This window comes from Archangium violaceum Cb vi76 (assembly GCF_000733295.1).
GTDB lineage: Bacteria > Myxococcota > Myxococcia > Myxococcales > Myxococcaceae > Archangium > Archangium violaceum.
Window position 1 is genome coordinate 113,757 of the sequence record NZ_JPMI01000142.1, and the last position, 40,877, is coordinate 154,633.

Genomic DNA, 40,877 nt, shown 5'->3' on the forward strand with positions numbered 1-40,877 from the left:
CACCCGCGCCCGAGGTGCCACCCTTCAGCTCGCTGCCCGAGAGGATGGACTGGCTCGCGGTAGCATCGAAGAGCACGGCGAACATGCCCGCTCCCCCGACATCGATGAGCAGGTTCTCCAGGTTCCACCGCCCCTGCACGCGGAGGACCGCGCCGCGCACCCTGTCCTTCGGCACGAGGGTGGGCCTCGGCGAGCCCTCTCCACGCAGGGTGATGGGGGCAACGTCCGAGCCACGCGACTCGAGGACGAGCTCCTCCGGATAGACCCCCGGAAGCACCCGGATGACCTCCCCCGGCTTCGCGAGCGCCGCCGCCCGGCCGATGGTCCGCAGGGGGGCCTCGAGCGTGCCCGCCCCACCGTCCGAGCCCTTCGTGCTCACGTACCAGCTCCGGCCCGAAGGCACCGGCGGTGGCGGCACGGGCGAGGGCTCCGTCGGCGAGGGCTCCGATGGCTCGGGCCGGGGCTCCTCCGGAGCGGGCAGTACCACGTGGGGCGACTGCGCATCCTCGGGACTGTCGTGTGCCGGAACCCCCGGCTCGCAGGCGAGCAGGAGCAGACAGGTGAACACTCCACACGCGCCCTTGAAGCGACCCTCGCCACCCGCGCCTCGCGTCACCCTGGACCCCCGCTCGCCAGCCCCCATCGAAGCGCCGAAGGTCTTCACGAGGGCCGCCGGCATCAAGGGGACGGACCTGGGGAAAGGTGCGCACCTGCCCCACGGGGTGGGGTTGCTACCAGGAGGAACTGGCCCCACCCCCGCCGGAACCGCCCCCTCCCCCACCCCAGGAACCGCCCGAGCTGGAGCCACCCGAAGACGAGGAGCTGAACGTGGAGCCCGAGTCGCTGAGGAAGAAGAACAAGAGCTCCAGCAGCACCCGGAAGACGGGCGGATAGGTGCCGATCACCAGCACGACGGCGAGGAGGGAAAAGGTCTTCCCGGACTCGAGGATCATGCTCAGCACGTTCATGCCGTGGTGGTCCGCGAGCGCCACCAGGCTGCCCACCACGGCGCTCAGCCCCAGAACGAAGGCAATCCGGAAGGAGAAGTGCTGCGCCGCGAGGGTGACCACCAGGAACATCACGGCGAAGGTGGCCCAGGCCAGCAGGAAGTGGAACGTGGGGATCCAGATCGAGTGCACCATCAGGCCCGTGAGGGCCATGGGCACGAGGACGAGCCCTCCGATGCTGCCGGCCAGCCGCGAGGTGCCAAGCCGCTCGCGCCAGACGCTCAGGCAGCAGCCGAGCAGCACGCCCGCGAGGATTCCCATCCCGATCAGCGCCAGCATGATGTTGTTCACTCGCGCGGCGCTCACCGGAGCGAAGCCGGAGAACTCCGGCACGTCCTGGACATCCGGCAGGCGATTGCGCACGCCCTGGATGACGCTCAGCAGGGCCCCACGGTAGTCATGCTCGCGCAGCAGCGGACCTTGCGCGTCGAGAAGGCTCCTCACCGCGTCGTCCGGCAGGTACTCCTCCAGCCCATAGCCCACATCCAGGCGCACGCGCCGGTCATCCACCGCGAGCACGAAGAGGAGCCCATTGTCCAGGCCGGCGGTGCCTCCCTTCCACGCCTCGAAGACCCGCGTCGCGTAGTCCTCGATGGGCTCGCCCCCGGTGGAGTCCACGAGGAGCATCGCCATCTGCACGCCCGTCTCGTTGCGCAAGCGCACCAGCGCGCTGGCCACCTCTTCATTGTCCGAGGACGACAGCAGCCCGCTCTGATCCACCACGGGCTCGTTGATGACCGGTGTGCTCCCCAGCAGGAGCGCCGGCAACAGCAGCACCAGGGCCGAGGCCTTCACCACGAGGTCACCTCGGAAGACAGGGGCACGGAGGAAGGCAGCCCCGAGAGGCGCACCACCCAGGAGCGTGGGAAGGAGGACGCGGAGGCGTTGTACTCGGTGGCCACGAGGTCGTAGCGCCGCTGCTCCACGCTCACCCGGTTCTCCGCGCCGGAAATCTGGGCGTCCCGCTCCGGGCCGGGAGTGGCGGTGGCATAGCGCGCCTGCTCCCGTGCCCGCCGCTCCACCACGTTGCGCACCTGCGCGCGCTGGCGCGTCACCTCCTGCAGCGTCGAGTTGAGGCCATTGCGCACGACGAGGCCACTCATCCCGAGCACCACCGCCACGCCAGCGGCGACCCACGCCCCCTTGCGCAAACGCTCGCGCCGGGCCCGCCGCGCCCGCTCCGCCTCGAGCTTCGCTTGCTCCTGCTCCCGGCGGCGCTGCTCCAGCACCGCCATCGCCTGATCGATGTACTCGGCGGGGATGTCCAGCTCCTGCCCGATGCGCTTGACGTCCTCGGTGGTGAGCGTCTCCGGCGCCGCGTCCTTCTGCATCAGCCGGGTGGCGGTGTGGATGAGGTCGTCCACGTCATCGACGGCGACCTGCTGCCCCTGGGGGGAACGGTTCCGCGTCACGTCACTCATGCCTGGCTCACCACGTCCGGAAGTTCGTTGCCCCGGGTGTCCTCACCGGGAACGGCGGTGCGAAGCAGTCCGCCAATGCGCTCGATGGCCGTTTCCAACCCCGCCACGGGAGCCCCCTCGCGGAAGCCCTGGGCGAGCCCGTCCACCACCTCCTGCCAGAAGCCCGGCTGGGCCGCGCCGTGGACGCCCTGGCCCGCGTAGACGGCGGTCTTGCGGTCGGCCACCGCGACGTAGAGGAGCACCCCCGTGTCCGCGGCCGTGCGGCGCATCCCGAGCTCCTCGAAGACCTGGGCGGCCCGGGCCAGCGGCTCCCCTCCGCGACAGCTGCGCTCGAGGCGGACGACCACCTCGCCCCGGTGCCCCTCTTCCGCCTGGCGGATGGCCGCCACCAGGCGCGCCTCCTCCGCCTTGCTCAGCTTCCATCTCGGACGCATCCACGACCAATCCATGGCGGGGAGGATATGCCATCCGACCGAGCGGCGGAACGAGCTCCCCCGCCAGCCCAGCGGACATTCTCCACGCGGCGTCTATACTGCGCGCCCATCATGAAGAAGGACACGCTCAAGGAGCAGCTCCAGCGCACGACGCGCCGCGACCTGTGGCTCACGGTCGCGCCCGCTGCTCTCCTCATCGGCATCGCGTTCGCCGTCACGTTCTACTTCGTCAAGCCCGCGCCGCCCATGAAGCTCGTGCTCGCCACGCCCCAGGACGAGGGCGGCTTCCGCTACTTCGCGAAGAAGTACCAGGAGAGCCTCGCCCGGCACGGCGTCAAGGTGGAGATCCAGCAGACGAAGGGCTCCCTCAGCAGCGTGGAGCTCCTCTCCGAGGACACGGAACAGGCCGACGTCGCCTTCGTGCAGAGCGGCACGGCCGGCGGCGAGAAGGCGGCGCACATCGTCTCGCTCGGCAGCCTCTCGTATGTGCCCCTCTGGGTCTTCTACCGGGGCGAGCCCATCGACGACGTGCGCGGGCTGACGGGCAGGCGCATCGCCATCGGGGGCGCCGAGAGCGGAACGCACGCGCTCGCCCGTACGCTGCTGTCGGTCAGCGGCGTGGACAAGGCCCCGACGGAGCTCCTGCCGCTGGAGCGCGACGCGGCCATCGAGCAGCTCAAGAAGGGCCAGCTCGACGCGGTGTTCCTCGTCTCGCCCGCGGAGGCGCCCGCCATCCAGAAGCTCGCCGCGGAACCCGGGGTGCGGCTCCTCAGCTTCACTCGCGGTGAGGCCTACGTCCGCCGCTACCCCTACCTGTCGAGGCTCGTGCTGCCCCGGGGGGTGTTCAACCTCGCCGCGGACATCCCCGCTCACGACGTGGTGCTGCTCGCGCCCACCGCGAACCTCGTCGCGAAGGACTCGCTGCACCCCGCGCTCGCCTACCTGCTCATGCGCACCGCGAGTGAGATCCACGGCAGCGCCGGGCTGCTGGACCGCTCTGGCGAGTTTCCCGCGCCGCTCGAGACCGGCTTCCCGCTCAGCAGCGAGGCCCGCCGTTACTACGACGCCGGCATCCCGCTGCTGCAGCGCTACCTCCCCTTCTGGGCCGCGAACCTGGTGGACCGGCTCTGGGTGATGCTGGTGCCCATCATCGCCGTGGTGGTGCCGCTCGGACGGGCCGTGCCGGCGCTGTACCTGTGGCGGGTGCGCTCGCGCATCTTCCGCTGGTATGCCCGCCTGAAGGAGATCGAGCTCCAGTTGGAGGAGAACCCCGGGCGCGAGATGCTCGAGGACATGATGAAGCGGCTCGAGGAGGCCGAGCGCGCGGTGAACCGGATCCCCGTGCCGCTGGCCTACGCGGAGAACCTCTACTTCTTCCGTGAGCACATCGACGTGGTCCGCCGGCGGCTCACCCGGCGGCTCTCCGGCGCACCCGATAGCCGGGAGCTCGTCGTGACACAGGTGACCGCCTCATGAAGTACGTCGTGACGGCCTGGTTCTGGCTGCTCTTCCTCACCACCGCCCCGGTGCTCTTCGTGCTCGGGCTGGTGTTGTTCCTCGTCGCGTACCCGGTGGATCCGGACCGGCGGTGGCTGCACGCGCTGGTGTGCCGCTGGTGTCACGTGCTGTGGCTGCACGCGTCCCCGGGGTGGCGCACGCGGGTGGAGGGACGGGAGCTGCTGCCCTCCGGGGCCTGCGTGCTGGTGGCCAACCACCAGTCCGCCGCGGACATCCTGGCCGCCATGGGCCTGTTCCACCCCTACAAGTTCGTGGCCAAGGCGTCCCTGTTCCCCATCCCCATCGTGGGGTGGATGATGAGCCTGCTGGGCTACGTGCCCGTGAAGCGCGGCAGCACCAACTCCATGGGCAGGATGCTCGATCAATGCCGGTACTGGCTGCGCCGGGGCATGCCGGTGCTCATCTTCCCCGAGGGCACCTACTCGCAAGAGGGACTGCTGCGCTTCAAGCGGGGGGCCTTCCAGCTCGCGCTGGAGGAGCACGTGCCCGTGGTGCCGGTGGTCATCGAGGGCACCACCCAGCTCCTCGAGGGGGATGGCATCTGGATGAGCCCGCGCGCCTCCATGCGCGTGCGCGTGCTGCCACCGCTGTCCCCCGAGTCGTTCGCTCCGGACGCGGTGACGCTCGCCGAGCAGGTACGGGCGCTGTACGTGGACACGCTGGCCGCCACGGGCTGAGGCGGCCAACTACCGGCAGTCCGCGCGCCGCAGCGAGACACCGGCCTCGGTGCGGTACTGGTAGACGACGCCTCCCTCGTCCAGGACGGTGAAGTCCCGGAAGGTCTCCTCGGGCATGGTGTTGAGCGGCAGGTCCGCCTGGCCCAGCACCTTCCCGTCGAGTGGATCCAGACAGAAGAGCCGCACTCCAGGCTCGGAAGCGGGGCTCGCCTTGCCCGTGGGCAGCTCACCCGCCACTCCCAGGTAGATGACACCCGAGCGGTCCGAGTCGAGCAGCGTGATGAACATCAGCGGGAACTGCACCCGGTACTCGCGGGTGTAGCGCTGCTGGTTCGTCTGGCGATCGACGGCGTTGACCAGCAGGCGCCCGCTCGGCCTGTCGATGATGGCGGCGAGGATGTACGAGCGGCCATCCCGGGTGGGGCGGCCCGGAATCTCCGGGCGCGTGGTGTCGGCCGTGCCCGAGAGATCGCCAATGCGCACCAGCGCGCCGTGCTCGCGCTCCACGTACACCGAGTCCCCATCCACGAAGGTGCCGGTGATGCCACCCGTCTCGGGGATGCCCTGGCCTTGCAGCGGCAATTCTCCACGGAGCGTGCCCGTCTCGGGGTCGATGATGGCCACGGACTTGTCCCTCAGCCGATCCATCACCAGCATCGTGCCGTCCCTGGCCACGGTAACGTCCTGGGGCGTCTGCTGGGTGATGGGCGTGGTCCCGAGCACCTTGCCGTCCTGGCCGATGCGCACGAGCCGGCCATTGAGCTGATCCAACACCACGACGTCCCCGAGCGGCGTCACCGCCAGCGACATGGGCGCCTCGGGGTTGGCTTCCTGGGGACGGTCGCGCCCGAGCTGCGAGGGACCACTGCCCCAGCCCAGCTCGGCGATCACTCCCGGGGCCTTGTTGGAAGGCTCCGAAGGAGATGCACCCTCCCCCGCCTGGCCCTGACTGGCGCCAGAAGGAGGCCGGGGAGCGGTGCCACCCTGGGCCGACGCCGGGGCCGCCGGCTCTCGAGTGGACGAGGCGGAGCCCGGGCCATCCTCCTTGCCCGAACGAGCCATCACGAGCGCGATGCCGAGCGCGAGCACCGTGAGTCCCACGAAGATGATGACACCGCGCTTACGCGACTCCATGACCTCTTCCTTTTCAGCTTCAGCTTCGACGAACACGACTCAATGCGACGGGGAACCCCGCGGCACGAGCCGCTCCACCCGCGCCTTCAGCTCCGGATCATCCGGCACGTCCGGCCCGAGCTGGATGAACGAGAGCAACTGGGTACGGCCCTCCGTGACCGGGCGCTCCCGGGCCTGCTCCTCCAGGCGTTGCCGCCGGGACAGGAAACCGGCCAGTGTCTCCTCGAGCGGCTTCCGGGCCGCCTCGTCCTTCGCCGCGGCCAGCCGCTCGCGAGCCCGCTGGATGTTCTCGTCCAGGAGCTTCAGCCCCTCCCGGGCCCTCGCCACCTCGGCGAGATCGACGAACGGCCCCGTCCCCGCGACGGTGAGCTCCAGACGGCCCAGTTGCCTGCCGCGCTCGCCCGAGGGCACCAGGGTGGCGTGACCCAGGCGCTGCGCCGTCCCCGGTAGACGGCCCTCGTTTGACTGCACGACGAAGTCCACCGCCTCCCCCACCTCCCGCGCGAGCGCCTGGGCGGACTCCAGGGGCAGCGCGGCCAGCACCACCACCACGTCCACCCGCTCCTTCTCGCGCAGCCGGCGGGCCTCGGCGAGGGCCACGGGCCCGGGAGGCCGGCCCGTCACGCCTGGCCGCACCTCGCCCTCGGGCGAGAGCCCCACCACACCGAACGCCAGCGGGCCCACCTTCACCACCGTGGAGGCCGTGAAGAGCGGCTTGCCCTTCGTGTCCACGAGGTTGGCCGACAGCACCTTCATCTTCGACTTCCGGGTGGCCTGCTTCAGGAAGTCCGTGCCGAGCACCAGGTCCCGCGCCCCCACGGCCATGGCCGAGGTGCCCAACGCCTCCATCTGCTCGAGCAACAACTCCGCGCGCTCGCGTGCGCCTGGCTCCCCCTCCGGCTCGGGCGTCTTGAAGAGCGCATTGCCCGCGTCCAGCACCAGCACCGGCTCGCCCTTCGCGCGCTCGCGGGAGAGGACCGTCTTGCGCCGGGCCAGCCCTCCCGCCGGGAGCTGCCCGCAGCCGCAGTGGGAAATCTCTCCCCGGTTGTCTCCGGTGAACAGGAGCACCGCCTTCCCGGGCGCGGCTCCCGCCACCAGGGGACTCAGCAGCAACACCAGCAGGGCGAGCAGGCCCGGTCGAACGCGCATCACATCCTCGGAAGACAGCCACTCCCCAACGAACGGCGGCCGGGCCACACGCACCCGGCCGCCCCCTCCCCACGGCGGAGGGACTAGAAGTGACGGATGGCGTGGTACGTGGTGGTGGCGGTGCGGAGGTTGTACACGCAACCGGCCGCGCAGCCCTTGCACTCGTAGGCCCACATGCTGCCCCACCCATCACCCGACTCGTAGAGGAAGATGTGGCCGGCGCCGTTCTGGTTGTAGACGAGCGCGTCGGCCTTCAGCAGGGCGTCCCGGGAGATGGTCGTCCACTGGCTGGTGTCGGAGTTGAAGCTGACGGTGCTGTAGGGGTGCGAGTCGACGGCCGTGTTGGTGTTGGTGCTGGGCACCACCCACACCTTGGCGAGGAAGCCGGAGCAGTCCGCGCCGTACGAGCCGCTGTGCGTGCAGCTCGGGCAGTTCCCCGAGCACGAGCCCACGGCGGAGCCCGGGTTCCAGGCGCCGTGGCCCCACCAGTACGAGAAGCCCATTCCACTCTTCGCCTTGGCGATGGCGGTGTCACGCGTCGAGGTGGAGGTGGTCACCAGGTTGAGGTAGCTGCCCGAGGCCCAGCCCGTCACGCCGCTGTAGGTGACCTTGTACCAACCGCTGGTGGGGCAACCTCCGCCCGCCTCCTTGGCGATGGCACCACTCGGCATCGTCAGGAGGATGCCGTAGGACGTCCCGACCCCGCTGCGCAGGTTCAGGTTCGCGGTCGTCTGGAGGCTGGAGCCCGCGGTGACGCACGAGGTGATCGCGTTCTCGCTGCTGCCCACGCTCTCGTCCACGCCCGTCAGCTCGACGCTCTCCACGGACGACTGGCCGCCGCCGCAGCCCGCCGCCACCACTGCCAGGACCGCCAACCACTTCAAGGAATGACCGCTCATGCTCCGGGTGCTCATACGACCCTCCATGGGGGGGGGAACTGCGGGGAAGGCAGGCGCGTCCCACGACCCTTCACTCCACTGGCATGGCGGGACGCCTTGAAAAACCAGGAAGCACATGATTGCAGGAAATGTGGGAGCCGCACAACCCGCGAAGGCGCTCTTCACCCGCGCGCCCGCGCCCCGGAGGGGCTTGCGTTCTCCCCACACACAGCCCTCGTTCTTCTCTATGTTGCCGCCCCTCAACAAGGAGCCTTCTCTTGGCCGGATCCAGCCTTCTCGCACTGCTCGACGACATCGCCACCATCCTCGACGACGTGTCGGTGATGACCAAGGTGGCCGCGAAGAAGACCGCTGGCGTGCTGGGCGATGACCTGGCGCTCAACGCCGAGCAGGTCGCGGGAGTCAACGCCGACCGCGAGCTGCCCGTGGTGTGGGCGGTGGCCAAGGGTTCGCTCGTGAACAAGGCCATTCTGGTGCCCTCAGCGCTGCTCATCAGCGCGTTCATCCCCTGGGCGGTGACGCCGCTGCTGATGCTGGGCGGCCTGTACCTCTGTTACGAGGGCGTCGAGAAGCTGGCGCACAAGTTCCTGCACAGCGAGGCCGAGGACGAGGCCCACCACGCCGAGCTCACCCAGGCCCTGGTAGACCCGAGGTCGATCTGGTGGCGATCGAGAAGGAGAAGATCAAGGGCGCGGTGCGCACCGACTTCATCCTCTCGGCGGAGATCATCGTCATCTCGCTGGGTGTCATGGCCTCCGCGCCCTTCAAGACGCAGGTGCTGGCGCTGGTGGGCGTGGCCCTCCTGATGACGGTGGGCGTGTACGGACTGGTGGCGGGCATCGTCAAGCTCGACGACGCGGGGCTCTTCCTCAGCCGGAGGACCGGCTTCCAGCGCACCCTGGGCGTGGGCCTCCTGAAGGGAGCGCCGTACCTCATGAAGGGCCTGTCGATCGCCGGCACCGTGGCCATGTTCCTGGTCGGCGGCGGCATCATCTCGCACGGCATCTCCACGCTGCACCACGGCATCGAGGGCCTGGCCCATCACGCGGGCGAGGTGTCCATCATCGGCGGTCTGCTCGGCGGGCTCACGACGTCGTTGGCCAACGCCCTGGTGGGCCTCGTGGCCGGTGCGGTGGCGCTCCTCCTGGTGCTCGGGGTGCAGCGCGTGATGAAGCGGGGCGACAAGACCGGGGCTCCGAAGGCGCACGGCTGAGGCGCCCGCCTGCCCGCCCATGAGGCTGGCCAGCGTGGGCTGGCCGGCCGCCCGGACGGGCCGGAGCGTTTCGTGGAGCGATGAGGCCGCGCGACTTGCTAGGCTCGCGCGCGATGAGACTCCTGGCCCCCCTGCTCCTCGTCTCCCTGCTGCTGTCGTTGGATGCCCATGCCTACGTGGACCCGGGCACCGGCAGCGTGCTGCTGCAAATCCTGCTCGGTGGCTTCGCGGGCCTGGCGCTCTTCGGCAAGCTCTTCTGGCGCCGCGTCACCGAGCTGTTCGGCCGCAAGCCCCTGCCCCCTCCGGCCGCCGCCCCGGCTCCCTCCGACTCGCGTGACGTGAAGAGCGACCGGTGATCGCCTACGAACCCGGCTCCTTCAAGGACCCCTCCGGCCGCGTCTTCTATCTGCGCGATGAGGTGTACCGCACGCTGACCCCCGAGGCGGGCGAGGCGCTGGGCCGCGCGTGGGAGAGCGGCCTGATGCCGGAGCTCACGCGGGCCGGGTTGGTGCTCGAAACCGAGCGGGTGCGCGCCACGGAGTTGGACGTGCCCGGACTGGAGGGCTCGGCCTGGTTGCTGCGCCAGCCGCGCGTGCCCGTGGTCAGCTACGCGTACGAGTGGAGCTTCGAGATGCTCCGCGACGCCGCCCTGGTGACGCTGGAGATACTCGAGCGCTGCCTGGCCGCGGGCTTCCTGCTCAAGGACGCCAATTCCTTCAACCTGCTGTTCCTGGGCGGCAAGCCGCGCCTGGTGGACGTGCCCTCCATCGAGCCGTACCAGGAGGGCATGCTGTGGGCGGGCTACGGCCAGTTCTGCCGCAGCTTCCTCTTCCCGCTGCTGCTCGGGGCGCACCTGGGCCTGGAGTTCCAGCCGCTGCTGCGTGGCACCATGGGAGAGCTGCCGGTGAAGGAGGTGGCCCGGCTCTTCCGGCTGCGCGACTGGTTCAAGCCAGGCGTGCTGCGCGACGTGGTGCTGCAAGCGCGCCTGGAGCGGGACTTCGCCCGCCGGCAGGAGACGCTGGCCGGCTCGGTGAGCACCTACCGGCTGCCCAAGGAGCTGCTGGTGGCCAACGTGCGCCGGCTGCGGCGCATCATCGAGCGCCTGCGCACACCCACCACGCCCTCGGAGTGGTCCGGCTACACCGCGTTCCACAACTACACGGACGAGGACCAGCGGCAGAAACGCGTCTTCGTGGAGCGGGCGCTGGAGGAGGCGAAGCCCGCGCGTGTGCTCGACCTGGGGTGCAACACCGGGCAGTACACGGAGCTGGCGAGGGCCCGGGGCGCGCAGGTGGTGGCGGTGGACGTGGACGCGCAGGCCATCGACCTGCTCTACCGTGGCCTGCCGGCCGGAGCGTCCGTGTGGCCGCTGGTGGCCAACCTGGCCAACCCCACGCCGGCCATGGGCTGGGCGCTGAAGGAGCGCCGCTCGCTGCTGGAGCGCCTCGGCTCGGACTTCGTGCTGGCGCTGGCGCTGGTGCACCACCTGCGGATCACCGCGGGCGTGCCGCTGGAGCAGGTGGTGGAGCAGCTCTTCGCCCTGGCGCCCGAGGGCGTGGTGGAGTGGGTGGACAAGCAGGACTCGATGGTGCGGCGGATGCTGAGCCTGAGGCCGGACGTGTACCCCGACTACACCTGGGAGAACTTCCGGGCGCTGCTGGAGCGCCACGGCACGTTGGTGGCCGTCCAGGAGACGCACGAGGGCCGCCGCCGGCTGTGCCACGTGCGCCGCCGCTGAGAGGTGGATCGTGGCGGGTGAGCGGGTGGACGTCGTGCGCGGTGGAGCCGTCGCGGTGTGGCAGGCCGTCTGGGCCTGCTACGCGTTCGTGCTGCTGGAGTGGCTCTTCCTCGTCACCCAGCAGGGCTTCATGGTGTCGTTCCCGCGCACGGTGTGGGCCAGCACCCTGGCGTGCCTCCCGCTGGTGCTGCTCCTCCCGTCGCTCGCCGCGCTCCCGCCGCTGCTCGGAGCCGAAGCACTGCTCGCGCGCCTCCCCGAGGGCTCCAGGGTACGAGCACTGCCCGTCGCCTCCGCCGTCCCGGCGCTGGTGCTGACGGGCCTGTCCTTCCTGCTCATCGACAACTTCACCTACACCCTCTTCGGCTTCGGGGTGGTGACGGTCTCGAAGTCCCTGCTGTTCCTGTATGTGCCGCTGCTGCTCGTGCTCTTCGGCACGCTGGTGCGGAAGCTTGCCCGTGCACGTCGGGAAGTGCTGGCCACGGGCGGGTGGCGCTGGCGGCTCGCGGTGGCGGGAGGACTCGTCACCCTCTCGCTCGGGGTGCTGGCCCTCCGGCTCGCCGGGGGGAGCGAAGCACCAGAGCAGGAGGCGCCCCTGGCCTCGGCCACGGCCCGGCGGCCCAACGTGCTCTTCATCGCCTCGGACGGGCTGGAGGCGAAGCGGCTGTCCGCCTACGGCTACGAGCGCCCGAACACGCCCTTCCTGGCACGCTTCAAGGAGCGCACCCTCTTCTTCGAGAACGCCTTCTCCAACGCGGGGCGCACCACGGGCTCGCTCACCTCGATGCTCACCTCGCGCCTGCCCACGAGCACCCGGGTCATCTTCCCGCCGCACATCCTCTCCGGCGAGGCGGCGTTCCTGCACCTGCCGGGGCTGCTGCGGCGCGCCGGCTACGAGACGCACCAGTTCACCGTCCGCTACTACGCGGACGGGGCCGACCTGAACCTGCAAGGAGGCTTCGAGCGGGCCAGCGGGCGGGAGTTGTCCACGGACGTGCCCTCGGGGCCCTGGCGGAACCTCATGGAGGAGCGCTACGTGGCCGAGCGCATGGCCGAACGTCTCTCCGAGCGCGTGCTGTATGTGCTCGGGCTCCGGCCGATGGTGAACTACTTCAAGCTCGTGCAGCTGCCCACGCGCATCTACGGCTGGGACACGGACGAGGATCGCATCAAGGGGGCCCTCGCCGTGGCCGAGCGGGCCCAGCGGCCCTTCTTCACACACATCCACCTGATGGGGACGCACTGCTGCGCCTACAGGAAGAGTCCCGAGCCGGTCTTCGCGCGCACCCCCGCGGCCACGCCCGAGGAGCAGCGGGAGAACATGCTGGACGACGCCATCCTCGACGCGGACCGCCTCATCGAGCGCCTCCTCACCGGGCTCGAGGAGCGCGGGCTGTTGGAGAACACGCTGGTGGTCATCAGCTCCGATCACAACCAGGGGTGGATGACGCTCGACCGGGTGCCGCTGATGATCCACTTCCCCGGCGGGCAACGGCACGGAGTGGTGAAGGAGAACGCCCAACTGCTCGACGTGGCACCCACGGTGCTCGAGGCCGTGGGACTGTCCGTCCCGGGCTGGATGGAGGGCCGCTCCCTGCTCTCCGCGCCGCGTGGCCTCACCGAGCCCATTCTCAGCACGGGGGAAGTCGACTCGATGCGCACCGACGCGAACTGGGAGCGCATCTCGCGCCTGAGGGATCCGGGGCCGCCGCTCTACGGCTTGAGCACCGTCTCCGCGGTGGTGTGCGACCAGTGGTGGACGCTCCAGCTCAAGACGGGGGAGCTCCAGAAGGGCAAGGTGTCCGGGCACACGGCGCCGTGCGCGGAGGCGTCACTTCCCGCGGACCCGGACATCCGCCGGACCATCCTCACGCACCTGCGGGAGCGCGGCTTCGAGCTCGCGCTCCCGCCGTAGCGCATCAGGCGCCGAACCACCCCTTCTGGCGCGCCTCCTCCCCCCCACGCCAGCCCGGAAGCTGCCTCGGGTTACTGCTGGTTCAGCTGGACCTCGAGCGTCTCCATCTTGCGGATGACCGGGTGGGGCCCGAACGAGGGCTCCTTCGCCAGCCGCAGGGCCGGGAAGCGCTTGATGAACGTCTCCACGACGAGCTGCACCTCGAGCCGCGCCAGGCTCGCGCCCAGGCAGAAGTGCATGCCGTGGCCGAAGGCGATGCTCGCGTTGGTGTTGCGGCGCACGTCGAAGGCATCCGCGTTCGGGAACACGCTCTCGTCACGCAGGGCGCTGTTGAGCATGACCAGGACCATCTGGCCCTTCTTGATCGTCACGCCGCCCATCTCCACGTCCTCGAGCGCGTAGCGGGCGATGCCCATCTTCCCGAAGTTGTCGAAGCGCAACACCTCCTCGACGACGCCCTTGAGCAGCTCGGGCTGGGCCTGCACCTGCGCGAGCAGCTCGGGCCGCTTGAGCACGTTGTAGACCGTGAAGCCGATGAGGTGGATCGTGGTCTCGAAGCCTCCCACGATGAGCGCCGACACCAGCGACAACAGCTCCGCGGTGCTGAGCCGGTCTCCCTGCTCCTCCGTCTGGATGAGCGTGGTGAGGATGTCGTCGGGCAGCGGGTTGCGGCGCCGATCCTCGATCGTCTCGCGCACCAGGGCGATTCCCTCCTGGACGTCGGTGCGCATCACGGCCACCTCCTCCGGGCGGAGCAGTCCGGGCAGGAAGCTCTTGACCGCCGCCTCCGTGAAGCGCTGGAAGAGCGTCTCGCGCCCCTTGGGGATCTTCAGCATGGAGCCGATGACCCGGGGCGGAATGCGATCCGCGATGTCCGAGACCACGTTGATGGTGTCCCGGCCCGCCAGGTCATTCAGGATGTCATCGATGATGACCTGCAGCTCCGGCTTCAGCCGCTCGATGGCGCGCGGGGTGAGCGCCGGGCTGACGAGCTTGCGCACCCGGGCGTGATCCGACCCCGACAGCGCGAAGAGCCCCGCCTTGTTGAGCTCCACCAGCTCGGGGATCATCGCCGCGGACCCCAACACCGAGGCGTACTCCCACTCGGCCCGGTTGGGCGAGAAGCGCCTGGCGTCCTTGAGCACGGCGGCGGCGTCCTCATACCGGGTGAGCAGCCAGCCCCGGCCTTCCGGCCAGTAGTACAAGGGCGCCTTGGTGCGCAGCGCCTCGAGCGCGGGATAGGGATCGAGGACGTAGCCGGGAGCATCCGGCGAGAAGGACACGGTGGGGGGATGGGAAGGCGTCTGAAGCGACATGGGTCATCTCCTTCGGGGGGAAACAACGAACACGGGTGGGAACTCAGTCTTCCGAGAGCGACAGCGCCTGCTTCGGACATCCGAGGATGGCCTTGTCCACCTTGGCGCGCAGCTCGGGAGGAACCGTCTCGGTGAGGACGTGCAGCTGATCCTTGTCATCGAGGTGGAAGGACTCGGGCGCCGCGCGCACGCAGACGCCGTTGGCCTCGCAGCGATCCCAATCGACCACGATCTTCATGTGCATCTCCTTGAGGTGGGACTTCGAGGTGGGACTTCGAAACGCCAGGGACGGCGTCATGCCTTGAGCAGCCGGAGCACCAGCTCGATGGGCGGCCGCGCCGTGCCGGGATGCACGGTCTGGTTGATGGCGAGCCCCTGCGTCACGGCCATCCACGCACGCGCGAGCTCCCCGGGTGGGCCCGGGGCGGCGGCCCCCGTGCGCTGCGCCTCCTCGATGAGCGAGGACAGGGGCTCGTGCACGTGCCGCTCCAGCCGCTCCAGCGCCTCGCGCACCGGCTGGGGCGCGTCCCCTCCCATGGAGGCATGCACGATGATCCGCAGGTGCTCGGAGGCCTCCACCGAGCTCTCCCCCATGATGGAACACACGTACACGAGCCGCTCCCACTCGGAGATGGGCATGGCCCGGGCCCGGGCGATCAGCGCCTCCCAGCCGTGGATGGACTCCTCGATGACGGCGACGAAGAGCGCTTCCTTGGTGGGGAAGTAGTGGTGCACCAACCCATGGCTGATGCCCGCGGCGGACGCGATGTCGGAGATCTTCGCCGCCACGAACCCCTTGCGCGCGAACACCCGCCGGGCCGCACCCAGCACATCCCTCCGCCGCTCTTCCCGAAGCTGCTCCACCCGCGACGCCGCACGAGGACTCATGGTCATCCCCACACTTGATTGACTGGTGGGTCAATCAACCACTGGCCCCAGCTCTAGCAAATCCGGAAAAAGGACACAACCCGGGAATGGCGCAGGACTCGAGCACCAGGGGTGGGAGCGCGCGGAAACGCAGGTGTGCTCGGGCAGCATCGCGATGCCGAGTCCCGCCGACGCCGCCTCACGCAACGCGCCGAAGGCCTCCAGATTGGCCGAGACGAGCACCGGGCGCCGCCGGGGTCTGGGCCCTTCTTTTCTTCCTCTACGGATCTACAATCCCCGGCGTGATGAACCTTCGACCTTCACGTTGGGGTACCGTGTTGTCTCTCGCCCTGGTGTTCGGGCTCGGCATGCCGGGGCCGGAGGCCTGGGCGGCCAGGGGCACGCGGAGCGCCAGATCGGCCAAGAAGGCCGGCAAGGTGAAGGCCCGGAAGGGACCACAGCCGAAGCTGCTCACGCCCGCGGAGGACGCGGAGCTCCAGCCGGGCAGGAAGGTCACCTTCAAATGGAAGGTGGCCGCGAAGCTCGTGCGTCTCCAGGTGGCGCGCGACGAGGAGTTCACCGACACGGTCATCGACCGTCCGGTGAAAGGCCGCTTCGCGATTCTCCCGCTCGAGGAGGGCTCGTACCACTGGCGGGTGTCGGTGAAGGGGATCGCCTCCGACCCGCGCAGGCTGACGGTGGGCTCCGAGCCGCCCCCGGAGTCCCAACCGGAACCGCGGGCACTGGCCCAGGCGCAACCGGAAGAGACGATGACCGGTGGTCTGGGGCTGGATCTCACCGCGGCCACCACCCCGAGCGACACCAGCACGGAGGCCTCGAGCGACGCGACCGCCCAGACTTCCGCCGTGGAGATGCCGGCCGCGGAGCCCGTGACGAGCGAGCCCGCCAGCCCGGTGGTGACCGAGGCGGAGCGGACGCCCTCCTCGCAGCGCGGCAACCAGAAGCGCTGGAGCTTTTTCATCGGCGGCTCGGCCGCGTTCGGCCCGGGTGCACCCAGCTCGATGGCGGCGCTGCGGTACGAGGCCAGCGTCGCGTTCCGGATCGCGAATCCCTTCGAGCTGAGCCTCGCGGTGGGTGGCACATCGCTCAACGTGCTGGGCACCCGCGATGAGACCTGGCCGTACTACACGTGGTCCGGGCAGTACTACTTCGACCTCGGGGCACGCTACCGGCTGGTTCGTTTCGAGGGCGGAGCGTTGTTCGGGCTCGTGTCCGGGCGGGTCTCCTTCTTCACCGCCCCGCCGGATCAGTTGGGCTTCCTCGTGGATCGCAGCCCGTTCTCGGCCGGCGCTGGCGTTGCCTTGCGCTTCCGGGCGGGCCTCCCGCTGGAGCTCGGTCTGCGCGGCAACGTCATCACCGGCAAGAGCCTGGGCGGCGAGCTCGAGCTCGGCCTGCGCGTCATGGTGTTCTGACGCCGCTTGGAAGCAGGAGCATCGCGGAGCCTGTTTCTCCAGACTTCCTCGAAATACTATGATTAACTGGGAGGAACGAAGGAGGAAGACGTGCGCATCGAACGGCTATCGGTGGGGTTGCTCGCGGCAGTGACGCTGGTCCTGGGAGGAACCCAGGCGGGCTGTGGCCAACCGGAGCACGCGTCTCCGGAAACCCCCGGGGAGGAGCAGGGCACGAGCGCCTCCGCCCTGAGCTACCCCAACGGGAGCAGCCGGACCGTGGTGTCGAAGCGGGTGGTCTACAAGGATGGCTCGGGCAACTACCGGGCCGCGCCGGGCTTCGAGCACTTCCGCGCGGCCGGAGCACCGGACGGAGATCTCCACAACATCCGGATCGCCGAGGTGGATGCGCCCCTCACGCGCGAGGCGATCGTCCTGATGTCGTCCGGCCAGAAGATGTCCAGCAGCGGGCACAACAGCGGGGTGACGGGGCAAGGGGCGAGCTGGGACGCGACCTGTGATGCCGTCTCCTGCCCGAACGTGACGCTGGACGGCCGCTCGCTGGCGATGAAGCTGCGCTCCCTGGGCTGGTTTCCCACGGGCTCCACCTACCTGGCCGTGGTCAACGACAACAACTTCGACCACCTGTTCGACAGCGGCAAGAAGCAGCAGCTGCTGAATGGATACTCCAACTGGCTCCAGGCGCAGATCCGCCCCGAGACCCGGTCCATCTACCTGGCGGGAAGCTCGCGCGGAGGCTGCATGGTGATGCGCATGGCCCAGGCGCTGCGCGCCAATCCGGCGTACGACGGCATCGATCTCTACGTGTCGTCGTTCGACGGGGTGTGCAAGTACACCCAGGGCGAGCTGGGCACCTCCGGGGAGAAGATCAACAACCCCGTCCGCCCCTGGGGCACGTTCTACGGCGGCTGGGCCACGGATCTCTCCGCGCAGTTCCCCCGGAAGGGGCGGCTGCGCATGTACCACATCGCGGGTGGGGAGGAGGTCGCTCCGGCCTCGGGGATCCGCGCCTTCTCGGCGTACTCGGGCTCGCCCCCGTCGACGGGCAGCAACCTCGACTGGGGCTGGTACAAGCAGACCTGGGTGAAGTGGCAGCACAAGGAGATCGGCAACCCCTACACCGAGCCTGGCTCGTCGGATCAGCCGCGCGTCATCTCCGAGACCATCGACGCGCAGCTCACCTGGCTCGATGCCTTCCTGTGAGCCGCGGGGGCGCGAGGCTTGCGTCCGAATCAACGGGAGGGGTCACCCGGGAGGGGAAGGGTCGCCTCCATGCATGTGCCCTGGAGCGAGGTGCTGAAGCGCAGCGTGCCGCCGAGCGCCGCGGCACGATGGCGCAGGTTGCGCAGGCCTCCACTGCTGCGCTCGAGGGCGCCCTCCGGCAGCCCCTCCCCGTCGTCCTCCACCTCCACGCGTATTTCCTCGTGCCCGCGCAGGCGCACCGTCACCGTGCGCGGACGAGCATGTCGCACGGCATTGCGCACCGCCTCCTGGACGATGCGCACCACGTGCAGCCGCGCCTCTCCCGGCAGCACCATGCCGGCGGGTGCCCCCTCATCGAGGAAGCGCAACGCCACCTGCTCGCCGCACAGCTCCAGGCAGCGCCCCCGCAGGTGCGCCACCAGCGACTCCCAATCCTGACTCTCCGCGCGCAAGGCCCACACCACGCTGCGCAGCTCGTCGGTGCCCTGGCGGATGCGCTCGGCGAAGCCGGAGAGTTCCTCGGCGCGGCCACCTTCGCCCAGCCGGGCCTCCAACGTGCGCACGCTCCACAGCAGCGCGCTCAGCTCGCTGCCCACCCCGTCGTGCAGATCCCGGGCGATGCGAGCCCGCTCCTCGTGCACCAGCAACTCGGCCACCCGCGCCTGCAGCCGCTCCCGCTCCGCCATCATGTCGCGCAGTTGCGCCGCCGCCCGGCTGAGCGTCACGTACACCAGGGTGCCCACCGCGCCCGTCCCCACGCACACGGCCGCCGCTCCCACGTCCTCGCGCCCCCCCCAGAAGGCCGCGGCCAGCACCGTGGGGCCTCCGGCCAGCAGCAAGGCGTTGTACAGGCGCGCGCTCCCGGTGCCGGCCGCATGGAAGACGAGCGCGAAGTACAGCACCCAGAAGGGGCTGCTCGCGTTTCCCGAGGCCCACACCAGGTACAGCTCGCCCCCCACCGACACGGCCGTCTCCAGCCAGTTGAGCAGGCGGTACGTCCACGCGTGGCGGCCCGCCCGGTGGAACGCCACCGTCGCCCCCAGCGACACCGTGCCGAAGAGCAGCACCACCGGCCCCGTGTCGCCCAGCCGCACGCCCAGCAGCGGCCCCAACCCGGGCACGAGCGGCGACACCGCGACCAGTCCGGCCAGCAGCCACATCCCCGAGGCCAGCAGCGGCGAGCGCATGGCCGCGTGCATCGGCAGATCCATCCCTGGCGCTGGAGGCGTCACCTCGGGGATACCAGCCCCCGGCGCAGTGCGACGGCGGTGGCCTCGGCCTTCGAGCGCACCCGCAGTTTGCGGTAGAGGCTCTTCACGTACGTCTGCACCGTGCCCAGCCCCATTCCCAGCCGCTCGGCCACCCCGGCATACGCCACCCCCTGGGTGAGCAGCTGCAGCACCTCGCGCTCCCGGGGCGTGAGCTCCTCGCACCCGGCGCCGGGCGGAGGCCGGGAGAAGCTCTCCACCACCTTGCGCGCCACCGCGGGCGTCATCGGCGCGCCCCCCTCGGCCGCCTCCCGCACCGCCCGCACCAGCCGCTCGGGCGGCGTGTCCTTGAGGAGGTAGCCCCGCGCTCCCGCCTTCAACGCCCCGAAGATGCTGTCCGCGTCGTCGAAGCTGGTCAGCGCCAGCAGGCACGCCTCCGGTTGCAACCGGCTCAGCGCCAACATCAGCTCCGTCCCCGGCCGGTCCGGCAGCCCCAGGTCGATGAGCCCCACCTCGAACTCCAGGCCCCGCTCCACCAGCGCCAGCGCCTCTCCCACGCTCTCGCAGCTCCCCACCACCGACATGCCCCCGCTCTCCCACGGCACCGCGTGGAGCAGCCCCTGCCGGACTCGTGGATCGTCCTCCACCACCAGGAGGCGAACGGAACGCTGGCTCATCCGAGGTGACAGCATACTCCTCCCATGAACATGGTCTGCCGGGAATTCCGGTCTCCCCGTACAGTCAGGTCCGAAACATGCCGCAAGGGGGCAATTCTGGATTCTCCGGATTGCAGGTGGATGGACCCTGCCCCCTCAAGCACCGGCATCCGCCGGCGCATTCCCGACATGGAGAGGCACACATGCACTGGATGAAGGGCTTCACGAAGACATCCCACGCCGTGCTCATGGGGTTGGCGCTGCTGCTCACCGCGGACAGCGCGAGGGCCGATTGCACCTACACCATCAAGGGTAAGCTGGCCGTGCAGCATCAGCTCTCGGAGCTGGTCAATGCCTATGGCACCTCGCCGCTCAAGGGCGTGAAGGTGCAGATCTCCGGCAAGGCGAAGGTGCTGGGCGTGTGGGGCTGGTACGCGGTCTGGGACGAGGTGACGACGAACTCGCTGGGTGAGTTCTCGTTGACGCAGAGCAAGGCCTGCTACGACCACCGCTACAAGATCGAGGTGAAGTTCCAGAGCGACGACCTGGAGGTGCGGCACGAGACGGCCACGTCCTCCACCACCAAGGTGAAGTGGTACCTCATCTTCGAGGACGAGACGGTGGATCACGGCCCCGGCACGCTGGACGTGGGCACGAGGACCTTCTCGTCCACCGGCCCACGCGACCTGAACCTCAAGGAGGCGCGTGATCATGCCGACATCTGGGTCGCGTACCAGAAGGCCATCGAGAAGATCAACGGCTACGGTCCGGATCGCGCCTTCACCTCGCAGATCCGCGTCAAGTTCCCGCACAACAGCGACGTGGTCTCCGACACCGTCGAGGCCAGCTACGCCAACCCGGCCACGCAGGTCATCTACATCTTCGAGAGCCACTTCAACATCAGCACGCTCTATCACGAGCTGATGCACATCTGGGCCTACCAGCACGTGAGTGGCGAGCTGGGCCTGGCCTGGGAGCTGATGGAGAACGGCAGCACGCACGGCCTGGTGGACGAGCCCTGGGTGGCCTTCCACGAGGGTTTCGCCGAGTACGGCAGCGACAAGCTCCAGCAGCTCATCTTCGGAGAGACGCCGCGGCTGCCCTACAACCGGGAGCGGCTGACCCGAGGCATCGGCGGCACGCCCCTCACCAGCCTCAGCCTGGTGCAGCGCCACGACATGGGCTGGTGGTCGGCCTTCCACATCATGACCACGGCCGCTCTGGACGACTACACCTTCAAGACGGCGTGGACGGGCGGCACGGCATCCACCCCCACCTATCTCGTCGCGAGGGCTCCGTCGCCCATCGCCTATAGCTGCAACCCGCCAGCGCTCACCTTCGCCCAGGTGCTGAAGGTCTTCCTGGCGAACTCCACCGCCGGGTACCCCAACAACCTCACGAAGGACGAAATGCTCGTGTCCCGCTTCTACGATCGCGCCGCGGACATCCTCACCAACCTGTCCCCCGCCGACAGCGACTCGTTCCTGGATCTGTTGAATCCGGCCGGCACCACGCAGCCCCTCAACGAGTTCTGCTCCCCCATCTTCCTCCCCTTGCCGTAGCCGGAGAGCCAGACTAACGGCCCACCGAGTACACCCCGATGGCGATGCGCCCCGAGACCTGGGGCGCACCCGCTTCGGGACGCTGCCAGCACACCCTGCCCGCCAGCTCCGCCGACACGCACGGCACCACCGTCACCACCAGCCCCGCCCCCGCGGCCCGGGCCCGCCGCGCCGCCGCGGACCGGGTCAGACCGAGGAGCTCCGGCGTCACTGGCGCCAGGCCCGGGGGCTCCACTCCCACGAAGTACGCCCTCACCTCCCCCTCCCCGCCGGTCCGGAACGACGCGCCCGTGGCGTCCGTGGACACCCCACCCCGCAGCACCACCTCCACCGGCCCGAGCCGGAGAGGCCCTCCCGCCAGATGCGCGTGCACCCGCTCCAGCTCGCTGGCGATCTGCGCGAGCAGCGCGTCCAGGCTCAGGGCTCCCTCCGTGTTTCCACCGTCGGCCTGCATGTGGCTATTTCTTCTCCGGCGACTCCGGCACGGGCTCCATGGTCGTCAGGATGGGGGGCTGCCGGGTGATGGGTCCGGGGACTGGCGCCGGCTCCCAGCGCCGCTTGAGGATGAGCACCAGCTCGCCGCCCGGGGGAAGCACCGTCCCCGGCAGCGCCGAGGCACTCGCGATGACCTCCGTGTCACCCGCGTCCGTGGGGAAGCGATGGGGCACGCCCAGCGCCTGCAGCAACGCCCGCCCATCCGCCACCGTCTTGCCCACCACCGCTGGCACCACCACCAGCGCCTCCGCCTGGGGCGAGGGCGGCACGGGCACCACCCGGAACTTCAGCCGCGACTGCGCGGACAGGCTGTAGCCGAACCGGTTGGTGTAGCTCGCGTCCATGGGCGCCCCATACATCTTCACCCGCGAGCGCCCCTGCGTCCCCTGCGTCTGCTCCTCGGCGGTGATCGACAGCGCCACGGCGATCTCCGCCTCGGCCTCCGGGATGTGGTACCACGTGGGCCGGTAGCCGATCCGCTGCAGCTCCGCCGCCAGCCCCTCGTCGGACTCGTAGATGGCGCGCAGGTGCTCCAGCGTCGCCTCGTCCAGCTCGCGTTGCGCCTGCGCCACGCTCCGCCCCACCGAGGAGATCAACGCCCCCAGCGGCGCGCTCAGTGACTCCAACTGCGGTAGATCCTTCGGGTCCGCCATGACTCATTCCTCCGGATTGCGGCCCACGTAGACACGCACGGTGGGAGTGGTGATCTCGGTATGGGGCTCGGGCACCTGCCGCTGCACCCGGCCATGACGCTCGGGCTCTGCGACGAAGAGCGGCGTCACCTCCACGCGCAGCCCCACCGCCGCCGCCGCGCGTTGGGCCGCCGCGGGTGTCAGCCCCCGCAGGTCCGGCACGGGCCGCGCCGGAGTGCTGGCCGGGGGTGTTTCCACCGGGGCCTTCGGAGGTGGCTGCTCGAACTGGGCCTCGGCCTCCAGCGCGCCGGTGGCCGTCGTCTCCGACCACTTCACCCGCACCTGGGTGAGACTCACCTCGGTCAGCTTCGCCCTGGCCGCCTCGATCTGGACTCCCGAGGCCTTCAGCCGCGCCTCCAGGTCCACGCCGCCGGGCGCCTCGTTGTCCGCGGGAGGGGCGGGGGCCACGTACGCCCCCGCGGACACGGCGCGGATCTCCTTGCGCGTCGGCTCCAGCAGCACGAGCACGCCCAGGTCATACACGCTGCCGGTGAAGCGCACCGGATAGGCCGCCACCATGGCGCCGTCCAGCCGCAGGTGGGCGCCGAAGCTGGCCCGGCTCACGTCCATGTCGAGCACGCCGTCCTTGCTCGTCACGCCCTCGTCCCAGAGCTCGAAGGTGCCCGTCTTCGTGGGCACCCACCACGCCGCCTTGCGGCCCGCCGCTGGAGCGCCCGTGGCCGTGACGACCTTGGCCATCACCCTCATGACGCCGCCTCGTAGGCCACGACGGCCATGCGCGGACCCGCGTCCACCGTCACCACGAGCGTCTTCGCCAGCTCGCCATCCGCCAGGCGCAGGTTCGTCCGGGCCTCACCCGCCGCATCCGTGCCCACCACCGCCAGCGACACGTCCGTCGCCGCGAGGGGCGCCCGGCCGGAGAGCCGCTGCGTGCCCGCGCGATCCAGGTTGAACTCCACCTCCAGTCCCACCACCGGCTCGCCCGCGGCGTTGCGTACCCGCGCCACCACCACCGGCCGTCCGGCCGTGTCCTTCTCCATCACCGCCTCGAGCAGCGTCGCCGGGAGCCCCTCGTTGGCCGGCACCGCCACGAAGCTGCCGCGGATGACGCTGACGATGCCCGCGCTCGTCTGGGTCTGCGCCGTGTCCACCACCCGCACCGGCTTCATCTTCAGCACCTTGGCTGATACCCCCGTGCCGGAGGTCCGGGTCTCCGTCTCCACCTTCAGATCCATCCGCAGCTCGAACTCGAGCTTCGGGACGTAATAGGTGAATTGCCTCCCGGGCGCTCCCGCCGCGGACAACTGCCCCAGCTCCTGCTGCGCCTGCGCCAGCCCATCCGCCAGGTTGATCAAATACTCGTCCAGGGTCCCGAACAGATCCTGGGCCTGCGTCGTCACGTCACTCATCCATCGCTCCTCGGCCACGCCGGGTCCGGGTGCTCACGTCGTCCCGCGTGCCGCCATCCATGTCCATGCCGTCCACGTCCATCCCCTCCATGTCCATGCCGTCCATGTCCATCCCCTCCATGGCCATGAGCGTGTCCATGTCCATGCCCGCCATCTTCAGGCCCCGCTCCATCAGCGCATCCACGTCCATCGAGCTCGGGTCCAGTCCGCCACCACCCCCACCGGACAGACCCCGCCGTGACAACTGCCCGCGCACGAACGACTCCACGCCCGCCCGCACACCGCTGGGGAGCTGCATTCCCGTGCCCTTCCCCATCGTCAGCGGCAGACGGGGCCTGGCATGCGCCGCCTCCACCGCGCCGCGCACCTGGCGCAGCCGCTCTTCCGGGAGTTTCGGCCGGCCGCCCGTGCCCGCGTTCGTCTGCATCAACCGCTCCGCCAGCCTCACCGCCAACCGCATCCGCTCCTGCGCCTTGCGTGCCTGCTCCTGACGCTTCGCCGCCTCCCGTGCCTGCTTGCGCCGCTGCGTCCGCCCCGACTCCACCCGCCGCCGCCGCAGCTCCTCCACCCGCTCGGCCTCCTCGCGCTCCACCCTCCGCCGCGCGTACAGCTTCTGCTCCAGCAGCCGTTGCGCCGTCTCCCGCTCGTGCTGCCGCCGATCGGCGATGCGCGTCTCCGGCGTGTGCTCCACCACCGGAAACTGCTTCGCCAGCCGCGCGTCCACCGGCGCATCCTCCACGCCGAGCAGCGCGTTCATCTTCCCCTCGAGCTGCCGGCGCTCCCGCAGCAGCTCCGCCAGCTCCGGGTCCGTGCCGGCCACCGCCTCCAGCGACAGGCGTGGCAGCGCGTCCAGAGCCAGCGGCTCCTGCTCCGGTGTGGACTCCGGCGAGGCTCCCGTCACCGAGGACGTGGGGGGGCCCTGGGGCGCAGGCGGACCGGACGCGGCCTCCGGCTCCGCTCCTGTCCCCTGCTCCTCCTCGTCGAGCAGATCCTCCCAGCGGACGTGCGACATGAGCCGGGCTCGTCAGCCGACGTTGGCGGCCGCGTCGTTCACCCGCGTGCCGATGTCGGAGCTCGACTCCGTCGTCCCCTTGAGATTCTTGGCGATCTCCGAGGCGATCTGTTGCAGGGCCGCTGGGGGCGGAATGGGCACCAGCTTGGTGCGGATGAGGCTCGAGCCCTCGGCGCTGTAGCTGTACTTCTGCGAGTGCTTCGCCGTCACCGTGGTGACGTGGCTCTTGTGCCCCTTCACCAGCGTGGTGAGGATGCCCTTGTCGCGGTCCACCTTCCGGTCCCGGGTGGTGGTGGTCTGCTCGTCCGACTCGTGCATGGAGATCTCCATCTTCACCTCGATGATGGTCTCCACGAATTGGTAGAAGCTGGGCGAGAAGCCCAGCAGCAGCAGGGGGTACTCGGTGTTGCCGAGCTTCACGAAGCCGCCCGCGTCGCGCACGGCGGCGCCGTTCTCGTCGATGCGGTAGCCGGCCATGAGCTGGGCGATCTTCAACGAGGAGCTATCCAGCGCGTACTGCGCATCCGCGATGGCCAGGCCGAGGTTGCGCACCATCTCCCCGAAGGGGACGTTGAGCAGCTCCTGGCCGATGCTGTCCCTGGGAGGCGTGGTCGTGGGCATGATCTGACTCCCGGGGGATTACTTGGTGGGCGTGACGGTGGACGAGGACGACTCGGCGGCCGCGCGCTTCTGCGCCATGACGTCGCGGATGCGCTCCTCGAGGATGGCCGGCGGCGGCACGGGGACGAGCTTGGTGCGCAGCAGGCTGGAGCCCTCGGCGCTGTAGTCGTACTTGCGCGTGTAGGAGGCATCCACGGTGCTCACCACGGCCTGCACCGTACCGGGACGCTTGAAGAGGGTGCGCAGGCCGGTGGCGGCGTTGCGCGTCGTCTGCGTCTTGGAGGAGATGGACGAGGTGGTGCTCTCCGTCATCTTCACGGCGATCTTCACTTCGATGATGGTGTCGACGAACTGGTAGAAGGTGGGGTTGAAGCCCAGCGCCATCATCGACGTCTGCTCACCGGCGAAGTTGACGGTGGTGCTCACCTTCTGGGGCACCTGCTTGCCGGTGGAGGGGTCCTTCTCCGTGAGCACGTTGCCGTCGGCGTCGCGCAGCAGCGCCTCGCCGCTCATCATCTCGGCGACGAGCATGCTGCTCTTGTCCAGCTCGAGCTGGGCGTCGGCGATGGCGAGCGCCATCTCCCGAATCATGTCCCCCATGGGGACGTTCAACAGTTCCTGGCCGATGTCTCGCATGGATTGCTTCCTGGAAGGTTTCTAGGCGGAGGTGGAGCCGCCGGAAGAGGTGGAACCGGAGGAGGTGGTGGAACCGCCGGAGGAGGAGGAACCCGAGGAGGCCGGGGCCGGCGAGGCCTCCTGGGAGGCGGCGATCTCATTGAGCAGTTGGTGGAGCCGCGCGGGTGGAGGCAGCGACACCAGGCGCGCGGCGATGGAGCTGGAGCCCTGCACCTCGAAACCATACTTGCGGCTGTACTCGGCGTTCACCGAGGCGGAGAAGATGCCCGCGTACCCGCCGGACGCGGAGGCCCCCACGGAGAACTCGGTGGACTCGCGGATGGTGAAGGTGAGCTTGGCCTCGAGGGTGGCCTCGGAGAAGGCATAGAAGGAAGGAGTGAAGCCCAGCCCCAGCAGGCTGCGCATCCTTCCGTCGCCGAGATCCACGTTGGGCTCGGCCATGCGCTGGGCGATGGTGAGCGAGTTGACGTCGAGCGCCTGTTGGGCCTCGGCCACCGCGAGCCCGAGCCTCCGGACGAGGTCGGGCAGCGGCGTGTCGAGCACCGTCATCAGCGCCCGTTGTCCCTGGGTGGTGTTGTTGGGCATGGAGGCTCCTTACGGGTACCAGCGCTCGAGGTAGTCGCCGATGGCCTGGAGGAACTGGGGGGGCGCGGGGACGGCGACCAGGCGGGCCTTGATGGTGGAGCTGCCGGAGACGTTCAGCTCGTGCTTCACCGAGAGGTGGGCGTCCACGTTGAGGGCGCGCAGCTCCCGGTCCGAGGTCTCCTTGCGGGACACGGAGCTGCGGCCGCCGATGCGGGGGCCGGACAGGAGGAAGGCATTGCGGTTGCTCGTGCCGAGCATGGTGCCAGTGGGCCCGGTGAGGTTCACGGTGTTGCCGGCGGCCTGGGCGCGCATGCCCGCGGGCAGGGTTCCAGCGGCGGCCCCGGCGTTGATGGCATCCGCGAGGTTCCGCGCCGTCTCGGCCGCGGAGACGCCGAGGGCGAACTCGTTGGCCTGGGGCGTGGTGCCCACCCCCACCGCCACGAGCTGCACCGACTCGATGACGACGGTGTCGCGGACCTGGGGCGAGGCGGGGGGACTGCCGTTGCCGAAGGGCTCGGCCACGCGCACGCTGCCCGCGGCCGAGAGCGTGGGCGCGGTGGGCGTGCGGGCGAAGAGCGTGTAGAGCGCGTAGTCACCGGGACCGTGGAGGTAGATGCGGTCTCCGCGGTTGAAGGCGCCGTAGGCGGTGTTCGCGTTGGCGGTGCGGATGGCGTTGGCGAGGTTCTCGGCGGTGGACTCGGCGGTGGCGCCCACCTGGAAGTCAGTGCCCTCGGTGTAGTCCCGGCCGCGGAAGGTGACGACGGGGGTGGGCGGGCTCGCCCCCGGGGAGGCGGTGCGCGGGACGATGCGGGCCTGCCGCCCCGAGGGAGCGCCCGTCCAGGCGGCGGTGGGGTGCGAGGTGCGCGCCACCAGCACGTCCGGCAGGCCGGTGAAGGTGATGACCACGCGGCGGTTGGCGGCCTTGTCGGTGCCGCTGAAGTCTTGCGTCGCCCCGTTGCCCACGGGCCTCTCGATGCGCGCGGCGGGCACCCCGCGCGACACCAGCGCCTGCTTCATGGACTCGGCGCGGCGGAGGGAGAGTCCCTTGTTGTAGTTGTTGGCGCCGCCAGTCATGTCCGCCCACCCCACCAGCGTCACCCGGGCACTGGGGTAGGCGGCCATCAGCGCCGCCACCGCGTCCAGCGTCACCAGGGGCTGCGTGTCGGCGCCGTAGCCGCGGGGCGTCTCGTCCTCGTCGTGGTCGAAGAAGAGGGCCCGGTTGCACTCGCCGCCCGTCACCATGACGAAGCCCGGGTCGATGGCGGCGCCGATCTCCGCGAGTGCCCCGGCCACGGTGCCGTTGGCGCTGGTGTGGGGCGAGCCGCTGCCCGAGGGCAGCTCCAGCGAGGGCGGAGGGCTCACCGAGTCCAGGCTGGCGATGACGAAGTTGTCACCCGGAGCGCCCTGCGGCGAGGTGCGCACGGTGATGGTGGCCTTGTCACAGGCGTAGAGGTCCGGGCGGTTGGTGCTGGACGTGACGCCGGACACCGTCACCCACTGCATGAACACTCCCTGCAGGTCCCCCGTGGCCTGGTTGGTCCAGACGGAGTTGTTGCGCAGGGCGACGAGGAGGCTCTCCTGCGCGGACTGCCAGAGCGAGGTGCCGAGCTCCACGGGCTCACCGGTGGCGGGAGCGGGCGAGCCCTGGGGATAGAGGGCGTAGGTGGTGGAGCCGACGGTGAGCTGTCCGCCGCTATTGGCGGTGAGGGCCACCTTGCCCGTGGGAGGGATCCCCTGGCCGTCCTGCACCGTGATGGTGGCGGTGCCGCTGACGGCCTCCGTCTGGAGATCGTAGTTGCTCGACTCGTTCTCGCGATCGAGGTTGAAGTTCACCCCGAAGTCGATGGCGGTCGAGTAGTAGATGTTGAGGTGCATCTCCAGGTCGGCGTACTGGAAATGGTAGAAGGCCGGCTGGAGCCCGAGTGACAGCAGGTTCTGCGTCATGCCCGGGAGCACGGTCTGCCCCAGGCGCAGCGACTGATCGATGCTGTTCTGGTCCAGCTTCGCCTGGGCGTCGGCAACGGCCAGGGCCATGTCACCGATGAAATCCGCGACGTTGAGGTCCGCAAGAATCTTGCCTGCTTTGGGCATGGTCTACCTCGGTGCGACAGGTGGAGGGAGTGGAAGGGCGATGGAAGGGTTGACGGCCTCGGGACGGACGGACCAGTAGCGGTGACGCTCCTGCTCGAGGGCGAGACGGCGCGCGTCGACGTGCAATCCTCCCCGCAGCCAGGAGAGGACACGCTCGGAGAGGGGAAGACGGCCCGGGCCGGCCAGGGCCACGGCGGCCTCGAGCCGCTCACGGGCCTCGGTGGGGCGCTGGAGCCCGAGCAGGGCCATCCCCTGGTGCTCACGGTGGGAGGCCAGGTCCAGGCGCGCCAGCTCCGTGGAGGGCGGCTGCCGGGAATAGTGGGCCTCGACGCGCTGGCAGAAGGAGAGGACTTCCTCGAAGGCCCCCGAGCGCTCGAGCGACTCGAGCACGCACCAGGCGTAGTGGCGCGACACCACCTCGGGCGCGCCGGACTGGGAGGCCAGACGCAGCGCCTCGCGGTAGTGGCGCAGGGCCTCGGAGTGCTCGCCCTGGAGCGCGAGCAGCTTGCCCTGCTCTGCCAGACGGGAATGCAGCGCGGGAGCACTCATGCCGGCTCCAGGCTGGCGCGGACGCCCCGCGCGCGCAGCTCGGCCACGAGCCACCGCGCCCGGGTGTCACCCAGGGGCGGGACGAAGGTGTGGGGGAGCCGCGCGAGCGAGGTGCGCACCTCGGCCGCGGGCAACCCGAGCGCGGAGCCGAGCAGCTCGGTGACGGCGGGGGCGTCGCGCAGCTCCTCCACCTTGAGACGGAAGCTGCGGAAGACGATGAGCTGCGCGGAGACGCGAGCCCCCGCGGCCTCCAGGGGGGCCACGCGCGCCGGGAGCTCCCTCGCGCTCAGGCCGGCATGAAGCACCACGGGCAGCCGGGAGAGCACCCGCGGCACCAGCTTCTCGGGCATCCCCGTCTCGCGCACGAGCAGCTCGGCGAATCCGGGGGTGGCGGGCGCCTCGGTGAGGCTCAGGTCGAAGCGCAGGAAGGCCTGGTCCACCACGCGCACGAGGGAGCGCGCGGCCAGCTCGCGCCACACCTGCGCGGCCTGGGCCTGGGAGAGCCCGCTGGCGACGAGCGGCGGCGCGCCCACCTCGAGCCCCAGCGCGCCCAGCACCGCGCGCACGGTGGCCAGCCCGCCAGCGTCCTCGCCACGATAGAAGACGTCATAGCGGGCGGTGGCGGGGTTGCTCGCATCCACCTCCACGCCCAGGGGCGAGAAGCGCGCGCGCAGCGCATCCACCGTGGCCTGGGACACGGCGCCGAGCACCGTCGCCGGCGTGGCACAGAGGGCGGAGGCCGCGTCCGCCAGGGAGCAGCCGAGAACCAGCGCCAGCTCCCGGGCGACCTCGCGGAAGCGTCCGCCGTCGCGCAGGTAGAAGGCCACGTCGTAGCTGGGGCCCGGCTCGGGCAGGGGCGCGTCCTCGGGCTCGATGTCGAGCTCCAGACCCGACTCACGCAACGCTCCGGCGAGGGCCTCCGCCACTTCGGCTGGCAGCCCGGTGGCCAGCACCGCTGGCGCGCGGAACAACCGCGCCGCTATCTCCGCGGGAGGGAGATCGAAGTGCGGCGCCAGAGCACGAACAATGCTCGCGGTTCCACGATGCAACGCACGAACAGTGATACGTTGAGCCCCCGACATTCACGCAGGGTAGATTTTTCATTCCCGACTGTCAACCACTGGATTCAAACCTGGCCCACGCATCCATCGAGGCCTTGACTTGCGGTCTACCTCGCCTCGGACGCCTCCGGAGCGATGACCGGTGCGCTCGTGAATCATTCTTCCTCACCAAACCAACCACACTCCGGGTAACACCCAATAAAATGACTGATATGACAATGGGTTGGCGCCCTGGCCCTCATTTTGTTTCAACATAACGCTCACATTTGTCAGTCATTGGATCGACCCTCTTGGGCAGTCAGTCCGGGAGACGAGCATGCCGGTGACTTCGCTTTCGAAACCGTGGCCCTGGGGTAGTTCCGCGGCGGGTTCGCTTCCCGCCGCCGGTGTGCAGGGGTCTGCGCGGTCCTGCCTTCCTTCTTGCACATGCTGCACACCCCATCGTCCTCATCGACCTTGATTGAACGGCATCGACCTTGCAACCTCCGGCGCGCAACCCTCGCAGTTCCGCGCCGGAGGCCGTCATTCTTCGCGACGTCTACATCACCTCGCTGGGCACGTTTCTCCCCGGCAAACCCATCGGCAACGACGAGATGGAGGAGTATCTCGGGCGCATCCAGGGTAAGCCCTCGCGCGCCCGCGCCCGCGTTCTCAAGCAGAACGGAATCCAGACCCGCCACTACGCCATCGACACGCAGCAGCGCAGCCTCTTCCGCAATAGCGAGATGGCCGCCCTCGCGGTGCGAGACGCGGTGACCCGGCGGCAGCGCCCGCTCGAACAGGTGGATTTCCTCGCCGCCGCCACCACCCAGGGAGATCTCTGCGTCCCAGGCTTCGGCAGCATGGTGCATGGCGAGCTCCAGAACCCCACCTGCGAGATCGCGTCCCTGCACGGCGTCTGCGCCAGCGGCGTCATGGCCCTGCGAAGCGCCATGCTTCAGGTCAAGGCAGAGGAGCGACAGCTCGCCATCGCCTGTGCCAGCGAGTTTCCCAGCCGCCTCTTCAAGGCCTCGCGCTTCACCGCCCAGCTCGGTGAGGACGGAGAGCTTCCCTTCGACACGGAATTCCTCCGCTGGATGCTGTCCGACGGCGCTGGCGCCGCCGTGCTCGAACCCGCACCGCGCTCGGAAGGGCTCTCACTGAAGCTCGAGTGGATCGAGCTGCGCTCCCACGCACACCAGTACGACGTCTGCATGTATGCCGGCGCCAACACCTCCCAGGGGGAGCTCGGGCCCTCGTGGCTGGACTTCCCCAGCTTCGAGGAGGCCTCACGTGAGGGCGCCATCAACCTCAAGCAGGACATCAGGCTCCTGGACAACATGGTGAAGATCGGGGTCGACGGCTACTTCGACCTCCTCGAGCGGGGACGGCTCACCCCCGACTTCGACCACTTCGTGTGTCACTACTCCTCGCACTTCTTCCGCGAGCACATCCGCAAGCTCCTGGACCAGGCCGGTGCCTCCATCCCCGAGGAGAAGTGGTTCACCAACCTGTACACCAAGGGCAACGTGGGCTGCGCGTCCATCTACGTGCTGCTCGAGGAGTTGTTCCACTCCGGCAAGCTCCGGCCGGGTCAACGCATCTTCTGCATGGTGCCGGAGAGCGGCCGCTTCATCGCCTCCTACATGCTGCTCACCGTGGTGGGCCAGGAAGCTCCCGTGCGCCCCGCCCTCCCCCCGGTGACCCCGGCGGGACCGCCCGCCCTTCAAGTCGATACCGCCGATCCGTTGCAGGCCTCCCTCGTCCGCCAGCTCACCCGGGTGTGGATCGACTTCGAGGCCCGCCTCCACCAGGTGCCCGTCGTGGCGCGGCTCGAGCGTGGACAGCTCACGGTGGAGGATTACCGGCTGCTCCTCCTGAACCTGCGCCAGCAGGTCGCCGAGGGGGCACGCTGGATCGCGCGCGCGGCCTCCCATATCGAGCTCTCGGCGTTTTCCCTCCGCTCGCTCTTCATCACCCATGCCCGCGAGGAACACCGGGACTTCCAGATGCTGGAGCGCGATTACGTCTCGGTGGGCGGGAAGCTCGAGGACATCCAGAACGGGCAGAAGAATGTCGGCAGCGAAGCCCTCAGCGCGTGGATGTTCCAGCGCGCGAGCCAGCCCAATCCCTTCGATCTCATGGGAGCGATGTTCATCATCGAGGGACTGGGCAGCCGCCTCGCCCGCGGTTGGGGAGAGCGCATCCGCGATCAGTTGGGACTCGCGGACTCGCAGGTGTCCTTCCTGCTGTACCATGGCTCCAACGACGAATCGCACCTCGACAAGCTGGAGACCGCGGTCCAGTCAGGGCTGCTGACCGAGGCGCTCGTCGAGCGCGTGGTCAAGACCGCCAAGGTGACCGCTCGCCTGTACCTCCTGCAGCTCGAGGAGCTGGGAAACGTGTGATGCAACTCCTCAACGCCCTCGTTCTCTGCATGGTGTACGTGGTGCTCGCCGGCCTGGCGGTGGGCCTCGTGTATCACCGCACGCTCAGTCATCGGGCGCTGCGGCTGTCTCCCTGGTTCGAACGGACCCTTGTCACCCTGGGCCTGCCTGCCGGTACTCCGGTGCAGTGGGCGGGAAACCATCGCCGCCATCACGCGAACACGGACCAGGAGGGGGATCCGCACTCCCCGCGGCACGGGTTCTGGCACGCCCACAACGGGTGGTACATCGGCCAGACGCACTGGGTTCCGTGCCTGGCGTACGCGCTCGCGGGTCCGCTGCGCACGCTCTTCGATGGATGGCATCGGCCGCGCAGCAACCAGGAGTCCGTTCACCTGGCACCCGATGTGGCCGCGGATCCGTACTACAGGTTCGTGAGCCGTCCCGGTCCGTACCTCGCGTTCGCCGTGGCCCACGTGGCTGGATTCTATGGTGCGGCGTGGGCGCTCGGAGGGACCGCGGGGCTGGTCATGCTCCTGGCCACCCAGATCCTCGTCTACAACCTGGGAGACGCCATCGACAGCGCGGCACACCTCGTCGGAGACCGCCCCTTCGCCGTCACCCACCTGGCCACGAATCACCCATGGATCGCCTTCTTGACCTTCGGTGAAGGCTGGCACGCCAACCACCACAGCTTTCCACGCAGCCCCCGCACCGATATATTTCGCGGTCAGGTGGACGTCATCTGGTGGGAGATCCGGCTGCTGGCGCTGCTCGGCATCGCGAGCGAGCTCCAGAAGCCCCCCTCCGCCACCGACGTCCGTGCCCGATTGAAGGATTCCGTGAAGGATTCTCCCGCTCATGTCCCTGCCCGCTGAGACCGCTCCACGCAGGTCGACGGACACCGCGCCCTCATCGGAGGTGCACGACTTCCAGGCGCCCTTCCAGGAGCGCACGCACGATCCCAGGGATCCGGATCCCTCCCTGGCCGCCTACCTGGACACCAGCCTGCCGCTGCAGCCCCAGGTGCGGGCCGCGCTGCTGCAGGATCTGGAGCTGTTCTCCCGAAGGGTCCTCCACCGGATCTTCAAGCCCCTGGGGATCTTCGCCATCGTCGTCATCGGCATCCTGAAGATCTTCATTCCCCGGGCCTTCACCAGCTCCCCCCTGCTGCACAAACTCATCCACTGGGGACTCGAGTACTTCGTCGCGGCGCCTTCGAACTTCCTCATCCTCCGCCACTTCCACGTGGGCTCGGAGATCCTCGCGTTCATCGCCGCCAACTCGCCGGTACAGGTCCCCACCAACCCCATCCGGCCGAAATTCCTGAAGGACGTGGAGCAGGAGATCTTCCTCAACCACGATCTCAACCTCTACAACTTCATCATCCGTCTCAACACCGCGCTGCGGAGTGAGAACGCCCACCTGCATCCTCCGAAGCGGCTCAACTTCGACATGATCACCGATGGTCCGTTCGACATCGCGCCGCTTCCCCGGAGATGGACCAACTTCATCGACCTGTCGTCGGCGATCGAGGTCTACACCCCGCTGTACCAGCTCTTCCTGACGGAGCGTGACTTCCGCCGGGCCTACCACTCGCTCCAGCTCGATGAGACAATCGCCATCTACGTGGCACGGTTGCTGGGGGACACCACCCACCTCGCACTGGTGAACAACCGCCACCCCCTGGTGCCCGACTCGGCATTCCGGTCCGCCAAGCGTCTGGTGCTCCATGGCCTGGCGTCCGAGGCCCTGCACGCGCTCCTCGTGCACCACAAGCGGCGGCAGAAGGAGCTGGACGCGCGCGGGCTCGCGGCCTCGGGACATGGACTCGTCTCCCTGTGGAAGGCCCCACCACCGGGTGAGTCGTGAACGCGCTGCTGCTCCAGGCGCGAGCGGCGCCCCTGTGGGCGATCTACGTCTTCACCGTCGTGGGCTTCGCCACGATCTACTTCGGGCTGGGCGCGCTGACCGCGTGGCTCACCGGGCACGTCTTCCCCGCCCTCGGTGTGGGCCGCAAGCTCGAGCTCCGCCCGGTGCGCCCCGGTCAGATCGGCGAGGAAGTGCGCGGCTCGTTGCGCTCGATCGCCATCTTCGGAGTCTACGGCGTGGCCGCCGTCGCCATGGACCGGGTGGGATGGACGCACATCGTCTGGAACGTCGACCTGTTCCGATTGCCCGCCGAGTTGTTGCTGCTGACGCTGTGGAACGAGGTGCACTTCTATGGGTGCCACCGCTTGCTCCACCTTCCCTGGCTGTACCGCAAGGTCCACCACGACCATCACCGCTCGGTTGCCCCGACTCCCTGGTCGACCTTCAGCTTCCATTGGGGCGAGGCCGTGCTCCTGGGAAGCGTCATGCTGCCAGTTCTGCCGCTCTTCGATTTCAGCGCCCCCGCGCTCGTGCTCTTCCCTGTGGTGAGCCTGACGCTCAACAACCTGGGGCACATGAACTACGACCTGGTGCCGGCTCAGGGCACCTGGCATCCCTTGGCCGCGAGCCGGCGCCACGCCCTCCACCATGCGAAGGTGGCGTGGAACCTCGGCTTCCTCTTGCCGTTCATGGATCGGGCGCTGGGCACCGCGCTTCCAGCCCATGAGGGAGACAAGGTCCTTCAGCGCGCCTCGAAGCCGTCGGCCTGAGCCCTCACCCTTCGCGCAGGGCCTCGGCCGGGGAGATCCGCATCGCCCGGCGCGCCGGGAGGAAGGCCGCGGGCAAGGCCGCCAGGAGGGCCGCTACCGACGCCAGCAGCAACGCTCGCCAGGGCGGAACGAAGGCCACCGGGAAGCCCATCCGGTGCGTGGCTTCCGAGAAGATCCACGCCAGCAACATCCCCACCACCATTCCCCCCAGGGAGCCCACCGCCGCGGTGACGACCGCCTCAGCGACGAGCATGGCGCCCACCTGCCTCCGAGCCATCCCCAGGCTGCGCAGCGCCGCGATGTCCCCCCGGCGCTCGAAGGCCGAGAGTGCGACGGCCGATCCCACCGCCAACAAGCCCACGACGCCCGCGAGCAACAGGAGCCCGTCCATCGCCGACAGGGCCTGATCCACCATGTCGAGCACGCGCTGCTTGAGACTCGCCTGACGCTCGCTTCGCACGCCTGGCATCGCGGAGAGGGCGCGCTCGACGGCCGCGAGGTGCCGGGGTTCCTCGAGGCGCAAGGCCATCAGGTCCGTCCCCTCGACCCCAAAGGCCTCCTCTAGCAGCACCTGCGAGACGATCACCGCGAAGCCATTCTGCGTGTAGTCCACGATCTCCGCCGACACGGTGAGCGTCCGCGGGCCGGTGGGGGTTTTCAGCGTGAGGCGTTGTCCCGCGCGCACGCCGAGCTGCTCGGCCAGCACCGAGGTCACCAACGCGCGATCGGTCTGCTCGATGGAACGGACGAGGTTTCTCGACTCATCGGGTTCCGAAGCACCCACGACGGTGTAGGCGCCCTCCTCGGCGTAGGCCCGGGCCGAGATTCCCACCACCGACAGTCCCAGCGTCCTGCCATCCTCGGCCTGCACTTGCGCGGCCCGGACGGTCACGGGGGAAGCGCGCCGGACGCCCTCGAGCGCCTGCAGCTGGCGGACGAGCGCCTCATCCAGACCCGAGGGCTTGCGCACGAAGAGATCCCACCCGAGCGCCCGATCCGACCATTCCTCCATCTGCCCGCGAACGCCCAGCGCCACCGAGGACATGCCTCCCACCATCGCCACCGCGCAGAGCACCGCCCCGGCGGCCAGTCCGCTGCGCACCGGTCTCCAGCGTGGGCCCGCGGCGCCCAGCGCCCAACCTCCTCCGAACCACCGCGCCGCGATACGACTCATCCCCGAGGCCATGGGCCCGATGAGGGCCGGGAGGGCGCCGGTACAGCCGGCGATGAACAGGAGCCCCAGCGAGTAGGTCAGGATCGGCCCCGAGGAGCGCGGAGGAAAGAGCCAGAGCCCCGCGAGCGCCGTCACCGCGAGCGCCATCCAGGCCAGCGTGGCCGTCTTGCTGGGGCTCTCGGCGGCGCCTGCCCGCGCGCGAACGGCGTCGAAGGGAGGCTGGCGCGCCCCTTGAATCGCCGGGATGAGCGCGCTGAGCACGGCCACCAGGATGCCCGCGGCGGCCACGAGCACCGCGCCCCACGGATCGGAGGGAGGCGGGCGAGCCTCGGTGGCGGCTACCCGGGCGAAGATCTCGGCGACCCCCGCCGCCAGCGGCGCACCGAGCACAGCCCCCAGCAACGCACCGGGCACGGAACAGATCAGGGCTTCCCACAGCAGCGGCAGTGCCGCCTGGACCTTCGTGGCCCCCACACACCGGAGCATGCCCGTCTCACGGCGGCGCTCGGCGGCGGCCGAGGCATACAGCCCGTAGATCAAGAAGGCGGACAGGAAGAGCGCCAGCGAGGAGGTCAGATCCGTCCCCGCCCGCATGTTGTTCATCCGCAAGGCGACGTCCTTGCCACGCTCGCCGGGGCGCACCACCGAGGCCCCTTCCCCCAGCGTCTCCCGCAGACGCCCCACCACCTCGTCGATGCGATGATCCGGCACCACGAGCGCCACTTCGGAGATCGCCTCCGGAGCGAGGCCAAAGGCGCGCCGCACCGACTCGATGGGCGCGATCAGGACGCTCCCTCCGTTGCGGGCACCCAGTCCTTCCCTGGCGAGCAACCCCCGCACCTCGAAGGTGACCTCACCGCCGGGCGCCACCAACCGGAGCGTCGAGCCCGGACGCAGCCCCCGCTCGCGCGCATAGCTCTCGCCCAGCCACACCCCCGGCGTGAGCGGCTGGCCCTCCACGGGGACGACGCGGCCGCGCCCTGGCTCGCGCGTCAAGTCAACGCCTTGGACCCACAAGCCGCTGATTTGACCCGGGTAGAGAGGGGCCTGCCACTCCGCGAGCTCCTCGACACGCACCGTGGAGAGCGAGGCCGAGGGCAATGCGGCCTCCACCCCCGGCACACGTTCGATCGCCTCGAGCGTTCCCGCGGGCAGGGGCACATGGGACTCGCCCGGTGGAATGACCGCCACCGCGGTGGTCCCGGCCGCCTGCTCGAAGGCCGCCTTGACGGAGTCCAGCGCGCCCTGCGTTCCCAGTTGCACGGCGCGAAGCCCCGCGACCCCGGCCGCGATCCCCAGCAGCGTCACCAGGGTCCGCATGGGCCGTTGCAAGGCATGGCGGACCGCCAGCGCGAACCCCAGCCCGAGCGCCCGGTTCATGGGGCCTCCAAGCGCCCATCACGGAGGCGGATGATCCGGTCGGCCCTGCCCGCGGCCTCGTCGTCGTGGGTGACCATCACCACGGTGCGGCCCTGCTCGGTGCAGGCGCGGCGCAACAGCGTCAGCACGCCCTGCCCCTTCTCACGATCCAACGCTCCCGTGGGCTCGTCCGCGAAGATCAGGATGGGCTCCGCGACGAGAGCCCGCGCAACCGCCGCACGCTGCCTCTCCCCACCGCTGACCCGATCAGGCAGATGCTTTGCCCGATGCGTGAGCTCGACGGACGCGAGCGCCGCCGCCACCTTCGCCGCATAGCTCGCGGGTGGCGTGCCCTCGAGCAGGAAGGGCAGCGCGACGTTCTCCTCGAGGGTCAGGACAGGGACCAGATTGTAGCTCTGGAAGACGAACCCCACCCGGGTGCGCCGCAGCCGGCTGATGGCCTCGTCCGACTGCTGGTGCAGCGGCTCTCCCCCGAGCCACACCTCGCCCGATGTGGGCGACTCGAGCCCGGCCAGGAGCGAGATCAGCGTGGACTTCCCGCTCCCCGAGGGCCCCATCACCGCCACGAATTCACCCGCGCGGACTTCGAGATCCACGTCACGCAAGGCCCAGACTTCTTCGTCCCCTGCCCGAAACGAGCGCGACAGCTTCGATGCCTTGAGTACGTTCATGGTGATGAGGGGTTGTCCCGTCCCCGCTCAGTGCGCCTCTTCCGTGGCTTCCCGGTGGGCATCGCAGGCGGGGCCGAACCCGAAGTCGCACCCCTTCTTGAAGAGGGCATTGGCGCGCTCCTGATTCGCCTCCACTCCATCACCATGCTGGTAGGCGAGGCCCAGGTTGAGGCAGCCTCCCGCCAGCCCCGCGTCACAGGCCTTCTCGAAGAGGCTGGCGCCTCGCTTCATGTCCTCCTTCACACCGAGCCCGGACATGTAGGAGTGGCCGAGAATGTTGCAGCCGTTCATGTCTCCCGCGTCACACGCCTGCGTGAGAAGCGTCGCGGCACGCTCCGGATTCTTCGTCACTCCGTTACCGTCCGCGTAGGCGAGGCCGAGGCTGAAGCAGCCGGCGGCCGCGCCCCCGGTGCAGGCCTTCTCGTAGAAGGTGGCGGCGCGCGCCAGATCCTTCGGCACCCCATTGCCCATCGCGTAGGTGATGCCGACGTTGAAGCACCCCTTCGCGCTCTTCGCGTTGCAGGTCTTCTCGAAGTGGGCGAGGGCCTGCTTCGAATCCTGCTTCACCCCCGCACCTTGCATGTAGGCGATGCCGAGGCCGTTGCACGCGTCCAGATGACCCTTGTCACACGCCTTCTTGAAAAAGGAGGCCGAACGTTCCGCATCCTTGGCCACGCCCTGGCCCTGCGCGTAGGCCATACCCAGCTTGTAGCAACCTTCCAGGTCGCCCTTCGTGCAGTTCTTCTCGTTGACCTTCGCGAGGCGGGCCAGTTCCTCCTTGCTGATGGGCGCCGCCTGCTTTGACACCTCCTTCGAAGCCGCCTTCTTCGCGGTCTCCTTCTTCGCGGCCTCCGCTTTCGCCGCATCTCCCTTCGGCGGCTGCGTCTTCGGGGCCTCCGCCTTCGGCGCCTCATGAGCGGAGCTGCGCGTCCCCAGCAGCATCACGGCCACGGTGAGCCCGAGCACCCAGGGGCGCCGACGCGTCTCGATTCCAGAGCGAAGCATGGAGAAGTCCTTTCCGGGCATGATGGCCCGTCGAGAAAAGTTCAGAATCCCCATGATACGGGATTCAGACGCATCGGGAACCCGGGTGAGCGGCAATCGCACGTGATCCCCGAGCCGTTCAGCTCCCACCTCCTGGCCGAGCACCACGGACCCGAGGGAACTTCACGGCATGTCACATCTCCACTCCTTCCTCCCCTTCTCCCCGCCTACTTCACCACCGCGATGGCGAAGCCGCCCCATGCGCGCTTCCCTTCCGTCTCCTGCCCGAGAACCCGGTGCTCTCCCAGTGAGAGTCCGCAGGACAGCAGCAACCCGGCAAGGCGCTCGCCCACCGGCGGACGGCCATCGATGCCGAATTTCAGCGGCTCTCCGCTGGCCCTGGAAGAGCGCCGGTTCTCCGATGTCAAAACCCGCGGCCACGAGCGAATGCTGAGTCCGTCCTCCGCCAGGGGGTGACGACGAGAGCCCCATGGCCCCCGGGCGTTTTCGTTGTGCGCCCCGACAAGCCCGCTGCAAGGGGTCCGTGGAGGCGGCGGGAAGCGAACCCGCCTCCCGAGGCTTCCGGCGAGAACGCTGTAGCAAGGCACGTCGCGGCCCTGGCAGCCCTGGAATGAGGCAACCCGGCGCGGGCCGCGACCCTTCTGCGCCTCCTGCTCTCGTAGGCCCCGAACCCCACAAGCAGGCAGGGTTCCACGGCGGCCCGTGGGAGGCGAACGGTAGCGTGTGCCCTGGCGAGGTGTGACCGGGGAGGGGCAGGTGGAGGAGCGCAGGTGGGCATACCGGCGGAGGCAGCCGGAGGGGACGGTGCTGTACGAGGCGGTGAGGGACAACCTCGCCACACTGCTGGCGGAGGCGAGCGCGGTGGGGAGAGGCCTGCCGAGTGCGATGGGTGCTGCTCAAGGACGTGGGACTCGTCTCGGACGTCCTCACCCTCTTCCTGCGCGCGGGGGCAAGCCCTGCAGCGCCGGAGGGCACGGCGGCAGGGCCTGCGTGGCGGGCAGGTCGGGGCCGTGTCGTTCATCCAGTTCTTCGGCTCGGCGTTGCAAGTGACGCCGCACTTCCACTCGCTGGTTCCGGATGGCGTCTTCGTGCCACGGGGGGCGGCGTGTGCTCTCGCTGCCGCAGATCCAGGCGGCACTGGAGCAGGCGGTGGCCCAGCCCTGAGCAGCTCCGCTGGGGC

Annotated in this window: 42 protein-coding genes (1 of these 42 only partly in view); 15 read left to right on the top strand and 27 right to left on the bottom strand. The window is 69.5% G+C overall.

Features of this window, described 5'->3' with window-relative positions; all coding sequences use genetic code 11:
- The 4 genes in view from Q664_RS21460 to Q664_RS21475 are tightly spaced (at most 52 nt apart) and all read right to left on the bottom strand, a layout consistent with a single transcriptional unit that may run on beyond the window.
- Positions 1–679 carry the 5' portion of a right-handed parallel beta-helix repeat-containing protein gene (locus Q664_RS21460; protein ID WP_235216804.1) on the bottom strand. The gene continues 848 nt to the left of window position 1, outside the view, so 679 of the gene's 1,527 nt are visible here — the first part of the coding sequence; the start codon lies at positions 677–679; the stop codon falls past the left edge of the window.
- A gap of 52 nt (positions 680–731) precedes the next feature.
- Positions 732–1,805, bottom strand: coding sequence for a TPM domain-containing protein (locus Q664_RS21465; protein ID WP_043398626.1), 1,074 nt, complete (start codon positions 1,803–1,805; stop codon positions 732–734).
- Entirely contained in the window at positions 1,799–2,428 is a 630-nt protein-coding gene (locus Q664_RS57890) for a LemA family protein (RefSeq protein ID WP_043398629.1), read from the bottom strand. The genes Q664_RS21465 and Q664_RS57890 overlap by 7 nt, the downstream gene beginning before the upstream one ends.
- Entirely contained in the window at positions 2,425–2,862 is a 438-nt protein-coding gene (locus tag Q664_RS21475) for a TPM domain-containing protein (protein WP_043398632.1), read from the bottom strand. Before Q664_RS21475 ends, Q664_RS57890 begins: the two co-directional genes overlap by 4 nt.
- A gap of 111 nt (positions 2,863–2,973) precedes the next feature.
- On the opposite strand from Q664_RS21475, the gene Q664_RS21480 reads away from it, so the two are divergent.
- A complete protein-coding gene (locus Q664_RS21480; protein WP_043398635.1) occupies positions 2,974–4,338 on the top strand; it encodes a TAXI family TRAP transporter solute-binding subunit in 1,365 nt (454 codons plus the stop codon).
- Positions 4,335–5,057, top strand: coding sequence for a lysophospholipid acyltransferase family protein (locus Q664_RS21485; RefSeq protein ID WP_043398638.1), 723 nt, complete (start codon positions 4,335–4,337; stop codon positions 5,055–5,057). Before Q664_RS21480 ends, Q664_RS21485 begins: the two co-directional genes overlap by 4 nt.
- A gap of 9 nt (positions 5,058–5,066) precedes the next feature.
- On the opposite strand, the gene Q664_RS21490 is transcribed toward Q664_RS21485, so the two are convergent.
- From Q664_RS21490 to Q664_RS52430, 3 genes are all read right to left on the bottom strand, one after another.
- Positions 5,067–6,191: an NHL repeat-containing protein gene (locus Q664_RS21490; RefSeq protein ID WP_043398641.1), complete on the bottom strand. Its 1,125-nt coding sequence runs from the start codon at positions 6,189–6,191 to the stop codon at positions 5,067–5,069.
- A 39-nt stretch (positions 6,192–6,230) separates the two neighbouring features.
- Positions 6,231–7,340 carry a bifunctional UDP-sugar hydrolase/5'-nucleotidase gene (locus tag Q664_RS21495; protein WP_326938722.1) on the bottom strand — a complete coding sequence of 370 codons (1,110 nt, stop codon included), beginning with the start codon at positions 7,338–7,340 and terminating at the stop codon, positions 6,231–6,233.
- An 83-nt stretch (positions 7,341–7,423) separates the two neighbouring features.
- Positions 7,424–8,254, bottom strand: a complete 831-nt coding sequence (locus Q664_RS52430; protein WP_052518464.1) for an SH3 domain-containing protein — start codon at positions 8,252–8,254, stop codon at positions 7,424–7,426.
- Positions 8,255–8,496: 242 nt separating this feature from the next.
- Between Q664_RS52430 and Q664_RS62690 the strand changes: the two genes are divergently transcribed.
- From Q664_RS62690 to Q664_RS21520, 5 genes are all read left to right on the top strand, one after another.
- Positions 8,497–9,045 (top strand): DUF808 family protein, encoded by a 549-nt coding sequence (locus Q664_RS62690; protein WP_326938723.1) that lies wholly within the window; start codon positions 8,497–8,499, stop codon positions 9,043–9,045.
- Positions 8,934–9,452: a DUF808 family protein gene (locus Q664_RS62695; RefSeq protein WP_326938724.1), complete on the top strand. Its 519-nt coding sequence runs from the start codon at positions 8,934–8,936 to the stop codon at positions 9,450–9,452. Before Q664_RS62690 ends, Q664_RS62695 begins: the two co-directional genes overlap by 112 nt.
- A 113-nt stretch (positions 9,453–9,565) precedes the next feature.
- Complete coding sequence (locus Q664_RS21510; RefSeq protein WP_043398644.1) at positions 9,566–9,808, top strand: hypothetical protein; 243 nt, start codon at positions 9,566–9,568, stop codon at positions 9,806–9,808.
- Entirely contained in the window at positions 9,805–11,190 is a 1,386-nt protein-coding gene (locus tag Q664_RS62220; RefSeq protein WP_052518465.1) for a class I SAM-dependent methyltransferase, read from the top strand. The genes Q664_RS21510 and Q664_RS62220 overlap by 4 nt, the downstream gene beginning before the upstream one ends.
- A 10-nt stretch (positions 11,191–11,200) precedes the next feature.
- The gene (locus tag Q664_RS21520; protein ID WP_043398647.1) at positions 11,201–13,102 is read left to right on the top strand and encodes a sulfatase; all 1,902 of its coding nucleotides are present in this window, start codon (positions 11,201–11,203) and stop codon (positions 13,100–13,102) included.
- A 71-nt stretch (positions 13,103–13,173) separates the two neighbouring features.
- Here the strand turns inward: Q664_RS21520 and Q664_RS21525 are convergent, their stop codons facing one another.
- The 3 genes from Q664_RS21525 to Q664_RS52435 are packed head-to-tail and all read right to left on the bottom strand — an operon-like array spanning position 13,174 to position 15,306.
- On the bottom strand, positions 13,174–14,418 hold the full coding sequence (locus Q664_RS21525) for a cytochrome P450 (protein ID WP_043398650.1): 1,245 nt from the start codon (positions 14,416–14,418) through the stop codon (positions 13,174–13,176).
- Between the two features lie 43 nt (positions 14,419–14,461).
- Positions 14,462–14,656: a ferredoxin gene (locus Q664_RS21530; RefSeq protein WP_043398653.1), complete on the bottom strand. Its 195-nt coding sequence runs from the start codon at positions 14,654–14,656 to the stop codon at positions 14,462–14,464.
- 56 nt (positions 14,657–14,712) lie between these two features.
- Positions 14,713–15,306 (bottom strand): TetR/AcrR family transcriptional regulator, encoded by a 594-nt coding sequence (locus Q664_RS52435; RefSeq protein WP_160174468.1) that lies wholly within the window; start codon positions 15,304–15,306, stop codon positions 14,713–14,715.
- A gap of 314 nt (positions 15,307–15,620) precedes the next feature.
- Between Q664_RS52435 and Q664_RS21540 the strand changes: the two genes are divergently transcribed.
- On the top strand, positions 15,621–16,718 hold the full coding sequence (locus tag Q664_RS21540) for a hypothetical protein (protein WP_160174469.1): 1,098 nt from the start codon (positions 15,621–15,623) through the stop codon (positions 16,716–16,718).
- Between the two features lie 90 nt (positions 16,719–16,808).
- Entirely contained in the window at positions 16,809–17,921 is a 1,113-nt protein-coding gene (locus Q664_RS21545) for a hypothetical protein (protein ID WP_200883738.1), read from the top strand.
- Positions 17,922–17,950: 29 nt separating this feature from the next.
- Here Q664_RS21545 and Q664_RS21550 read toward each other — a convergent pair whose 3' ends face one another.
- Complete coding sequence (locus tag Q664_RS21550) at positions 17,951–19,132, bottom strand: sensor histidine kinase (protein ID WP_043398662.1); 1,182 nt, start codon at positions 19,130–19,132, stop codon at positions 17,951–17,953.
- 17 nt (positions 19,133–19,149) lie between these two features.
- Positions 19,150–19,806 carry a response regulator gene (locus Q664_RS21555; protein WP_043398665.1) on the bottom strand — a complete coding sequence of 219 codons (657 nt, stop codon included), beginning with the start codon at positions 19,804–19,806 and terminating at the stop codon, positions 19,150–19,152.
- 182 nt (positions 19,807–19,988) lie between these two features.
- On the opposite strand from Q664_RS21555, the gene Q664_RS21560 reads away from it, so the two are divergent.
- A complete protein-coding gene (locus tag Q664_RS21560; protein ID WP_043398667.1) occupies positions 19,989–21,347 on the top strand; it encodes a hypothetical protein in 1,359 nt (452 codons plus the stop codon).
- Positions 21,348–21,360: 13 nt separating this feature from the next.
- Here Q664_RS21560 and Q664_RS21565 read toward each other — a convergent pair whose 3' ends face one another.
- The 11 genes from Q664_RS21565 to Q664_RS21615 are packed head-to-tail and all read right to left on the bottom strand — an operon-like array spanning position 21,361 to position 30,447.
- On the bottom strand, positions 21,361–21,801 hold the full coding sequence (locus Q664_RS21565) for a hypothetical protein (RefSeq protein ID WP_043398670.1): 441 nt from the start codon (positions 21,799–21,801) through the stop codon (positions 21,361–21,363).
- Between the two features lie 4 nt (positions 21,802–21,805).
- Complete coding sequence (locus Q664_RS21570; protein WP_043398673.1) at positions 21,806–22,495, bottom strand: PASTA domain-containing protein; 690 nt, start codon at positions 22,493–22,495, stop codon at positions 21,806–21,808.
- Between the two features lie 3 nt (positions 22,496–22,498).
- The gene (locus tag Q664_RS21575; RefSeq protein ID WP_043398676.1) at positions 22,499–23,242 is read right to left on the bottom strand and encodes a PASTA domain-containing protein; all 744 of its coding nucleotides are present in this window, start codon (positions 23,240–23,242) and stop codon (positions 22,499–22,501) included.
- Complete coding sequence (locus Q664_RS21580) at positions 23,239–23,904, bottom strand: hypothetical protein (protein WP_043398678.1); 666 nt, start codon at positions 23,902–23,904, stop codon at positions 23,239–23,241. Before Q664_RS21580 ends, Q664_RS21575 begins: the two co-directional genes overlap by 4 nt.
- On the bottom strand, positions 23,897–24,916 hold the full coding sequence (locus Q664_RS59230) for a hypothetical protein (protein WP_043398680.1): 1,020 nt from the start codon (positions 24,914–24,916) through the stop codon (positions 23,897–23,899). The genes Q664_RS21580 and Q664_RS59230 overlap by 8 nt, the downstream gene beginning before the upstream one ends.
- 12 nt (positions 24,917–24,928) lie before the next feature.
- Positions 24,929–25,537, bottom strand: a complete 609-nt coding sequence (locus Q664_RS21590) for a hypothetical protein (RefSeq protein ID WP_052518467.1) — start codon at positions 25,535–25,537, stop codon at positions 24,929–24,931.
- 18 nt (positions 25,538–25,555) lie between these two features.
- Complete coding sequence (locus Q664_RS21595) at positions 25,556–26,173, bottom strand: hypothetical protein (protein ID WP_052518468.1); 618 nt, start codon at positions 26,171–26,173, stop codon at positions 25,556–25,558.
- Between the two features lie 21 nt (positions 26,174–26,194).
- Entirely contained in the window at positions 26,195–26,758 is a 564-nt protein-coding gene (locus Q664_RS21600) for a hypothetical protein (protein WP_052518469.1), read from the bottom strand.
- 9 nt (positions 26,759–26,767) lie between these two features.
- Positions 26,768–28,849, bottom strand: a complete 2,082-nt coding sequence (locus tag Q664_RS52440) for an OmpA family protein (RefSeq protein ID WP_052518470.1) — start codon at positions 28,847–28,849, stop codon at positions 26,768–26,770.
- Between the two features lie 3 nt (positions 28,850–28,852).
- Positions 28,853–29,398: a hypothetical protein gene (locus Q664_RS21610; protein ID WP_043398682.1), complete on the bottom strand. Its 546-nt coding sequence runs from the start codon at positions 29,396–29,398 to the stop codon at positions 28,853–28,855.
- Positions 29,395–30,447 (bottom strand): hypothetical protein, encoded by a 1,053-nt coding sequence (locus Q664_RS21615; RefSeq protein ID WP_160174470.1) that lies wholly within the window; start codon positions 30,445–30,447, stop codon positions 29,395–29,397. The genes Q664_RS21610 and Q664_RS21615 overlap by 4 nt, the downstream gene beginning before the upstream one ends.
- 488 nt (positions 30,448–30,935) lie before the next feature.
- On the opposite strand from Q664_RS21615, the gene Q664_RS21620 reads away from it, so the two are divergent.
- The 4 genes from Q664_RS21620 to Q664_RS21635 are packed head-to-tail and all read left to right on the top strand — an operon-like array spanning position 30,936 to position 35,467.
- Positions 30,936–32,846: a 3-oxoacyl-[acyl-carrier-protein] synthase III C-terminal domain-containing protein gene (locus Q664_RS21620; protein ID WP_235216805.1), complete on the top strand. Its 1,911-nt coding sequence runs from the start codon at positions 30,936–30,938 to the stop codon at positions 32,844–32,846.
- Complete coding sequence (locus tag Q664_RS21625) at positions 32,846–33,703, top strand: acyl-CoA desaturase (protein ID WP_152622255.1); 858 nt, start codon at positions 32,846–32,848, stop codon at positions 33,701–33,703. The genes Q664_RS21620 and Q664_RS21625 overlap by 1 nt, the downstream gene beginning before the upstream one ends.
- Positions 33,687–34,697 (top strand): DUF6999 family protein, encoded by a 1,011-nt coding sequence (locus Q664_RS21630; RefSeq protein ID WP_200883739.1) that lies wholly within the window; start codon positions 33,687–33,689, stop codon positions 34,695–34,697. The genes Q664_RS21625 and Q664_RS21630 overlap by 17 nt, the downstream gene beginning before the upstream one ends.
- Positions 34,694–35,467, top strand: coding sequence for a sterol desaturase family protein (locus Q664_RS21635; protein ID WP_235216806.1), 774 nt, complete (start codon positions 34,694–34,696; stop codon positions 35,465–35,467). Before Q664_RS21630 ends, Q664_RS21635 begins: the two co-directional genes overlap by 4 nt.
- A gap of 4 nt (positions 35,468–35,471) precedes the next feature.
- On the opposite strand, the gene Q664_RS21640 is transcribed toward Q664_RS21635, so the two are convergent.
- The 4 genes from Q664_RS21640 to Q664_RS21655 form a co-directional block, all read right to left on the bottom strand.
- The gene (locus tag Q664_RS21640; RefSeq protein ID WP_043398686.1) at positions 35,472–38,021 is read right to left on the bottom strand and encodes an FtsX-like permease family protein; all 2,550 of its coding nucleotides are present in this window, start codon (positions 38,019–38,021) and stop codon (positions 35,472–35,474) included.
- Entirely contained in the window at positions 38,018–38,692 is a 675-nt protein-coding gene (locus Q664_RS21645) for an ABC transporter ATP-binding protein (protein ID WP_043398689.1), read from the bottom strand. The genes Q664_RS21640 and Q664_RS21645 overlap by 4 nt, the downstream gene beginning before the upstream one ends.
- 27 nt (positions 38,693–38,719) lie before the next feature.
- A complete protein-coding gene (locus Q664_RS21650) occupies positions 38,720–39,697 on the bottom strand; it encodes a tetratricopeptide repeat protein (RefSeq protein ID WP_152622256.1) in 978 nt (325 codons plus the stop codon).
- A 206-nt stretch (positions 39,698–39,903) separates the two neighbouring features.
- Positions 39,904–40,104: a hypothetical protein gene (locus Q664_RS21655; RefSeq protein ID WP_043398692.1), complete on the bottom strand. Its 201-nt coding sequence runs from the start codon at positions 40,102–40,104 to the stop codon at positions 39,904–39,906.
- 639 nt (positions 40,105–40,743) lie between these two features.
- On the opposite strand from Q664_RS21655, the gene Q664_RS62970 reads away from it, so the two are divergent.
- A partial coding sequence (locus Q664_RS62970) for a hypothetical protein (RefSeq protein WP_369406338.1) occupies positions 40,744–40,877 on the top strand: 134 nt, incomplete at its 3' end.

Coding starts and splice junctions, on each gene's coding strand:
- Q664_RS21485 (WP_043398638.1), top strand. CDS start 4,335: ATGAAGTACGTCGTGACGGCCTGGTTCTGGCTGCTCTTCCTCACCACC.
- Q664_RS21480 (WP_043398635.1), top strand. CDS start 2,974: ATGAAGAAGGACACGCTCAAGGAGCAGCTCCAGCGCACGACGCGCCGC.
- Q664_RS21550 (WP_043398662.1), bottom strand. CDS start 19,132: ATGGATCTGCCGATGCACGCGGCCATGCGCTCGCCGCTGCTGGCCTCG.
- Q664_RS57890 (WP_043398629.1), bottom strand. CDS start 2,428: ATGAGTGACGTGACGCGGAACCGTTCCCCCCAGGGGCAGCAGGTCGCC.
- Q664_RS21580 (WP_043398678.1), bottom strand. CDS start 23,904: ATGAGTGACGTGACGACGCAGGCCCAGGATCTGTTCGGGACCCTGGAC.
- Q664_RS52430 (WP_052518464.1), bottom strand. CDS start 8,254: ATGAGCACCCGGAGCATGAGCGGTCATTCCTTGAAGTGGTTGGCGGTC.
- Q664_RS59230 (WP_043398680.1), bottom strand. CDS start 24,916: ATGTCGCACGTCCGCTGGGAGGATCTGCTCGACGAGGAGGAGCAGGGG.
- Q664_RS21475 (WP_043398632.1), bottom strand. CDS start 2,862: ATGCGTCCGAGATGGAAGCTGAGCAAGGCGGAGGAGGCGCGCCTGGTG.
- Q664_RS21610 (WP_043398682.1), bottom strand. CDS start 29,398: ATGAGTGCTCCCGCGCTGCATTCCCGTCTGGCAGAGCAGGGCAAGCTG.
- Q664_RS21510 (WP_043398644.1), top strand. CDS start 9,566: ATGAGACTCCTGGCCCCCCTGCTCCTCGTCTCCCTGCTGCTGTCGTTG.
- Q664_RS21640 (WP_043398686.1), bottom strand. CDS start 38,021: ATGAACCGGGCGCTCGGGCTGGGGTTCGCGCTGGCGGTCCGCCATGCC.
- Q664_RS21600 (WP_052518469.1), bottom strand. CDS start 26,758: ATGCCCAACAACACCACCCAGGGACAACGGGCGCTGATGACGGTGCTC.
- Q664_RS21650 (WP_152622256.1), bottom strand. CDS start 39,697: ATGCTTCGCTCTGGAATCGAGACGCGTCGGCGCCCCTGGGTGCTCGGG.
- Q664_RS21575 (WP_043398676.1), bottom strand. CDS start 23,242: ATGAGGGTGATGGCCAAGGTCGTCACGGCCACGGGCGCTCCAGCGGCG.
- Q664_RS52435 (WP_160174468.1), bottom strand. CDS start 15,306: ATGAGTCCTCGTGCGGCGTCGCGGGTGGAGCAGCTTCGGGAAGAGCGG.
- Q664_RS21555 (WP_043398665.1), bottom strand. CDS start 19,806: ATGAGCCAGCGTTCCGTTCGCCTCCTGGTGGTGGAGGACGATCCACGA.
- Q664_RS21570 (WP_043398673.1), bottom strand. CDS start 22,495: ATGGCGGACCCGAAGGATCTACCGCAGTTGGAGTCACTGAGCGCGCCG.
- Q664_RS21590 (WP_052518467.1), bottom strand. CDS start 25,537: ATGCCCACGACCACGCCTCCCAGGGACAGCATCGGCCAGGAGCTGCTC.
- Q664_RS21565 (WP_043398670.1), bottom strand. CDS start 21,801: ATGCAGGCCGACGGTGGAAACACGGAGGGAGCCCTGAGCCTGGACGCG.
- Q664_RS21530 (WP_043398653.1), bottom strand. CDS start 14,656: ATGAAGATCGTGGTCGATTGGGATCGCTGCGAGGCCAACGGCGTCTGC.
- Q664_RS21495 (WP_326938722.1), bottom strand. CDS start 7,340: ATGCGCGTTCGACCGGGCCTGCTCGCCCTGCTGGTGTTGCTGCTGAGT.
- Q664_RS21525 (WP_043398650.1), bottom strand. CDS start 14,418: ATGTCGCTTCAGACGCCTTCCCATCCCCCCACCGTGTCCTTCTCGCCG.
- Q664_RS21645 (WP_043398689.1), bottom strand. CDS start 38,692: ATGAACGTACTCAAGGCATCGAAGCTGTCGCGCTCGTTTCGGGCAGGG.
- Q664_RS21490 (WP_043398641.1), bottom strand. CDS start 6,191: ATGGAGTCGCGTAAGCGCGGTGTCATCATCTTCGTGGGACTCACGGTG.
- Q664_RS21625 (WP_152622255.1), top strand. CDS start 32,846: ATGCAACTCCTCAACGCCCTCGTTCTCTGCATGGTGTACGTGGTGCTC.
- Q664_RS52440 (WP_052518470.1), bottom strand. CDS start 28,849: ATGCCCAAAGCAGGCAAGATTCTTGCGGACCTCAACGTCGCGGATTTC.
- Q664_RS21560 (WP_043398667.1), top strand. CDS start 19,989: ATGCACTGGATGAAGGGCTTCACGAAGACATCCCACGCCGTGCTCATG.
- Q664_RS21630 (WP_200883739.1), top strand. CDS start 33,687: ATGTCCCTGCCCGCTGAGACCGCTCCACGCAGGTCGACGGACACCGCG.
- Q664_RS21595 (WP_052518468.1), bottom strand. CDS start 26,173: ATGCGAGACATCGGCCAGGAACTGTTGAACGTCCCCATGGGGGACATG.